Raw genomic sequence first — 57671 nt, forward strand, 5'->3', positions numbered from 1 at the left:
TCAGCAGAATCATTCAACGCAAAAATAAAAGCCTTTAGAGCACAGTTCAGAGGAGTAAAAAATGTAGAATTCTTCCTCTACAGATTAACCACAATTTTTGCATAAACACAACAATTAGTCATGATCCTTTATTTTAATTATTGAATTCTTCATTATCAAAAAAAGCTTTTTAGAACAATATTCTAAAGAGCTTTTTTTACTTAAAACGCATCTGATGTTTAGCTAATTATATGTCTGTAGCTGGTTTTATTATTGTTATAGGCTTCCAATTACATGAAAATTAGAATCTTCAAAAAAAGTTGTGCTTTAGCCTATATGATTTTATAAAGAAAAAACTATATTTGCAGCCTGAAAATAGGTTAAGATAAATTCATTTTTATCCAACATATCTCAAAGATTTCAATATTAAACATAAAGAATTAGATAATGTCTAAAATCACAGGTAAAGTTGCACAAATTATAGGCCCTGTAGTTGATGTAGTTTTCAACGCAGATAACGCTGATTTGCCAAATATTTACGATTCCTTAGAAATTACCAGAAAAGATGGTTCTCTTTTGGTGTTGGAAGTACAGTCCCATATAGGGGAAAATACCGTAAAAACCATTGCCATGGAGTCAACCGATGGATTGAGCCGTGGAGTAGAAGTAGTAGCAACTGGAGCTCCAATTCAAATGCCAATAGGAAAAGAAGTTTATGGGCGTTTATTCAACGTGATCGGGGATCCTATTGATGGATTGGATGTTTTGCCAAAAGCAGGTGATGCTGGTTTGCCAATTCACCGTGATTCTCCAAAATTTGAAGATTTATCTGTTTCTACAGAAGTATTATATACAGGAATTAAAGTAATAGATCTAATCGAGCCTTATGCAAAAGGTGGAAAGATTGGTTTATTTGGTGGAGCCGGAGTAGGTAAAACCGTATTAATTCAAGAATTAATTAACAATATTGCAAAAGGTCATGGTGGACTTTCAGTATTTGCTGGAGTTGGAGAAAGAACTCGTGAAGGAAATGACCTTTTAAGAGAGATGTTGGAGTCTGGTATTATTAAATACGGAGACGAATTCATGCACTCTATGGAAGAAGGTGGATGGGATCTATCTAAAGTAGATAAAGCTGCTTTGAAAGAATCTAAAGCAACTTTCGTATTCGGACAAATGAATGAGCCACCAGGAGCACGTGCACGTGTTGCACTTTCTGGACTTACCATTGCTGAATATTTCCGTGATGGAGCAGGAGAAGGACAAGGGAAAGATGTACTTTTCTTCGTAGATAACATCTTCCGTTTTACACAAGCGGGATCTGAAGTATCTGCACTTCTTGGACGTATGCCATCTGCGGTAGGATACCAACCTACATTGGCAACAGAGATGGGTGCGATGCAAGAGCGTATTACTTCAACAAAAAACGGATCTATAACATCTGTACAAGCGGTTTACGTACCTGCAGATGATTTAACAGATCCAGCACCAGCAACAACATTTGCTCACTTGGATGCTACAACTGTACTTTCTCGTAAAATTGCAGAGCTTGGTATTTATCCTGCGGTAGACCCTTTGGATTCTACTTCAAGAATTCTTACTGCTGAAATATTAGGGGAAGAGCACTATAGATGTGCACAACGAGTAAAAGAGTTGTTACAACGTTATAAAGAATTACAGGATATCATTGCTATTCTTGGAATGGAAGAACTTTCTGAAGAAGATAAGCAAGCGGTATATAGAGCAAGACGTGTACAACGTTTCTTATCTCAGCCATTCCACGTTGCAGAACAGTTTACAGGATTAAAAGGAGTATTGGTAGATATTAAAGAAACCATCAAAGGATTTAACATGATCATGGATGGAGAATTAGATAAATACCCAGAAGCTGCTTTTAACCTTAAAGGTTCTATTGAAGAAGCTATTGAGGCAGGAGATAAAATGTTGGCCGAATCATAAACTAGTATTTAGGTTTGAGATATTAGAATTGAGAGATCATTTTTCTAATTACTTAATACTAACTACTCAATACTAAAAAATATGTATTTAGAAATAGTTACTCCGGAAGCAGTTGTATTTGGTGCAGAAGTAGTCTCGGTAATAGTTCCCGGAATGGATGGGGAATTTCAGATGTTAAATCATCATGCTGCAATTGTTTCACTTCTAGTAGAAGGAGAAGTAAAGATCGATCTAGTTTCGGCCAGTCCTGAAATGCTAAAAAGTTTGCCTTCAGCTTTCAGAAAAGAAGCTAACAATGTACTTTTCTACCCAATTAAAGGTGGGGTGCTTGAAATGAAAGATAATAAAGCGATCGTATTAGCTGATTAATTAGCTATATAATGATATTAGAAAGCCTGTTGAACTTCAACAGGCTTTTTTGTTGCATATAAAGCTCACATTTCGACATGCTCAATGTGACAAAATGTTGTCATCCTGAGCCTGTCAAAGGATCTCAATGAATCAGAATTTGTATTTACAAGAGATTCCTCCTTCGTCGGAATGACAAATAAAAAGAATGTCATCCTGAGCCTGTCGAAGGACCTCAATGAAGCAGAATTTGTATTTACAAGAGATTCCTCCTTCGTCGAAATGACAAATAAAAAGAATGTCATCCTGAGCCTGTCGAAGGATCTCAATGAATCAGAATTTGTATTTACAAGAGATTCCTCCTTCGTCGGAATGACAATTAGTATGGATATCTTTAATCTATCGAAAAGTCTTCCTTTTGATAACAATTTTCTCATAAGCCTGAGTCAGGCTTTTTACTTCCCTGCCAACCAATTCTGTCTGGCAGTAACCGCTTTTTTATCGGCATTCTCATCTATATTGATGCTATAAGTTGGATCTTTAGAAAGTGTAACCTTGGTTTTAGCTTCCTTCTTATCTCTCATATAAATCAAATTCAGTACAGTTTCGGGTTTGCTTTCTTTTATGATCTTCTCCCAATCTTCCATAGAGGAAATAGGGTTTCCATTCACAGTAGTTATTTGATCTCCGCTATTTAATTTCGCATTATAAGCCGGGCTATCAATTTTAGGATTGCTGGTTATTTGTACTAAACTGTCATTAGCTTTCAGTGACGCTCCAAAATATCCTTTATCAACATCTTGAGTCAGCTTTAAACCCACTGTTTTAAATAGCTCAGCATACTTAGGCATTTCGCTTTTATAGATATAATTTCCAAAGAATTCATCTGCAACTGCAGCTCCTGCATATTTAGCAAGGCTTTTATGAAGATCCTCAATAGTATAAGAAACCTCTGTTTTACCATACTTCTTCCAAACTTGTTTCATATAATCATCTAGATTCAAGCCTTTGCTTCTAAGGCTAAGGTCGAGTGCTAATCCAAGTACACTTCCGTAGGAATAATAGGAAATAAACGTGTTTTCTCTATTTACAGGATCTACAGAGGTGGCAGCATCTACAAATGGAGCCTGGTAACTCATTTCTATAGGATTAAAATAAGCTCTGGCTGGGGAATTCCAAACGTAGTTGAAAGTGCCATTTAAGCTCTTGATGTATTCTTCGGCAGTCAAAATATTGGCTCTATGAAGAATTAGATTGGTGTAGTAACTAGTGAAACCTTCAGCAAACCATAAAGATCCAGACATGTTAGCTTCAGAAAAATCGAATGCTTCCAGATCGTAAGGTCTAATTCGCTCAACATTCCATGAATGAAAAAATTCATGGGAAACAGTGCCTATATTCCCTTTCATTCCTCCATCTGCTAAACCTTCGGTATCAGTTAAAATAGTACTGTTTCTATGCTCCATTCCATCTCCTGATGCATTTGGCAGATAACAAGCGATAAATGTGTATTCGTTGTAATCAAAGTCTGGTAATTCTCCAAAAACTTGTTTTTCTTGCTCTACTATTCGCTTTACTTGATCGAAATACTCATCCAATTCCGCATCAGTACCATTGTGATGTAATACAAATCGAATATTCTTTCCGTCCAACTTGAATTCTCTTAAGCTGAAGTCGCTCAACTCGGTTGGGCTATCCATGAAATAGTACATGTCTGTTGCCATATACGTATTTCCTTCGACTGGCTTAAGTTGGGTAGCAACTTTCCAGTTAGAACCTTCTGGAGAATTGAAGGTTATTTCTAAAGGTCTATGCTGAAGTTCTTCTGCATACATAAAAGTTGCAGGCATATTTAAATGAGCATGTGTGTTGTCTATTTGAGAATAGGTGCCGTCTGCCCGATTTCCAAATAAAGTATATTCTACATTCACGGTTCCATCATGGCCAGTTATATTCCAGGAATATGGATCCTTTCTTGTCACTTCCAATTTGTTTCCTTTACTATCTGTAGCCTTGAATCCATATACATTTTTAGCAAATTCATGAATTGCATATCTTCCAGGGGAAGATCTACTCATGGAAACAACAAGTTCATGTGATTTAACATTAGGAAAAGTTGCTTTTATGTTGGCTTCATGATGAACTGCATTATCGAAAGAGATCTCGTAAGTATTGGTTTGGGCGAATGAGACAGCCGAAATAAGTAGTAGAAATAAAAATTTACGCATAGTAATATTTGGTTTTAGGCTCTAAAATAAGGAATAAGCTAATGTCTTTAATTAATCTTCATCGATATATTCCAGAATATCTCCAGGTTGACATTCCAGAACTTTGCAAATGGCTTCTAAAGTGGAGAACCGTACTGCTTTGGCTTTACCTGTTTTGAGTATAGATAGATTGGCGGTGGTAATGTTTATGGCTTCAGCCAGTTCATAGCTTTTCATGCCTCTTCTTTCAAGAACAGTATCTAGGTTTATTATTATGGGCATAATTTTATACTGTTAATTCGTTTTCGTCTCTTAGGTCTTTTGCTTTTTTGAAAATATAACTGAGATAAATAAAAAATAAACCCGTACAAAGAGCCATCAACTTCGAGTCGAAAGAAAATAGATGAATTCCAGTTGATTCACTTTTCTCAAAAACCACGTTTGAAAACACATTAAAAATTGATTTTAGAATTATTAGTAGGATAATCAATTGTCCTAAAAGTTTGAGGCTCAAAATTTGAAAATGACTGAACAGCGGAGAGTCAAATAGTGAAACTACTAATTTTTTGAATACATATAGACTATAGATAAATCCAAGATGTAAAATTATTGATGAAATAATTAACGCGACTATAGCGAATTTCCACTCAAAAAAAGGAACTCCTAATAATTCTGCTAAGAATTTTGATTCAGGAAAAAAGGGTACAAAAAGAATTCCTGTAATATTTAATCCAACAGATATTATTACAATTATAAATATAAAATTCAGAAAGAATTTTAATGGTTGGAGAGGTGTATTGATCGATTTCATTTTCTTCAGTTTAAACAGTTAATTCGTTTTCGTCTTTTAATTTTTTCGCATTTTCAAAAGCCTTGCTCAAAAAAATAAAGAATAAGCCAATGGCAAGTATAAACCAGAAAGAGCCAAAGGAAAAATTTATTTTTATTCCTATCCTTCCTTCTCCCTCAATAATTATTGGGGTAATAAAATTTACTATCCCTTGCAATATTGTAATAAGAATTATAAGCTGGCCAATATTTTTAAGTGATGCAATTTGAAAATGAGTAAACAATCTTCCCTTAAAAAAATTTCGTACTAATTTTCTTAAAATATAAATGGTATATATAAATAATCCAGCAATAATCATTTGAACGGAAATTAAAATAGATGAAGGAGTATCGAAAGTTATAATCTTTGTTCCATTTATATTTAAAGGAGAAAAGTTTTCACCAGTTACTAATTGAATAACAAAAAAGAAAACTGATACAGTTAAACCAATTACTAAGAAATAAAGGCAAATGTCTAGAATGGTTTTCAATAAAATAGGTAGTTTCATAAATTATCGTTTTACGATAACAAACCTAGCATAAAATTATTGATTAACAATAATTAATTTTATGTTTTAGATAATTTTACATGCTAAAAAGCAGAATGAAATTTGTTAAATGATCTTAATTTTATATGGGGCTAGTGTTCCCATTCCTCGATAATATCTATTATATTTGCGTGAAATTGAATTTTTAGTCACCTATGCTATTAGCCATACTTTTAGGTTTTGCCTTTTCTATATTCCTGGTATTTACCGGGAAATTTTTTAAAGGAAGAATTTCCATTCTGGCTGCAGGGATTCCATTGGCACTATTTGTATACTTTGCTCAATTTATTGGGCGAATTTCTGATGGAGAAGTAATTACTCAATTTCACTCCTGGATTCCAGCTTTTGGTGTAAATCTTGGTTTTACCTTAGACGGACTGTCCCTTCTGTTTTCCTTAATGATCACCGGAATCGGATTTCTGGTTTTTGTATATACTTCTGCATATTTAAAGGGTCACAAATATCTGGATAGGTTTTACGGATATCTAAGTATGTTTATGGCCGCGATGCTCGGTCTTGTGCTATCCGATAATCTTATCTCACTTTTTGTTTTTTGGGAACTAACTAGTATCTCGTCATTTTTCCTAATTGGATTTAATAATACGAGTAGGGAATCAAGAAAATCTGCTTTAATAGCCTTAGCAATTACTGGAATTGGAGGTCTTTCTTTATTAGTTGGATCGATATTTTTAGGATCTATTACAGGAACTTATAGCATTGCAGAAATGCTAACAATGAATCCTGAGATAGCTTCTAATCCGTATTATATATTAATAGTGGCACTCATTTTTGGAGCTGCCTTTACAAAATCGGCGCAATTCCCTTTCCATTTCTGGTTACCGGGAGCAATGAAAGCACCAACTCCTGTATCTACATATTTGCACTCTGCAACAATGGTAAAAGCAGGGATCTATCTTCTAATGAGATTAACTCCAGTATTAGGAGATCATGAATTTTGGAATACCACCTTAATTATTGTTGGAGCTATCACTATGGTTTATTCGGCTATTCACACGCTTTTCAGAACAGATCTTAAAGGGGTACTAGCATATTCAACCATTTCGGCATTAGGAATTTTGGTCTTTTTAATTGGTCAAGGTACTGTAGATGCGCTTACTGCGGCAGCGGTATTTATTATTGTACACGCTTTATATAAGGCTACACTTTTCCTAATTACAGGTATCATAGATCACCAAACCGGGACAAGAGATACAACTGTTTTACGCGGACTAAGAAAAGTTTTATTCCCGGTCGCTATCGCTGGATTTTTAGCTGCACTTTCTAGTGCAGGAATACCTCCAACAATTGGATTTATAGGAAAAGAGCTCACTTACGAATCTACTTTTCATTTTGGAAATATGGCCATTCTTTTGACCGGCTTAATTGTGATCACCAAAATATTATTACTTTATGCTGGGTTTGTTGCTGGTATAAAACCATTTACAGGAGCTCTTCCAGAAAGATTTGAAAATACCAAAATGCCTAGTTTTCTAATGTGGCTTCCCCCAGTGATCTTGGCTGTTGGTTGTTTAGTGTTTGGAATTTTTCCTGGACTAATAGAAGGTTCCTTGGTAAAACCGATGGTTAGTTCTATGGGATTGGACGGAAAGGATATTCATTTAAAATTATTTCACGGTTTTAATGTTATTTTATTGCTGAGTGTAATCACTATAGCCTTAGGGACAGTTTTATATTTTACGTTGAAGCCAACAAAAAAACTGGAAGCATGGATAGCTAAATTCGAAAAGTTTTCCCCTCAAACCATCGTAACGAACTCGTGGGCTTTTTTCTTTAAGTTTTCCAATGGCTGGACAAATTTGTTTCAGAATGGATATTTAAGAAATTATGTCGCTACTATAATGGTATTTACTATTGCATTAACAGGCTATTCTTTATTTACTACTGCCAACTACGCTGTAGATTTCAATTCCTTTTCTCCTATTACTTTTTATGAAGCGGCAACTTCACTTGTAATGCTTGTCGCCATTGGATATACAGTATTTACAAGATCAAGACTGGCTGCTGTTGCATCAATGGGTATTATAGGTTATGCCATTTGTATCTTATTCGTAATTTACAGCGCTCCAGATCTAGCAATGACCCAGTTTTCTATAGATACGCTTACGGTGATTCTTTTTGTATTGGTGCTCTATAAATTACCAAAATATCTCAAATTATCAGACTATAAGATGAGGATTCGGGATGGCGTACTTTCACTTGCTTTTGGAACCATTATAACCCTGCTAATTCTAGAAGTTTTAGCAGAACCGGTAAATAAGGAAGTGAGTGACTATTATGCCGCAAATGCATATATCCTAGCACACGGAAAAAATGTAGTGAATGTTATTTTAGTGGATTTTAGAGGAGCGGACACTATGCTTGAAATTTCTGTACTAGCAATTGCAGCGATTGGAGTTTTTGCATTGCTAAAGTTGAGATTGAAAAAATCCGATCAGCGATAATGGGTTATGAAATAGATAAAAAATATTAAAGATGAAAACAATAATTTTAAGAACAGCATCTACTTACCTTTTGCCGCTTTTGCTTATGTTTTCAATATTTATATTGCTAAGGGGTCATTATTCTCCAGGAGGAGGATTTGTAGGCGGTTTGATAGCCTCTATTGCGTTTGTATTACATGCCTTTGCCAGAGGCTTAGATAACACCAAAGAATTGCTTAAAATACACCCAGGATTTTTAATGCCAATAGGTTTAGCATTGGCATTTCTAGCTGGTGTAACCCCAGTGCTGTTTTTCGATCTACCATTTATGACAGGGATATGGTATCCAGGTCAATTACCAGTAATAGGTTCTTTAGGCTCTGCATTGTTTTTTGATCTTGGAGTTTATTTAGTGGTAGTAGGAGTTACTTTAACCATCATATTTACAATCACAGAATCTGCTTAATTCATGGAAGTAATTTTAGCAATATTAATTGGAGTATTATACGCAGCGGGGATCTACATGATTCTACGTAGAAGTCTTGTTAAGCTGATACTTGGAATAATTATTTTGGGAAATGGTGCAAATTTGCTCATATTTTTACTCGGAAGAGTTGTAAAAGGAAGTCCTCCAATTATTCCTGCAGATTCAGATGTATTTCAGTCTGTATATGCAGATCCTGTTCCACAAGCTCTTATCTTAACTGCAATTGTAATTAGTTTTGGATTGCAGTCTTTTGCAATAATTCTGGTTAAAAGAGCTTATAAAGTGGTGAAAACAGACGATTTAGATGAAATGAACGCAATAGATAAAGATTCATGACACAACAGTTAGTATTATACCCACTATTGCTTCAAATGTTTTTAAGCATCGTTTTGATGTTTTGCTGGAGAAAAATTTCTTGGCAACGTGTAATCAGCATTGTTGGTAGCATCATTAATGTTGGGGTTTCTATTTGGTTATTCAGTTATATCTGGGAGAATGGGACACAAATCGTTCTGGCAGGGAATTGGAAACCACCATTCGGGATTATATTTGTAGCAGATACACTTTCGGCTACATTGGTATTGCTAACTGCTATCTCGGGACTGGCAGTGTCCAGTTTTTCTTCGGCTTCGGTAGTTGCTGCTCGATTGAAATTTGGATATTTCCCTATCTTTCACTTTCTGCTCCTAGGATTAAATGGAGCGTTCTTAACAGGTGATATCTTCAACTTATATGTTTGGTTTGAAATTATAATAATTTCCTCTTTTGTTCTTATTACCCTTGGTGGCGAAAAAGCACAATTGGAAGGATCAGTAAAATATTTTACACTTAATATTTTAGCTTCCATGATCTTTCTTACTGCAATTGCAGTATTATATGGTCTTACAGGATCACTAAATATGGCAGATCTTGCCTTAAAAGTTGCTGCCATAGAAAATAGAGGATTAGTGTCTATCACCGCGATATTATTTCTGGTGGCCTTTGGGATTAAAGCAGCTGTGTTCCCCCTTTACTTTTGGCTACCAGATTCCTACCATACCCCACCGTCTGCCGTTGCAGCGATATTTGGAGGTTTGTTAACTAAGGTTGGAGTATATGCCCTAATTAGGGTATTTACCTTAATATTTGTAGGAGATCAATTTATAGAAAACATTATTCTAATTATGGCCGTACTCACGCTGATTAGTGGAGGTCTTGGAGCTTTGGTTAAGAATAATTTAAGGAAAGTATTTTCCTATCTTATCATTTGTCATATTGGATATATGATTGCAGGTTTAGGCTTATTTACTGAAGTGGCCATTGCGGGAACCATATTTTATCTAATCCATGACATCATTGTAAAGACAAATCTTTTTATGGTAAGTGGATTGATATTTAGAATGCGAGGCACTAACAGTATCAGAAATTTAGGAGGATTGTATGCAGATTATCCTAAGTTGAGTTTATTGATTGCAATCCCATTATTCTCATTAGTAGGGATTCCTCCTTTATCTGGGTTCTGGCCAAAAATTTCTTTGATAATTGCTGGATTCCAAGCAGAAAGATGGTGGGTTGTAGGAGCGATCATCTTTGCGAGTTTAATTACACTTATTGTAATTGCAAAGGTTTGGGCAAGTGTTGTTTGGAAAGAAAAGAAAGAATTACCTGTGCGCTTGAATTTTAGATATTTTGATAAATTAATAACGATAAGAAAGGCTCAAATGATTGCGCCTATGATATTTTTATCATTGGTATCTTTGTATATTGGATTTGGAGCAGAGCATATCCAGCAAGTATCTTCTAGAGTTGCTGGCGAGCTGATGGATAATCAGCAATATATTGAAGCGGTATTAGGAAAATAACAAATAATAGATCATGAAGAATAGATTTTTATCCAACATAATATTAATGGGTATTTGGGTAGCTCTTACGGGAGAATTCACCTTTGCCAATTATATATTTGGATTTGCTTTTAGTTTCTTCACCTTGAGGATGATCACCACAGGCTCTGGAAATGCGAAATATTTCAAGATTCTGCCAAAAGTGATTGCTTTTATATTCTTCTTTTTATACGAACTTATTAAGGCTAATTTACAAGTGGCTTATGAGGTAATGACGCCTCACTATAACATGAGTCCGGGGATTGTGAAAATTCCGCTTTCAGCAAAAACAAATGTGGAGATCACACTTCTTGCAAATATGATAACCCTTACTCCTGGAACCCTGAGTTTGGATGTTTCAGACGATCGTAAAGTTTTATATGTACATTCTATGTATATAACTTCAAGAGAGGAATTTATAGATAGTATCAAGAACGGATTTGAAAAACGTATACTAGAGATATTGAGATGACATTACATGAATTTATATTTTACATCGTAATTCCTATTCTATCAATTTCGATGTTGCTTATTCTCTGGAGGTTTTTAAAGGGGCCAAGTATTGTAGATAGGATCATTGCCTTAGATCTTATTATTACAATAGGAATTGGGTTTATTGCTGGGTATAGTATATTAACAAATAGGCCATCTTTTTTAGATGTCGCAATGATATTAGCGCTTATAGCATTTTTGGGTACAGTTGCCTTTTCGTATTATATTCAAAAAAGAAATAAAAAATGACAGATATTTTTGTTGCAATATTTTCATTATCCGGAGCTATCTTCATTCTGTTTGCCAGCATTGGTCTAATAAGAATGCCAGATGCTTATTTAAGGATTTCGGTTACTACAAAAGCTGCTACTTTGGGTATTGGACTATTGCTTTTAGCAGCTACAATCCATTTTCAGGATTTTTCTATTACTACAAGAGTTTTTGCAATTATTCTTTTTATTCTCCTTACTGCTCCCATAAGTGCGCATTTAATTGGGAGGGCCAGTTATTTTTCTGGTGTAAAATTATGGAAACACTCTATTATGAATGATTTGGAAGGGAAATATGATAAAGTCACTCAGGAGTTAAAAAGTGAAGATGTAGAGGAATTAAAGAAGCGTAAAAAAAAGGAAAAGGAATTGATCAAAAAAAAACCTCTTAAATAGATCTATTTTCTGTTCATCTATAGTCCTATTTTCTTCTGAATTAATTTTCGCTCTAAGATCCCGAAAGAATAGGTGTCATAATAATCACTATCAATTCTTTATAAATTTCTGAAATAGCCTTTGCCTCCACTAATTTGTTGCAGATGTAGTAATGCTTTTTAAAGTTCGTTTTTGATGAAGATCAGCACTTGCAACAACTAATAAAGCTGACAATCTTACTAAACCAATACGGATACTAAATTCTAGTAATTCCATATTTTTTAGATTTATGAATGTTGTAATTTAGCGCGATGCATAAATTCCCATTAAAATTAGAGAAAAGCCTTGAAAACAGAAAGCAGCAAAATGCTTTTAGGGAATTGGGTTCTTCCAATAATTTGATAGATTTTGCGTCTAATGATTATTTGGGATTTGCAGGAAATGCTGAATTATTTTCTAAGACTCAGAGAATTCTGGAGGAATATAATATCCTTCAAAATGGAGCCACAGGCTCGAGATTACTCTCTGGGAATCATAAACTATATCCTATTGCCGAAAAGCAGATAGCAGATTTTCATAAAGCCGATGCTGCTTTGATATTTAATTCTGGTTACGATGCTAATATTGGGTTTTTCTCAGCCATTCCTCAAAAAGGAGATTTCATTTTTTACGATGAATTGGCACATGCCTCTATTCGGGATGGAATTAGGATGAGCAATGCGAAAGCTTATAAATTCAATCATAATGATCTTGAAGATCTAAAAAAAAAGCTGAATATAATTACTTCGGAAGCAAATTCTGAAATATATATAGTCACCGAATCAGTGTTTTCTATGAATGGGGATAGTCCAGATCTCAAAGCTTTTGCGAATTTTGCGGAAGAAAGGGATTATCATTTGATAGTAGATGAAGCTCATGCAGTAGGTGTTTCTGGCGAAAAAGGAAAAGGTCTAGTTCAGGATTTAGGATTGGAGAAAAAGGTATTTGCCAGAATTGTAACTTTTGGAAAAGCACTTGGAGTTCATGGCGCTGTAATTTTAGGTAGTGAATTGCTTGAGCAGTATTTAGTGAACTTCTCCAGAAGCTTTATTTACACCACTGCACTTTCCCCACATTCTTTGGCTGCTATTATTGCTTCGTATGAAGGATTAGAGAAATTTGAGTCTGTTGAATTTAATTCAGAATTAAAAATCCTTCAAGAGAACATCCTGTTTTTTAGATCTGAAGTGAACCGACTGAACCTTAAGCAGCATTTTTTAGAAAGCACCTCTGCGATACATGCTTGTATAGTTTCTGGTAATGATGAGGTTAAAAATATTGCAAATCAAATTCAGAATAAAGGTTTCAACGTAAAAGCTATTTTAAGTCCAACAGTCCCGCAGGGTAAGGAAAGACTTCGGTTTTGTTTGCATAGTTACAATTCAAAAGAAGAGATAAAGGATCTTCTTGAACTATTGGCTACTTTTATAAAATGAAAGAAACCTTTTCCAAAATAGCGGTATTTCAATACTCTTCGGAAGCGCAAATAATCAAATCCAGATTAGAGGCAGAAGGAATCGAAGTTTTTTTATATGACCAGTTTACCGTAGACACAGATCCTTTGGTGAGTAATGCGATTGGAGGAGTAAAACTAAAGGTTTGGCAGGAAGATGAAGCTAAAGCGCTAGAGATATTAAACACCATAAGTGAATATTCTTTAGATGATAATGGGCATGAAATTGAATGTCCAGTTTGTGGTAGCCAGAAAGTGGAACTTTTCACCAATGTTAGAGGACTTAAATCTATGTTCTTTTTTCTGTTCTCCTTTTCAACCATAGCCTTACCAATTTATACACGCTACGAATACAGGTGTGAAACCTGTAAACTAAAATTTAATTTAGATGAATAACACTTATTTTATAACCGGTATAGGAACAGATGTTGGTAAAACTATTGCATCGGCCATTATTACGGAATCTTTAAAAGCAGACTACTGGAAGCCAATTCAGGCTGGAGATCTAGAAAATAGTGATTCAATAAAGGTGGAAAAACTCATTTCTAATGAGGAAAGTTTTTTCTATCCTGAAGGAATAAAATTAAAATCAGCTATGAGTCCGCATGCAGCGGCAGAAATAGATGGGGTTAAGCTAATTGCCAAAAAGATAAAGCGTCCAAAAACATCTAAAGACATTGTTATAGAAGGAGCTGGCGGTTTATTAGTTCCAATAAATTCAAAAGAAACGATTGCAGATCTTATTCTGCCTACAGATAAGATCATTCTTGTTTCAAGGCATTATTTAGGAAGTATCAATCATACCCTTCTTAGCATTGAATTTTTAAAAAGTAAAGGGTTAAGCATTGCTGGAATTATTTTTAACGGAGATGAAAATAAAAGCACAGAAAAAGTGATCTTGGAAATGACAGGTGTTAAGTTTATTGGAAGAATAGAAAATGAACCTTATTTTGATCGAAATGTAATCAAGGAATATGCTGCTATTTTTCAAGAAAATTTGAAGACTCTTTAAAAACATATATCCCTAAGTATTAAGAAATGACATTATCTGAAAGAGACAAAAAACACCTTTGGCATCCTTTAACTCAGCATAAAACCTCACCAGATACTCTTGCAATCGTGAAGGCGAAGGGAGTGAAACTTTGGGATGAGAGCGGGAAAGAATATATAGACGGAATTTCCAGTTGGTATACCTCTATGTACGGGCATTGTAATCCTTATATTACAAGTAAAGTTGCTGAACAAATGCAGAAACTAGATCAGGTTGTATTTAGTGGATTTACACATGAACCAGCAATCCAACTTTCTGAAGAGCTAATCAAGATCTTGCCTTCAAATCAAGAAAAGTTATTTTTTAGCGATAATGGTTCTACTTCTACTGAAATTGGGATCAAAATGGCCTTGCAATACCATTTCAATTTAGGGAACGAGAGAAAAGTAATGTTAGCTTTTGAAGAAGGCTTTCATGGAGACACATTTGGCGCCATGTCAGTTTCTGGGCTTTCAGTTTATAACGGCGCTTTCGAAGATCATTTTTTGGAGGTGGTTCGTATTCCTACTCCCAATGGTGAAAATAACCCCAAAGTTCTTCAAAGTTTAGAGAATTTGATAAAAGAGAATGCAATTGCAGGATTTATATATGAGCCTCTTGTGCAAGGTGCCGCTGGTATGAAAATGCATGATGCAGATGGATTGAATGCGATCTTAAGAACTTGCAGAGAAAATGGGATTATAATCGTTGCAGATGAGGTAATGACCGGTTTTGGGAAAACCGGAAAGAATTTCGCTTCAGAATATATGGAAGAGCAACCAGATATCATTTGCATGTCTAAAGCGCTTACTGCGGGATTGCTCCCGATGGCTATTACTTCATGTTCCATGAAAATTTTTAATGCCTTTTATGACAATGATATTGCAAAAGGTTTGTTCCATGGCCATACTTATACAGCAAATCCATTGGCATGTACTGCTGCCTTGGCAGGAATAGAATTATTGAATTCAGAAGAAATTCAGCAAAACATACAGAAAGTGATCCATTCACATTCTGGTTTTTTAGAAGAGATAAAAGATCATCCAAAAGTTACAAATCCACGGCAATTAGGGGTTATTCTCGCTTTTGAACTTAATGTGGAAATGGAGCGCTATGGCAACTTAAGAAATAAGCTCTTTCAGCATTTTATGGGGAATGGAGTGTTTTTGAGACCACTTGGCAATACCATATATATCTTAGCGCCCTATGTGATCTCGCAAGAAGAATTACAAAAAGTGTACGATTCCATCCTTTCGGCATTGGAGATATTTTAACTAATTTTGAAATTTACATGCGATAATAATAGTTAAATTCGGTTAGTTATAATTGTTATATGATACATCCAGATACAGAAGTTCGATTTATTAGTGAAGAGATTGGTTACGGAATTGTAGCCACTAAATTTATTCCTGAAGGCACTATCACGTGGGTTCAAGATGAATTAGATCAAGTTTATACTCCTGAACAAGTAGCTGAAATGTTACCGTTTACCCAAGAGATGATAGATAAATTCACTTTTAGAAATAATAAAGGAAACTATGTGCTGTGCTGGGATACGGCAAAATATGTGAATCATAGCTTTAATTCCAATTGTCTTTCTACGGCTTACGATTTTGAAATTGCCATTCGGGATATACAACCCGGAGAAGAATTAACGGACGATTACGGATATTTAAATGTTACCGAAGCATTTAAAGCTAAAGATGAAGGCACTTCCAGAACTACCGTATATCCAGATGATCTCTTGAATTTTCATAAGGAATGGGATGTTAAATTGGCAAATTCTTTCAAAAGGCTGAATCAAATTCCACAAGCTTTAGAAAGCTTGTTACCGCAAACAACCCAAACAACTGTAAAGCAAATACTGAGGGGAGAAAAAAAGTTAGATTCTATATTGAAGCTTTATTATTCTGAAAAAGTAAAGTAATATCTGCTTAATTTTTCCGTCAAGTTTAAGAGAATAAACATATATAAATCTTTTGAAGACCTTATTTTTGCTGAAAATTATACCAATTGAAAAATCCTGTTTATATTAATTCCATCGCTTCCATATCTCCGCTAGGAACTACAAGGGAAGAAATTTGGAATAACTACAAGACCAATCAGCATTTTATTGAACAGCATGATTTTTCTGGCAGTGAAGCATTCGCAGCGAGCTTAACCAGAAAGCAAAAAGCAGAAGTAGAGAATTTAAGAAATTCTGAATCCAGATTCAAAGGTCTGGATAATTCAGTCTTATATTCCATTTTTTCAGCCAGAGCAGCATTTAAAGAAGCTGGATGGGAAAAAGCTGATTCTATCGGGATAAATATTGGAAGCTCTCGAGGTGCAACTCAGCTTTTTGAAAAACATCACAAAGAATTTATAGAAAAAGGAAAAGTTGGAGTCTTGGCTTCCCCAAGTACAACATTAGGGAATATTTCCTCATGGGTGGCTCAAGACCTTAGAACTACTGGCCCGGACATTTCACACAGCGTAACCTGTTCTACCGGCTTACATGCGGTTTTAAATGGCGTGGTTTGGCTTCAGTCTGGTTTTGCTGATAAGTTTGTCGTTGGAGGGAGTGAGGCCGCTTTGACCCCGTTTACAATTGCGCAGATGAAAGCGATGAAGATCTACGCTACAAAAGATCTAAAATATCCTTGCCAAGCTTTAAACATGGAAAAAAAGCATAATTCTATGGTGTTGGGAGAAGCGGCAGGAGTGGCTTGTATTTCCAAAAACTCTGAAAATAGCATCGCCAAGATCTCAGGAATTGGGTATGCTACAGAAGAATTGAAACATTCGGTTTCTATTTCTGCCAATGGAACATGTTTTCAGAAATCTATGAAAATGGCAATTGGTGATTTAGCAATGAGTGACATTGATGCTGTGGTTATGCATGCGCCAGGAACTATTAAAGGAGATGAAGCAGAAGTAAATGCGATAAAAGCAATTTTCGGGAACGAACTTCCGGCATTAACTTCTAATAAATGGAAGATAGGTCATACTTTTGGGGCCTCCGGGATCTTGAGTATGGAGTTGGCTATTTTAATGCTTCAGCATAATGAATTTATACCGGTTCCATTTTCATCAACAAGTAAAGCCCCGAAAAAGCTAGACAATATACTCGTTAATGCTGTTGGTTTTGGAGGTAATGCTGTTTCCATTTTAATAAGTAAAAATTAATATATTCTGGCTTCTGGCTAGTTTCAACATAAAAACTTTTACAACTAAATATCCAAGAAAGCTTAGTTTTAGCTATTTTTGAATTCAAATACAATTTCATGACAATCAAACACGACTGGACCAAGGAAGAAATTCTTGAAATATATAACAAACCTTTTATGGATCTTCTTTACGAAGCATCATCTATACATAGGGAAAATCACGATCCAAATGTAGTTCAGGTTTCTACATTACTTTCTATAAAAACAGGAGGATGTCCAGAAGATTGTGGGTATTGCCCGCAGGCTGCAAGATATCATACAGATATTGAAGGGAACGATCTTATGAGTGTGAACCAAGTGAAAGCGCAAGCTTTGCGAGCGAAAGCATCAGGTAGTTCCAGGGTTTGTATGGGGGCAGCTTGGAGAAATGTAAAGGATGGTGAAGAATTTGATTCGGTTTTGGAAATGGTAAGAACCATTAATAAACTGGATATGGAGGTGTGTTGTACTTTGGGTATGATCACAGAAAATCAAGCACAGCGTTTGGCTGAAGCTGGTTTGTATGCTTATAATCATAATTTAGATTCTTCAGAAGAATATTATAAAGAAGTTATTTCTACCAGAGGCTATCAAGATAGATTGGATACCATTGGAAATGTTAGAAAAACCAATGTTACTGTTTGTAGTGGTGGGATTATTGGAATGGGAGAGTCTAACGACGATCGTGCAGGAATGTTAGTTGCTTTGGCAACTTTGAGTCCGCAGCCCGAATCTGTGCCAATAAATGCCTTGGTTCCTGTAGAAGGAACACCGCTAGAAGAACAGGCGCCAGTTTCTATCTGGGACATGGTAAGAATGGTCGCTACCACCAGAATTGTAATGCCAGAGACTCAAGTAAGGCTTTCTGCAGGAAGAACTGAAATGAGTAGAGAAGGGCAGGCAATGTGTTTCTTTGCGGGTGCTAACTCTATTTTTGCAGGAGATAAATTGCTAACTACTCCAAACCCAGATGTGGGAGAAGACATGGAAATGTTTAAAGCTTTAGGGCTTCATCCACAAAAACCTTTTGTGAAGAAATCTAAACCGGAAAGTGTGGAAGCAACCGAATCTAAGTTTCTGAATTTAGGCGAAAAACCTAAATGGTCTAGACCTAGTCATAAAATTGAAAGAAACCTAGAGGCTCAAAAAAAATCTAAAACCAGTTTATAATATCGTTTAATTGCTTTAAAATGTGCAGCTTAACTTAAAACCCATACCACGCGTTAATGCGATAGATAAAGAAACTTTTTTAAAGGAGTATTTTGACCCGCAGCAACCTGTGGTCATGGAAAATTTAAGCGCAGATTGGACAGCAAAAGCAAAATGGGATTTTGAATATTTTAGAAAAAAAGCTGGAGAGATCGTGGTGCCACTTTATGACGGTACTCCTGCCAAAGGAAAGGAAAAGAGTCATAAACCCGCTATGAGGGTTAAAATGTCTGAATATATAGATATTTTAAAATCGGGACCTACAGATCTTCGAATGTTCTTCTTTAATTTACTTCAGAATTGTCCAGATTTATTAAAAGATTTTAAGTATCCGGAAATTGGCGTGAAGTTCTTCAAAAAACTTCCCGTATTATTTGTTGGAGGTGAGGGTGCAAAGGTGTTGATGCATTACGATATGGATCTTGCGAATAATTTTCATTTCAATTTCGCTGGTACCAAGAAGTTTATTCTTTATCCGCCTTCAGAAACAAAATATCTTTATAAGGTTCCTTATTCTATTGTAAGCATGGAGTCGATAGATATGGATAGTCCAGATTTTGAAAAGTATCCTGCCTTGGCAAAGGCTAAAGGATTTGAAGTGGTTTTAGAGCATGGAGATACTTTATTTATTCCAAGTAAGTGGTGGCACTTTGTAAAATATGAAACCCCTTGCTTATCTTTAACCCTTCGTTCGTTACCAACAAAACCAACGAAAATTTTAGAGGTTTTAAATAATGTAATTTTTATTAGAAATTACGACAACCTTATGCGGAAATTTAAAGGCCAGAAATGGATAGATTATAAAAACAGACTTGCCGTAAATAGTACGCATAGAAATGCAGGAATTTGATGATGAAAGGATGAAAGAAAGATTGCAATTAGCTGAAATCCCTAGGATAAAGAATATTTCTAAGGCCGATTTTATAAAGCATTATGTAAATCCACAGAAACCTGTGGTGATCGAACATTTAGTCGAAGATTGGCCAGCATACAAAAAATGGAGTTTAGAATATATTGCTGAGATTGCTGGAGATAAAATAGTGCCTTTGTATGATGATAGGCCAATCAGCTCTGAGTTCAAATTTAATGAGCCACATTTAAAGATGAAGATGAGCGAGTATATCGCGTTGTTAAAATCTAAACCTACCAATTACAGGATCTTTTTGTATCATTTAATGAAAGAGGTTCCTGTGCTTCAGAATGATTTTAAATTCCCGGATATGGGACTACGATTTTTAAAACAACTACCAACCTTGTTTTTTGGAGGGGAGAACTCGAAGGTGTTCATGCATTATGATATAGATTTTGCAAATATTCTCCATTTCCATTTTCATGGAAAAAAGCAGTGTATCCTTTATCCGCCTTCACAAAGTAAATATCTCTATAAAGTACCGCATGCCTTGATTTCCAGAGAAGATATAGATTTTACAGATCCAGATTTCGAAAAGTTTCCAGCTTTAAAGGAAGCTCAGGGATATATTACTAATCTTAATCATGGAGAAGCTTTGTATATGCCTGAAGGCTATTGGCACCAGATGACATATCTAACTCCTGGGTTTTCAATGAGCCTAAGAGCAACTTCTAGAAACATCACCAATTTTTCAAAAGCAGTATACAACCTTGCATTTATGCGCTATTTTGATAATTATATGCGCAAATTAAGAGGTCAGAAGTGGATTGATTATAAGAACGAGCAGGCCATTATCAAGACTCACAAAAAGAACAATATTAAAACTTAAATTCTTCCAGAACTTCTATAATTATGGGAAATTCGTAGCCTTTTTGGTGTAAAAAAGAGATCAATTTTTGTTTCTTTTTATAGGAATTTGCCTCTTTAATAAGTGGAAGTTTCTTTTCTGCCAGATCATTTAAAGTTGAATAATATTCTGAAGGATCTATCTCTGTAAATCCCAGTTTTATAAGTGGCGTGGAGATCTCCCGCTTTTTTAATTCTTGTTTTATCTTGATTCTCCCCCATTTTTTGATGCGGAATTTCCCTCTAACAAAACTACGGGCAAAACGCTCTTCATTTAAAAAATTTTCTCGCATTAGCTGAATGGTGATCTTCTCACAAGCTTCAGGGATCATTCTCATTTCGCGTAGCTTTTCCTGCACTTCCTTTTGAGATCTATCTCTATAGGCACAAAACTGCATTAGTTTTATAGTAGCTTCTTTTACTGTATAGGATTTCTCTGAGGCATTGGCTTTCATAAAAAAGACTTTAATTAATTCGGGATGCTTTTAGATCTAGTTTATTAAGCTTTTTTGTCCAGTCAGGACCATCTAGGTCATTTTCCTTTAAGTCCAGAAGATATTTTTCGGTCTTAGTTTTTATTGGTTGGTAGGCTTCAAGAAGTAACTGATCTACGTCCATTATAACTCCATGCTGCAAACTCCCATCTGCAAATATCCTATAAATAACTCCTTCGTGCTTATTTGAAGGTGTATTATTCACAATTTTTTGAATACTGGGAATTACTTTTTCATTTGAAGTTTTGTATTCTTCAATATAAACATTCTTTTCTGCATCTATCAAAATGTTTATGATCAAGGGCTTGTGAGCTATATTTTTATTCTGGGCATATCCTGAGAAAGATATCATTATTAGAAAAAGCAGAAAATATTTATAAGTTTTCATTAAGCACGATTTATCAGGAAAGATATGAAAACAATAACTTGTCTAAAATGGATAGATTTTTTTACTTAAAGTTACTCTAGAAGACTATAAATGAAGGAAAATCTTAAATAATATTATTTATTACTAAAGCTCTTTAATTGCCTTATATTTGAAAATGATTAGGTTGTTTTTTCTTGCTTTCTTCTTTGTTGTTAAGTCTTCTTTTGCACAGTTAGGATTTTGTGAGGGCAGTAAGGGCGACCCCATTTTTCAGGAGGACTTTGGAAGTGGAGCCGGTTATGGTACCGCATTGGCAACGGGAATCACCAGTTATAATTTTGTAACTCAAGACCCGCAAGATGGAGAATATACGGTGTCTGATATTGTTGGTCGTCAAATTACTTCGTGGCATTCTTATTTCCCGAACACAACACTTTCAGGAGGAAGAGCTTTAATAGTTAATGCAGGTTTTACTTCAGGACAATTTTATAAGACTAATATTTCAGGGCTTTGTGAAAATACTACCTACGAGTTTTCGGCTTATCTTATGAATATTTATAATTCTACAAGTGGTGCTTGTCCTAATGGCGATATTCCTGTTAATGTAAAGTTCCAAATTTGGGATGAAACCGATACTCAACTTTTGAAAGAAGGAAGTACTGCAGCTATCCCTGCTTCCTCCACTCCTGAATGGGAACAATTTGCATTAACTTTCAAGAGCGAAGCCGGACAGAACAATGTTATTTTAAAGATTTTTAATAATGGAGATGGCGGCTGCGGAAATGATCTTGCCATAGACGATATAATATTTAGATCCTGCGGAGATCTTACAAGTATCGATACAGATGGAGCTACAAATACGGGAATAACGATTTGTGAAGAAGATGCTCCTGTCACTAAAACTTTAGTGGCAACCCCAGATAATAGCGTGTATCAAACTCATGCCTACCAATGGCAGCAAAGCGCAAATGGGGAAGATTGGGTGAATATTGCTGGTGCTACGCAAAGTGAATTTACTATTGGTATGCTTTCTAGCTCTAATTATTATAGGATCAAGGTGGCAGAAGATGTTGTTAATTTGAATAACAATCTTTGTAGTTCTTTCTCTGAAGCTTTTTTTATTGAAATCTTAAAAGAACCAGATACACCAATTAGTGAAGGTGATAAATTTATTTGCGAGGGAGAAGTTATTCCGCGAATAACAGTTGTTAATGCAGAAAATGTAAGAATAAATTGGTACAGTGCAGCAGTTGATGGGGTATTATTAAAGGAAGATTCTTTTAGTTATCAGCCAGAGGAAGCCGGTGTTTTCTATGCGGAAGCAGAAAATGCGGATTATGATTGTAATGCAAGTGCAAGAACACCAATTAGAGTGGTAATAAATGATGTGCCGGTTCTGGAAGATGAAGAGCTTCAACTTTGTCCAGATTCTGCATTAGTATTAGATACAAAGCTTTCAGGCTATACATACATTTGGTCTACAGGAGAAAGCACCCAATCTATAAACGTTTCTCAATCTGGCACTTATTCTGTTGAGGTTGTTACAGATCAAGCTTGTTCTTCAACTAAAATTTTTGCAGTTGTTCCTGTGGATAACGCTTCAATAGGAAGCGTTAAATCTGATGAAAATACTGTAATAATTACTCCGGCCAATACTGGAATTTTTGAATATTCTTTAGATGGTATCAACTTTCAGAGTTCAAATGTATTTTTAAATGTTCCCAGTGGAGTATACACCGCATATATGCGTGATCTAAGCGCGTGTAAAACTGTTTTGCTACAATTCCCTCATATTGTTGTCTCCAAGATGATCTCTCCAAATGGAGATGGGTATAACGATTCCTTTAAATTGAAAGGTCTGGAGTTTTTTCCTTCTTCAGAAATAATGATTTTTGATAGATATGGGAAATTATTGAAATCTGGGAATGGAGTTAACTTTTCCTGGAATGGATCTTTTAATGGTACAAATTTGCCCGCTTCAGATTATTGGTATCATATTAAAATTGAAGGCTATGCTACTCTAAAAGGTCATTTTTCATTAATGAGATGATTGATTCAGAAAATCTTATACATAAAAAAACCGCCTATCATTTATTTGATAGGCGGTTTTCAAAATTTTATTCTAAAACTATACTTTAATAGAGATGGGTTAAATTTTGTAAATATTTCCACAAGATTTATTCCTTATATTACTACTTATTAATTTATTATTTAAGCTATTCTTTCTATGATATCAAAAATAGGCTCTTTATTGTTTTTTTGTTCTTTTTTGGGATTTTACCCTGTACAGACAAATGCCCAGGGCACCAGGTTGTTACGCCAGCCAACCATTAGCGATCAACATATTGCTTTTGTTCATGCCAATGATCTCTGGGTTGTTGACCGACGCCTGGGAGAGACCAAGCTTGGTAATGCACGTCGTCTCACTTCAAATGAAGGAGCTGAAACCAATCCGCACTTTTCTCCGGATGGAAAATGGATAGCTTTTACCGGGGAGTATGATGGAAATGTAGATGTTTATATTATTCCTGCTGAAGGTGGACAGCCAAAGAGGCTTACCTGGCATCCGGGAAACGATGAAGTTACCGGCTGGACACCAGATGGACAGTCGGTTTTGTTTTCTTCCGGAAGGGAAGGATATCCAACTGCAGCTTCTAAATTATATACTATCGCTACGAATGGGGGCATGCCAGTAGCTCTAAAAGTTCCAAGAGCGGCCAACGGAGAATTGTCCAAAGATGGTAATTTTCTTGCCTATACTCCTATCTCCTTTTGGGATCCTGAATGGCGTAACTATCGTGGCGGACAGGCGCAACCAATATGGATCCTGAATTTAAAAGATTATTCACTCAAACAGACTTTACAAACAGATAATGAGAGACATACCGATCCTGTTTGGCTTAACGGTAAAATATTCTTTTTATCAGAAAGGGATTTTGCTAACAATATCTGGTCTTATAACCCTGCTACCGAAGATGTTGAACAGATAACTTTTCACAAGCAATTTGATGCTAAAAGCCTTGACGCAGGTGGCGGAATGATCGTTTATGAGCAGGGAGGATATCTTCATTTGCTAGACCCTTCCAACGGAAATAGTAAACAGCTTGAAATAAATATCAACGGAGATTTTAACTGGGCCAGGCCAAGATGGGAAAATGTGGAAACCACCAAACTTTCCAATTCGTCCTTAAGTCCAACGGGGCAGCGAGCCCTATTTGAATACCGAGGAGAGATCTTTACTGTTTCAAAAGAAGAAGGGAACTGGAGAAACATTACCAACTCATCCGGGGCGGCAGATCGATTTCCTGTCTGGTCTCCTGATGGGTCTAAAATAGCTTGGTTTTCTGATGCTTCGGGAGAATATCAGCTTATGATTGGGAACCAGGAAGGATTAGGAGATATCCGTAGTGTAAAGATACCAGACCCAACCTTTTTCTTTAAACCGGAATGGTCGCCAAATGGAAAGTATATCGCTTTCACAGATACAGATTACAACTTGTGGTATATAAATGTAGAGAGCGAAAAGATCACCAAAGCCGACGTAGAAGGTTATGCTCATCCAAATCGTTCTCTTAACCCGGTCTGGTCTCCGGATAGCCAATGGATAGCATATGTACGCATTATGGATAATATGTTCAAGGCGGTGAAAGTGCATAATGTTGAAACCGGTAAAAACCATCAATTAACCAATTCCATGGCCGATGCAATTTCGCCGGTATGGGATGCAAGTGGGAAGTATCTTTACTTTCTTGCTACTACAAATTACGGGCTCAATACAGGCTGGTTGGATATGACAAGTTATGAAAGACCTGTAACCAGAAGTTTGTATATGATGGTACTTTCAAAAGACACTCCATCTCCCCTTATGCCCAGACTTTTTGATGAGAAGGAGCAAAAGGAAGAGGAGGAAAACAAAGCTAAGGAAGAGAAAAAGAAATCTTTAGGTAAAAAGGAACCTGAAAAGAATGTCGCCCAGGTAAAAATCGATTTTGACGGATTGGAAAACCGAATTGAAGTACTGGGTGTTCCAGATAAAAGTTATACCAATTTATTGTCAGGGCCGGAGGGCTATGTATTCTATATGGAAGATATCCCAAACGAGTCTGAATTCTCAATGAGTCGGTACAGCCTGGAAGAACGAAAATCTATTCCATTTCTTCCTAAAGTAAATGAGGCTTCTGTTTCCCATGACCGTAAAAATATGCTCTATCGCAACGGCAGTAATTGGGGAATTGTCCCCACCGCTAATGGAGCTCCGAATGCTGAAGATAATAAACTGGTGGTTTCCAATCTGAGATTAAAAATTGATCCTATAGAAGAATGGAAGCAGATCTTTAGAGAAGGATGGCGGTATCAAAGAGATTTTTTATATGTAGACAATATTCACGGTGCCCCTTGGGATAAAATCCTGGAATGGTATACGCCATGGGTAGAGCACGTGCGTCATAGATCAGATCTAAATTACCTGGTAGACATATTGGGAGGTGAAGTAGCTGTTGGGCATTCATATACTTCAGGCGGAGATTTTCCGGACATCAATGAAGTCGCTGTAGGATTGCTTGGGGCAGATTACGCTGTGAGATCAAACAGATATTATTTCAGCAGGATTTATAATGGTGAAAGCTGGAATCCGGAAGTGAAGGCACCATTAAGTCTTTCAGGGCTGAACGTTAACGAAGGGGATTTTCTTTTAGAGGTAAATGGAGAAGAAGTTACAGCTTCCAAAAATCTTTATACTTATTTTGAAGGGACAGCAGGAAGGCAAACTTATATATTAGTGAATGATAAACCTTCGAAAGATGGAGCAAGATTGATCACGGTTGTTCCTGTTGAAAATGAATATCAACTAAGGAGTTTTGCCTGGATCGAGGGAAACAGAAGGAAAGTTGATGAAATGTCCAATGGGAAACTGGCATACGTGTATGTCCCTAATACAGGGCAACAAGGCTATCAATATTTTAACAGATATTACTTTGCCCAGCAGGATAAGCAGGGAGCTATAATAGATGAAAGAAACAACGGGGGAGGTTCTGCCGCAGATTATATTGTTGACGTACTCGCAAGGGAACTTCATGGATATTTTAATAGTAGGGTGGAGGGAAATAAGCCTTTTACAACCCCTATGGCTGGAATTTGGGGCCCAAAGGTGATGATCATTAACGAAAGAGCAGGATCTGGAGGAGATCTATTACCTTACTTATTTAGAGAGATGGAAATAGGACCCCTCGTAGGTACTCGTACCTGGGGCGGACTTGTTGGCACCTGGGACACCCCTGCTTTTGTAGATGGAGGAAGAATGGTAGCACCGCGCGGAGGATTCTTTGATGTTGAAGGGAACTGGGCTATAGAAGGAGAAGGGGTAGCCCCTGATATTGAGGTACAGATGACTCCGGCAGATGTTATTGCGGGAAGAGATCCACAGCTTGAGCGTTCTGTTCAGGAAGCATTAAGACTCCTGGAAGAAACACCTGTAGATTTGAAGCAAGAGCCTGCCCCGCCGGTAAGATGGAAACGTCCGGAAGGTTGGGAGCAGGAAGCAGAAAAAGGAAATTAAGCTAAAGCCGGAAAGAGATTTCCGGCTTTTTAATTGGCTGAATTGAGACAAGGTGATTAAAGTAAAGCTTAGATATTAAGATTACTAAAAAGAAGGAAGGTCTTATTAGTGAACTGGATATTGTAAAGTAACAAGGACCTTTTATAGCTTGTTATGAAGTTAATGAGCTTACTCACAAAACATACTAAAACAAAAAAAACCGCTACTCAAATAAATGAATAGCGGTTTAAAATTTTAGTCTAAAACTTCCCCGTTTTTGTCGTGAAAGTGATATTCCATGTACGTGTAAGCGTCTCTTGGTAAAATTTTTACCCAGCGCTTATGGTCAAAAAACCATTGGGAGCGGGGTGATGGAAAGCCTCTTGTTAAAAAGGCTGCAATAAATGGGTGCGCACTTAAGGTGATCTTTTTGTGATTCTTTTTGATCAGCCTTTCCAGGTCGGTTTTAATCTTATCAATAACTATAATAGGAGCCTCAATCTCTCCTATTCCGTTCGGATTCTCTTCACGGGTCTTGATATTAGTTTCCGGCCTAACGCGTTGTCTTGTAATTTGTATTAACCCAAATTTACTTGGGGGTAATATTTTGTGTTTAGCACGATCATCGCTCATTTCTTCGCGTAAATGATCAAATAGTGCTTTTCTGTTTTCGGCCTTATTCATGTCTATAAAGTCAACCACAATAATTCCACCCATATCACGTAATCGTAATTGTCGGGCTATTTCTGTGGCGCTTATAAGGTTCACTTCTAAGGCGGTCTCTTCCTGGTTTTTAGCTTTATTGGAACGGTTTCCACTATTCACGTCTATAACGTGCATGGCTTCTGTGTGCTCAATAATCAGGTAAGCTCCTTTGCTCATCGATACGGTGCGACCAAAGGAAGTTTTTATTTGTCTTTCGATACCGAATTTTTCAAAAATTGGAACATTGGACTGGTACAGCTTTACTATAGATTCTTTATTTGGGGCAATTTCTGCCACATAATCTTTTAGCTGTGTATAAAGCTCTTCTTCATCTACCGCAATAGAGGAGAAAGTGTCGTTAAAGACATCTCTCAAAATTGAGGACGCTCTATTTAACTCTCCCAATACCTTGGATGGATGAGGTGCTTTATATAGTTTTTTACACATTGCTGTCCAGCGACTCATTAAATTCTGGAGATCTCTGTCTAGCTCTGCTACTTTTTTGCCTTCTGCTACGGTTCTAACAATTACACCAAAGCCTTTAGGCTTAATGCTTTTTACCAATCTTTTTAGGCGGTCTTTTTCTTCTTTGCTTTCAATTTTTTGAGAAACTGAAACTCTATTGGAAAAAGGCACCAACACAATATAACGTCCCGGGAGAGAAAGCTCTGAGCTTATTCTGGGACCTTTTGTGGAGATTGGTTCTTTCATTACTTGAACCAGTAACGACTGATTTGATTTTAAGACTTCAGCTACACTGCCGTCTTTATCAATATCATTTTCAAAAGTTAAATTCTGTAAAGAATAATCTTTTAATTTACCTGTGCTTACACGTTTTACGAATTTCAACAAAGTGAGGACTTGAGGTCCAAGATCATGATAGTGTAAAAAACCATCTTTTGTATAGCCAACATTTACAAATGCGGCATTTAATCCTGGAACAGCTTTCCTGATCTTGGCAATAAAAATATCACCTACAGCAAAGTTGCTATCGTCTTCTTCTTTGTTTAATTCGACTAGTTTTCCATCTTTAATTAAGGCAAAATCTATAGCAGAGGAACCTGATCTAATAATCAATTCTTTGTCCACTCTTTTAGATTTTTATCCCGGAAATCGGGATGGATTAAACAATAAATTTTCACAGGGTTTTTAAGCCTGAAGAAACCGGAATTTAAAGGGTATTCAAATTCGGCTTCAATTTCAAAGAACGTTTTTTACTAAAAAAAGTAGTGAGAACACTACTTTTTCTTATGGCGGTTAGCTCTACTTCTCTTTTTACGCTTGTGAGTAGCTACCTTATGTCTTTTTCTTTTTTTACCACTTGGCATAGTGTACTTTTTTTAAATTAATAATTATATACTTTCAAACTCCCTATTACAGGAATTATTCTTTTACTTCAACATTAGTCTTAACACCATCTACAAAAATACGAGCAGGTTTAAATGCAGGGATATTGTGTGCAGGGATTTTAATTGTAGTATTTTTAGAGATGTTTCTTCCGGTTTTTTCAGCTCTTGTTTTAATAACAAAACTTCCAAATCCTCTTAGGTAAACATTGTCTCCGCTTTCTAAAGAAGTCTTCACTTCTTCCATAAATGTTTCAACAGTAGCTTGTACATCACCTTTTTCCATTCCTAACTTTTCGGAAATCTTCGCTACGATATCTGCTTTCGTCATTTTCGTACTATTTAAAATTATAATTGGGGTTCTTAATTTTCAAGGGGGCAAATATAAGAATTAAATCTCCAATATTTCAATCCTAATTCATTAAATAGTAACCAAATAAAGAATTATTATTGCAGGCAAACAATGACATTCATGATTTTTCATAAAATATTGATTAATTGGTACTTAGGTAATAAAAGAGATTTGCCTTGGAGAAAAACCAGTGATCCCTATCGTATTTGGTTAAGTGAAATCATGCTTCAGCAAACTAGAATTGAGCAAGGTTTGCCCTATTATTTGAGCTTCACAACCTCTTTTCCAACTGTTTTTGATCTTGCAAATGCCTCACAAGACGAAGTTCTTAAACTGTGGCAGGGTTTGGGCTATTATTCTCGGGCCAGAAATTTACATGAAACTTCAAAGGTTGTGGCTTATGAATTAGATGGTAAATTTCCAGATAATTACAAGGATTTATTGAAATTAAAGGGAATTGGTGATTATACAGCAAGTGCAGTGGCTTCTATTTGTTATAATGAAGCTGCTCCTGTGGTAGATGGAAATGTATATAGGGTTTTGGCTCGATATTTTGATATTGAGACACCTATTAATAGTAGTGCAGGTCAAAAAGAGTTTAAGGCTTTGGCAACCGAGCTGATGGATAAGGAGGATCCCGCTACATATAATCAAGCGAACATGGAGTTTGGTGCTTTGCAATGTAAGCCCCAGAATCCGTTATGTGAAAGTTGTCCGCTTTCCAATAGCTGTTTGGCTTTAAAAAATAATAAGATAGCGATGCTTCCTGTTAAGCTGAAAAAAGCCAAGGTAAAAAAACGGTATTTTAATTATTTGGTTTTCCTTTCAGAAGAGAATGAAACTATTTTAGAGCAAAGGATAGGGAAAGGAATCTGGGAAGGATTGTATCAATTTCCTCTGATGGAGTCTACATCCTTAATAGATGCAGAAGCCTTGTTGGCAGAACCTGGCCTTTTCCCCGAGGGAGGAGAATATAATCTAAAAGTAAGTTTGTATAATGACACACCTATTATACATAAATTATCCCATCAGCATATATATACCAGATTTTGGATTGTGGAGAATGCTGAATTAAATACCAATACAATCCCTTTATCTAAAATCCAAGAATACCCTGTTCCGGTTTTAATCGCCAATTTTATTAGCGAATTTGAATTGGACGAATATTAAACTTGGTTGAAATATTTTATATATGTCCGTTCTTCTTCATAATAGTTATCTAGTCACCCTAAGACCCGTGATAAAAAAATTATCTAGCGGAGGAAATTGACGAATGAAAGATGCTTAAACTCCCGATGTTTCGGGACAGCATCACGGAAGTTAAAACCAGTATCGTCACCCTGAACTTGTTTCAGGGTCGCTCATTCGGAGTACCTTTGAAAATACATCAATGCTAATTTATTTCAGGGTCTCCATTTATGGTATTTATTTAAAGCCTCATGAGATTCTGAAACTCCAGAAGTATCGGGACAGAATGACATCTTTAATCAGTTTATAATACTTTATGAACAACCAAAAATTTTTAAAGCTTGGTAATATTGACTCTAATAAGAGGGGATACTGAATAAATTTCTCTATTTTTAAATTATATAATTAGCTAAATAATTAAATAAAATATAATGACGGGTACACTTAATAAGGTAATGCTAATAGGGCATACAGGAGACGATGTAAAAATGCATTATTTTGAAGGAGGCGGAGCAATTGGACGTTTCCCTTTAGCTACCAATGAGGTTTACACAAACAAATCTTCTGGGCAACGAGTAGAGAATACCGAATGGCATAATATAGTTGTGAGAAATAAGGCTGCAGAGATCTGTGAGAAATACCTTAAAAAAGGAGATAAGGTTTACGTAGAAGGTAGATTGAAAAGCAGAAAATGGACAGACGATAAAGGGATTGAAAGATACTCGGTTGAAATTCAATGTACAGATTTTACCTTTCTAACACCTAAAAGTGAAACTTCAGGAAATGCTGATCAAAATACTGCTTCAGCGAAACCAGTTTCCAATACTAAAAATGATACTTTTGCCAATCAAAATACAGGCAATGAGGAAGAAGACGATTTGCCTTTCTAAGTCTAACTAAAACATAAGCATTTGGATCCAGATCCTCCCAGTTTAATTTTATTATTTATATCACTAGAGTTTTCACAGGTTTTAAGCCTTGTAATGCTAATTGTATTATTAATCTGCTCTGCGCTAATCTCTGGTGCAGAAGTTGCGTTTTTCTCTCTAACTCCTGCAGATTTCCTTAGTGATAATGGAAAGAGAACAAATGCTCAAAAAATAGTTGTTAAGCTCTTAGAGAAGCCAAAAAAGTTATTAGCTACTATATTAGTTGCAAATAATACCATAAACATTGCGATTGTTCTTCTTTTTGATTCTTTTACAGATGAGTTTTTCGGGAATTTGAATGCTGTTGTCTTTGGAATCAATTTTAAATTTTTGATAGAAGTTGGTATCGTGACCTTTCTAATTTTGCTTTTTGGAGAGATCCTGCCAAAAGTTTACGCAAGTCGGAATAATGTGAAATTCAGTAATCTAATGGCTATTCCATTAAATGTATTGGATTTTTTAATATCTCCTCTTAGCACTCCTATGAGGGCCGTTACCATTTATATTCACGATAAGTTAGGCAAACAAAAAGGGTTTTTAAGTGTAGATCATCTCTCCCAGGCGCTGGAAATGACAAGGGATGAGGATACCACGCATGAAGAGCAAAAGATTTTAAGAGGGATTGTCTCCTTTGGGAATACGGATACCAAGCAGGTTATGCGCCCTAGAATGGATATTTTTGCCTTAAAAGAAAATCAAACTTATAAGGAGATAATTCCAGAAATAATTAAAAATGGGTTTTCCAGAATTCCTGTTTATAAGGAAAACATAGATCAAGTAAGCGGAATTCTATATGTTAAAGATCTATTACCATTTTTAGATAGAAAAGACTTTGAATGGACTTCTCTTTTACGAGAGCCGTATTTTATTCCTGAAAATAAAAAATTAGATGATCTCTTAAATGAATTCAAGGATAAGAAAATTCATTTGGCAATTGTTGTAGATGAATACGGTGGAACCAGTGGTTTGGTCTCTTTAGAGGATATAATTGAAGAAATTGTAGGTGATATAAGCGATGAATTTGATGATGAAGATTTGGTTTTCTCCAAGCTGGATGAGTCTAATTTTATATTTGAAGGAAAGACTCCTTTAAAGGATTTTTATAAGATTATAAAGCTAGAAGACTCCTCGAATTTTGAAGAAAACAAAGGAGAATCAGATACCCTTGCAGGCTTTTTACTCGAAACATCGGGAGGTTTCCCGAAGAAGAATGAAAAGATCTCTTTTCAGAATTATCTCTTTACAGTAGAAGTAATAGATGATAAGAGAATAAAGCAGATCAAATTAAGTATTATGTCAGAAACATCTTCAGAAGAATAGTCTAGAGCTTTGAGCTTTTATACCTTAAATTAGTTTTCACCATTTTCAAGATGAAAAAAATAAGTATCATATTATTAATTATCGCTGTTTCTATTTCGTGTAAAGACGAGGTGCTTCCTAAGCAGAAGGCTTTTTTAGACTTAGAATTTCCTACTGCAGAATATGTTGAAACCAACCTAAGTTGCCCATATAGCTTTGAGTATAATTCTATCGCGAAGATTGTAAAACCTAAAGGTTCTAGGCCGTGTTGGATCAATCTGAATTACCCAAAATTGAATGCCTCTATTTTTATTACATATCAGGAAGTGCACAACAATTTGGATTCTCTTTTAATGGATTCTCAAAAATTACCTTTACAGCATACTATTAAGGCAGACTATATAGAAGGTGATGTTTATATGAATCCAGAGCATAAAACTTACGGAATGTTTTACTCAATAGATGGAGATGCTGCATCTCAAGCACAGTTTTATGTTACAGATAGTGTCAAGCACTTTGTGACAGGCTCTCTTTATTTCAATCAAAAACCTAATTTTGATTCTATAATGCCAGCGGCATCTTACATTAAATCTGACATTAAGAGGCTTATGGAATCTCTTAAATGGAGATAATTCTCACGAAATAGTGTGCGTTTTTTTAAATATTAACATTTCTTCCGTCATTATTAAACAATAATTAACTTTTAGTCGAGGCCTTTGGTTTTTTACTTAATTTGGTGATTGCTAATTGAAAAAACCAAAATTATGAGGCACATCCAACTAACTGGCATCAAAATGATGCTTTTACTGTTTATTTTTCCTGCAGTGCTATTCGCCCAAGAAACTTTAACAGGTAAAACAATTAATGAGTCGACAGGGGAAGTTGTACCTTTTGTGAATGTAATTCAAAAAGGAACTTCAAATGGAACGACTAGTGATTTAGACGGTAATTTTTCATTATCTGTTGAATCTTTACCTACAACCCTAGTTTTCTCGTATATAGGTTTTGAAACCCAAGAGCGAGTAGTTACTCAAAATTCACCAATAAACGTAAGTTTTGTAGAAGCTGCCGCCGCCTTAGATGAGGTAGTGGTTACTGGTCTTGCAACATCTATTAAAAGATCTAATTCGGCTAACGCAGTTTCTTCTATTAGCGCCAAGGAATTGGTTGGAACAACTGCACCTCCCACCTTAGATGGAGCCCTTTACGGTAAATTTCCGGGAGCTATAGTTAGTGCTAATTCTGGAGCACCGGGAGGAGGACTTTCGGTTAAATTAAGAGGTGCTACTTCTTTGCAAGGAAATACCCAGCCTTTGTACATCGTGGATGGTGTTTATATAGATAACTCTTCAATTCCGGCAGGTTTAAATATTGTTTCTGCTGCTGCAGGACAGGGAAGTTCATCTAACCAGGATAACCCATCTAACAGGATCGCAGATATTAATCCTGAAGATATTGCCAATATTGAGATCTTAAAAGGAGCATCTACAGCTGCAATCTACGGTAGTAGAGCTGCTGCGGGGGTTGTTATTATTACAACCAAGCGTGGTTCTGCTGGAAAGACTAGGTACAATTTTTCTCAAAGTTTAGGATGGACAGAAGTTATTAACCTTTTAGGTGTAAGAGACTATAATGAGGAGAGGGTGAGAGAAAGTTTTGGAGAAGCAGCTGTTCAGGATTTTATTGACGCACGTGACCAAAACAGACTTGTCGATTACGAAAAGGAACTTTTTGGAGATCAAGGTCTTATTAGTATCACAAATTTTAGCGCCAGTGGGGGAAGCGAAGATACCAGATTCTTTGCCAGTGTTACACAAAATAAAGAAGACGGAATTGTCGCCAATACCGGTTATGATAAGATTTCATTTAGATTGAACATAGATCACAGGGCAAACGATTTTATCAAGTTTGGCTTTAGTACCAATTACGTAAATTCTACTTCAGACAGGGGATACTTTAACAATGACAATACTGGAACATCTATCGGAGTCGCTCTAACAGGTACGGTGCCGTGGTTACAATTATTTCCTGATGAAAATGGAAACTATCCAGATAACCCTTTAGGAGCATCAAACATTTTGCAAACCAGAGACCTTGTAGTAAACCAAGAAAAGGTAGATAGGTTGATTACCGGAGGATACGCAAATATAGATATTTATAAAGCTGAAAAATCTGGTCTTGAGCTTATATTAAGAGGAGGACTAGATTATTACGGTTATAACACATATGCGTTTTTTCCAAAAGAACTTCAGTTTCAAAATCCGGATAACGGAGGACTAAATGGGGTATCTGTACAGGGAACTGCTACCAACAAGAACTACAATGTATCAGGATTCTTAGTACATAATTATTTTACTGATAGTAATATCAATTTCAGAACTCAGGCAGGTTTGACAAGAGAATCTTTTGATCAAAATCGATATCTTTTGGCAGCTACAGATCTTGTTGCTTCTGAAACCAACGTAGATCAGGCTACCAACACTGGTGTTGAACAAACAAGGGTAAGGCAGGAAGATGCTGGTTTCTTTGTTCAGGAAGAGGTGAATTATCAGGATAAGATAATTGCAACAATTGGTTTGAGAGGCGATAAATCTTCAAATAACGGAGATGCTAATGAGCTTTTTTACTATCCAAAAGCTTCAGTTGCAGTTAATTTGAACGAGTTCGATTTCTGGAATGACGAATCTTTTTTAGGTCAATTTAAACTAAGAGCTGCTTATGGGGAAGCAGGTAATTTCCCTCCACCTGCTGGTTTATTTACTTCTTATGACAGCTATACAAACGTAGGAATTGATGGTACTTTAAAAGGAATTAGTTTAAGAGGAGTTTTGGGAAATCCAGATCTTAAATTTGAAAGACAAAGAGAATTTGAAACAGGAATTGATTTTGGAATGTTCTCTAACAGGTTTACCGGCTCGATTACTTATTATAAGAAAACAGTTGATGATCTAATTCTTCTTTCTGTTAAAGAACCATCTTCAGGATTTGGAAATCAATTTGTGAATGGAGGTAGTCTTGAGAATAGAGGAATAGAAATTGGCATTAATGCCATCCTTGCTAGAAGCCGTAATTTCAACTGGGATTTGGGAATCAATTTCTTCAAAAATGAATCTGAGATCACCAAGCTTGACGTACCTGCTTTTAACATTGGTGCATTTGGTGCAACATTGGGAACTTTTAGAATTGAAGAAGGAAAAAGTGCTACTCAACTGGTAGGTATTGGACCTAATGCAGGTGCTAACGGCCTTCAGGTATTTGGAGATTCTGAGCCAGACTTTCAAATGGCTTTCAACAACTTCTTAAGATATAAGGATTTTGAACTTTCGTTTTTATGGCAGTGGAAAAAAGGTGGAGATAACGTAAACTTAACAGCGTTATTGACAGACCTTAGTGGTACCAGCCATGATTTTGATACTGTAGATCTGGATCCGGAAGGACAATTAGGTAACGGTCCCTACAGGGTTAGTCAACTTGGTTCTTCGGCCCAGGTTTTCATTGAAGATGCTGGATATGTAAGATTAAGAGAGCTTGGATTGTATTACAATATACCATCCTCCCTTTCAGACAGATTGCTTAACGGAACTTTTGAGAGAATAAGATTAGGATTCTCTGGGACAAATCTTGTGAACATATTTGATTACAACAGTTATGACCCTGAAGTATCAAATTTTGGAGGAAGTGCTATTTTCAACGCAGTTGAAGTAACTCCTTTCCCTTCATCCAAACGTTATTTATTTAAAGCAGAATTTAACTTCTAAAAAGATCAGTATGAAAATTATAAATAAACTATTTGTTTTAATGGCCACCGGAATTTTTACTGTCTCTTGTGAGGTAGAAGAGTTTTCCGATTTGAATGGCCCTGAAGTAGACGCTCTGGTGGAAGACCTTGGCCGTGGAGACCTTCAGGATCTTGTAGGGGGAGTATTTTATTCTATGAGAGAAGGTTTAGGGAATTACTATGATGATGTAGGAGTTATAGGCCGGGAATTTTATCGTTTCTCAAGTTCAGATCCACGTCTTACTGCAGATTTACTTGGAAGGGATAATGCGATTCTTGATAATAACACTTTTTATATCACTACCCCCTGGGCAGCCAGATACAGAACAGTAAAAAATGCAAACATAATTCTTAATGCTTTAGAAAATTCTACTGCAGACTTTTCACCAGAAGAATTAAGTGCTACAAGAGGCTTTCTCAAAACCATAAAGGCTTATGAACTTTTGCTGAATTTGAACCTGACCTACGAGAATGGTATTCGCGTTGATGTTAATGATCCCAATAATTTAGGCCCTTTTGTTTCTTACACTGAAGGTTTAACGGCAATTAGAAACTTGATGGAGGAGGCTGCAACAGATCTTGTTTCAGGAGGAAACTCATTTCCTTTCAAAATGACAACAGGTTTTGCAGATTTTAATACGCCTGCTAAATTTCTCCAGGTGAACAAAGGCTTGTCTGCCAGAGTAGCAGCTTATCAAGGGGATTACCCTGCAGTGCTTAATTTTCTGGAAAGCTCATTTCTGGATCTCTCCGGTGATCTTGATACTGGAATTTATTATGTTTTTTCTGAAGATCAAACAGATTTAGCAAATCCGGTATTTTTTCCTGAAAATGCCTCAGCCGCAGGGGTGAGAATTGTTCAGCCTGGATTTATTGCTGACGCCGAAGCAGGCGATAGTAGAGTTGATGAGAAAACACGTCTTAGGGATGAAACGATCACTTTTGATGGACTTTCAGGAGATTATGATTTCTTCGTATACACTTCCAGAACAGATGATATTCCAATAATTAGAAATGCTGAATTGATCTTGCTTTATGCTGAAGCAAATATTTCAATAAACCCATCTGAAGCGGTAGAAGCTTTAAATGTAATTAGAAATTCTGCATCGCTCCCAGATTATTCAGGTCCTGTGACTCAGGCGGCGCTTGTTACTGAAATGCTGAAGCAAAGAAGGTATGAATTATATGGGGAAGGTCACAGATGGATAGATGCAAGAAGGTTCGATATCCTAAACACATTACCTATCGACAGGCCTGGGGATGATGTGTTCACTCAATTCCCTATTCCGCTTACAGAGAATCAATAAAACTTAATTAATATTTTTTAAAAGGCCTGAAATGTGGATTTCTCACGTTTCAGGCCTTTTCTTATTTTCCCTTCTCACCTAGGTGGTTTTTATAGTACTTTCGCGAGCTATAATTTTAATTTATTCCTTACCAAATGCCGTCTAAAAACCTTAAATGGATCTATCTTATCTTATTATCCCTGGTATGGGGAAGTTCCTTTATTCTTATTAAAAAAGGGCTTATTGGTCTTAGTGCTTTGCAGCTAGGATCGTTCAGGATAATTTTTGCTTCTTTGTTTTTAATCCTGATTGGTTTTAAAAGCATAAGTAAGCTTACACTGGCACAATGGAAATGGATCTCTATTTCTGCTTTTATAGGTTCCTTCTTTCCAGTTTATCTTTTTGCTTATGCAGAAACCGAAATCGATAGCGCAGTGGCATCTATTTTAAATGCGACTACTCCATTAATGACCTTGCTTTTTGGAGTGTTATTCTTTAAAATGGCCTTATCTCAAAATAAAGTATTAGGAGTGGTAATAGGGCTAATTGGGACTTTAGGACTGATTTTTAGCGGAGCACAAGTAAATCCAGATCAAAATTATTTTTACTCAGTTTTGGTTATAATAGCAGCAGCCTGTTACGCAATTAATGTGAATATTATAAAGCGATATATGCACGATATTTCTGCATTGGGAATCACAGCTGGGAATTTTTTGGTGTTGCTTGGACCCTCTTTTATGGTATTGTTCTTAACAGGGTTTTCTTTTGAAAACATCCTGAATGACGAAATTGTATCTACCTCCATTATTTATGTGCTTATTTTAGGAGTTATAGGAACTGGAATTGCAATGGTGATTTTTAATAAACTTATACAGATCTCCGATCCCGTTTTTTCGACTTCTGTTACCTATACCATTCCGCTAGTGGCTCTAGGTTGGGGTTTTCTGGATGGAGAGGTGTTTAGTGTATTTCAATTAATTTCTATGCTAATCATTTTATTGGGTGTTTTTCTGGTAAATAGATCGAAGAATCTATATGCTAAAAACAAAAAAGCCGACCAATAATGGCCGGCTCTTTCAACATTAATAAAAAGATTATTCCATAAAATCCTCGTCAGATACTCCTTCATTCACTTTAATGGCAGATACCTTAAATTCGAATGTTTGAGGTCCCATTGACTGAGATACGGTAAATGGAAATTTAATTCCGTTCACTTCCTGATAATCACTAAATCCAGTAGGAACACTGATAGTTTGACCTCCTTGAGATACTGTTTTAACAGATTTTACTTTCAATCCAGTCTCTACATCGTAGAAATTTGTTGTGTCTTCAGAAATTGCCACTTTATAAGCATCTTTCCCGTCTACAGCTTCTATTCCCATAATTTTTGCATCTGTTGCAGTAAGTTCTGGAAAAGGGTTTGCATCTGATTTAGCAGCAACTATTTGCTCATCTGTATAGTCGATCTTTTGGCCTTGAGCAACCATAAATCCAGTTTTTCCATTAAAGATTTGCTTGCTAAGAACTTTGCCTCCCATTGCTACAGATGTAGAAGATTTCCCACTTGAAGTTGTTTTCATTTCAAGATCTAATTTTTGACCTTGAATCTCCGCCTGAGCCATCATCATAACACTCTCTGCAGCAGATACTGCTTCTTTTCCGCCAATAGCTTGAATATACTTATCTAAGATGGATTTTGAAGTTACCGAGGCGTCTACTGTTTTATTGAATTCTGGCTTATCTACTTTATTTCCTTCTTTATCAAAATAAACAACTGGGATTTTCTTTCCATTATAATTTATTTTTTCTAAATTTTCTACAACATCACTTCCTTTACCAACAACTACGATTCTAGAATTATCTGCAAGGAAATATTTCTTAGCAACTCGTTGTACATCTTCTGGAGTTACTGCATTAATGTTTTTTAAATAATCTTCATAAAAGTCGTCATCAAGATCTTCAGTTTCTACATCTAAAGCCAATCTTGCAATAGTAGCAGGCTGCTCCAAAGATAATACGAAATCTCCTGTATACTTAGCTTTTGCATTAGCTAGCTCTTTGTCTGAAACCTTTTCGTTTCTGATTTTGTAAATTTCATCTAAAAAAGCAACAACAGAACTATCTGTTACTGCATTCCTAACACTAGCACTTGCAACAAATGTGGCAGCACCATATTTATCGTTACCAGTTCTTGAATATGCTCCGTATGTATAACCTTTGTCTTCTCTCAAATTTAAAAACAAACGAGCCTCTCCACCGCCACCAAGAATTTTATTAGCTACTAAAACAGGAAAATAATCTTTATCTTTTTGTTTTAGATTTATGGTGTTTACTAAAGAGATCTCACTCTGTACAGCGTTAGCCATATCAACGAACTGAATTTCAGTTTGATCTAGATTTGTAACTGCTGGCATTTTATATTCTGGCAATTCGCTTTTCTTCCAGTTAGAAAAATTTTCTTTTACCATTTTTTTTACATTATCATAATCTACATCTCCAACAATAACTAAATATGCATTTTGAGGAACGAAATAAGTTTCGTAAAAAGATTGTGCATCTGCCAAAGTTAATTTCTCTACAGTTGCTTCTGTAGCAAATTCTCCATAAGGATGATTTTTCCCATATGCCAAGGCAGATCTTACTCTACCCGCATTATAAGCTACATTTTTCTCTTGAGATTTTAAACCTTCGATTTCACGATCTTTTACCTTGGTAAATTCCGCTTCAGTAAATTTTGGATTTAGCGCTCCATCTGCCATTAGTTCTAAAACTTCTGGAAAATATTTTGATAGCGTATTGGCACTAGCTCCACTAGAATAAAAATTAAGACGAGCTCCCAAATAATCTACACGTTCGTTAAAATCGTCTTTAGACATATTTTGAGTACCAGTTCCAAGCAGTTGTCCTGTTAAACTAGAAACTCCAGCTTTATCATCTTCAAATATTGGTGGATTGTCTAAACTTAAAGACATAGATACTCTTGGAAGTTTGTGATTTTCAACAACCATTACTTTCAGACCATTGTCTAAAGTAAAGCTATCAGGTTCTTCTATGTTTATTTTTGGGGCAGGCCCTGCTTTTGGTTGCTTACTTCTATCTATCTGTGCAGTCACACTAAAAGAAAGAAACAATAAGGCTGCAAAAGCTATTATATTATTTTTCATATTAATCGTTTTATTAATTTTATTGTTTTGCTTCTTCGGCTTTAGGTAAATATTCTAAAACCACTCTTTGGTTAGGATTTAAATATTCGTTGGCAACTCTTTTAATATCCTCTCTAGTAATAGATCTGTAAATATTAATTTCTTCGTTTATTAAATCCGTGTTACCATATAATAAATAACTAGAAGCTAAAGAGTTTGCTATTCCAGCTACACTAGAATTAGAGTTCACATAATTGTTTTCAGCTTTATTCTGAAGTTTTTGAAAATTTTTTTCTGAAATTAAATCAGTTCTAATTTTCGCAATTTCTTCTTCCATTTCAGTGTTTAAGGTCTCAAGAGTAGTTTCTCCTTGTGGAATTGCAAATACTAAATACATTCCATAGTCTTCTTGTTCTAAATTGAAAGCTTGAACTGCAAGTGCTTGTTTCTGCTCATCAACTAATTTTTTGTAAAGTTTAGAACTATTACCATCACTTAAATAATTAGAAATCATATTTAAAACATACGAATCTTTTTGAGTAAAGGCAGGTGTTCTATAACCTAGCACTGTTGCCGGTAACTGAATGTTGGCATCATAAGCTGTAGCATTAATTTGCTGGGTAATAGGATCTTCTTTTGGAAAATCTCTAGTCACAGCTTCTCCTTTAGGAATTGGCCCAAAATAATCTTCGATCATTTTTTTTGTTTTGGAAATATCTATATCTCCAGCAACTACTAAAACAGCATTGTTTGGAACATAATACTTATCAAAATATTGCTTAAACTCTTCCAAAGTAGAAGCATCTAGGTCTTCCATATAGCCAATATTTGGATCTTTATAAGGGTGGTTCACAAATAAATTTGACGAAACTGCCTGTAATAAGTTTCCATAAGGTGAATTATCTACACGTAATCTTCTTTCTTCTTTTACAACTTCATTTTGCGTATCAACTCCTTTTTGTTTGATAATAGGGTGCATCATTCTTTCAGATTCCATCCAAAGTCCTAACTCCAGGTTGTTTGATGGAAAAATTTCGTAATAATAAGTTCTATCATTAGAGGTGTTTGCATTGTTGCTTCCTCCATTACTACTTACAATTTCAAACCATTTTCCATTTGGAATATTTTCGGTTCCTTCAAATAATAGGTGTTCAAAGAAATGGGCAAATCCTGTTTTGCCATTTTGTTGGTCTTTTCCACCCACATGGTACATTACTGAAGTTGTAACCACAGGTGCGGTCTTATCTTGATGCAGGACAACGTGTAGGCCGTTATCTAGATCGTATTCTGTAAACTCAACTTCTTGTGCAAATCCGGTTGCTCCCAGAAGCAGCGCACAGGCTGATAATTTAATTTTGTTGATCATTTTTTTAATGGTTTTTATTAATGTGCAATATAAGTAGTGCAAATTGCAAAATTGTTACATTAATACCTATAAAATATCGCGGGTTATATTATGTTTAATAGAAAAATCTCACTAATTGTTAAAATTAACAGCTTTTTAGGGAGAATACTGCCTGTTTTTTTGGAACTTTACTCCTATCATAAAAGAATTGAATATGAAAAAATATAAAATCCCTATTAAATACGGGATTGCAATTTCGGCAGGATTAATTGCCTACTTTTTAGTGCTATCTCTATTTGATGCACATAAAAATCCATTTTTTAGCTTATTTAATGGTGTAATTATGGCTTTCGGAATGTATGAGGCCATTAAAAATTATAGGCTAGAGAAAGGGTCTAAATTTAAATATCAAAAAGGATTTATGACCGGACTGCTTACCGGTTTTAACGCAACCATAATTTTCACTCTTTTCTTCGGAATTTATTCTACTGAATTGAATCCTGGTTTCCTTAACGAGCTACTTAATATGTGGCGTACCGATTACGATACAGGTGTGGGAATCATCTTATTTGTTGTTGCAATAATGGGTATTGCCACAAGTTTTGTACTTACTTTGGCGTTTATGCAGCTCTTTAAAGACTCTTGGAACACTAAAGAGGCAAAAAAGCACACTTATTGAAATTAACCAAAGACTTTGTGAATTAATTATTTAGAAGTATATTTGCACCCGCTTGTGAAATTTCACAGGTGGTTTATTTAAAATAATTAATTAATAAATACGCTATGTACGCAATTGTAGAGATAGCAGGGCAGCAATTTAAAGTTGCAAAAGACCAAAAAGTATTTGTAAACCGTTTAGCGGGAGAAGAAGGAGACAAAGTTTCTTTTGACAAAGTTCTTCTTTCAGGCGATGGTGACAATATTACTTTAGGCGCCCCAGCTATAGACGGAGCTTTGGTAGATGCTAAAATCACCAGACACGTTAAAGGAGACAAAGTTATTGTCTTTAAAAAGAAAAGAAGAAAAGGATACCGTGTGAAGAATGGTCACCGTCAATCCTTGACTGAAATTTCTATTGTTGGAATAACACTTTCAGGCGGAAAGAAATCTTCTTCTGCTAAAGCCGAACCAAAGAAGGAAGCTTCAAAAGCTGATACTAAGGCAAAAGCAAAAAAGGAAGTTGAAGTAAGTGAAAATTTAGTAACTCGTGCTGAGCACAGAACTGAAGGAATGGAAATCAATATTGATAAAATTCTTCACAGTATAGGGACTGCTACTAAATCTGATGCTGATGACTTGAAAGAGATCAACGGAATTGGACCTGCTTACGAAACTAAATTAAACGAAATAGGTATTTATACTTATGAGCAAATTAGCAAGTTAAAAGCTGCCGATAGAGAAGAACTTTCTGCTATCGATGGTATTACTCGTGAGAAGATAGAATCTGAAGAATGGGTAAAACAAGCTAAAGAATTGCTTAAGAATAAATAAGAATACTAATTAGAAAAACTTTAAGCCATGGCTCACAAAAAAGGTGTTGGTAGTTCCAAGAACGGTAGAGAATCCGAATCAAAACGTTTAGGCGTTAAGATTTTTGGAGGTCAAGCCGCAACAGCAGGAAATATCATCGTTAGACAAAGAGGCTATACACACAATCCAGGTGAAAATGTGTATGGAGGAAAAGATCATACTTTACACGCTAAAGTAGATGGTCTTGTAAAATTCACAAAAAAGAGAGACAACAAATCATACATTTCTATTGAACCGTTTGAAGTGTAGTTTTCTTTCTTTTAATATCTTATCAAACCCTTCAGAAGTTCTTTTGAAGGGTTTTTTACGTAGATTGATATTCTAAATATTCCGGAAGATGCAATATATTACCGTTTACAGAACCTTTGACAGTGGCGAATTATCTATTATCAGGCACCGTTTTGAAGATGAAGATTTAGATGTAAAGGTTCTTGATGAGACCACAAATTCTGCAGCCGGAATCGCCGGGATGGGTGCTAACGGGGTAAGGATTCAGGTAATTGAACCTCAGGTGCCTACGGCAAGGAAATTATTGAAAGAATTGGGTTTCACCGGGCTAACTATTAGTGACAGAAGTAAAGAACCTAAAAATCCTGCCAGAAAATGGATCGTTGTCCTTTTGGCTATCCTGATCTTAATTCTGGTTTCATTCCTGATTATGTGGTTCATGAATCCTAATTGATTTAAAGCAAAAAAGATTCCTTCGATGAAAATCAATAACAAATTGTCGATAAACAGGGAGGTTGTGGGCTTGCGGGTTAAATTCACTTATGTGATTTAAGGTATGAAAATGAAACTAAACCTAACATTCAAGTTGAAATTTTGAGAAGGGTCATTGAAATGATCATAATCCATTATAGGCACTCGAAATCATTGGGTCATATGAATGAAAACTATAAATCCTATTTTGCCATATATCGAAAAGTATAAAGGTTTTTAAGAAAGCTTTTTTGCTAAAAATAACACAAATAGTGACAGATAAGGAAGTGGATCGCAAATGTGATAATTCGTGGAAATGTAAACTATTTCTGTTAATCACGGCTTCAATATTTGCATCTTTAGTTTCTTTTAGTTTCTTTTGTGTTCATATTAACTTTTAATTCTTATTTATTATGGCCAGCACATTTGTATTTGCGCTTTCTTCATTTACTTATGAGGATCCAGAGACCTACGACAATTGTGGCGCTTATTCTGTAGCAATGGCAAATAATGAGGATTCTAGCGATTCTCAGACTTATTTTGAAGACATTGATTATTGGAATACTGCTTGCGAAGATGCCGGAGGTTGTCCGTGTACGATCTTAGATCCTGTTTATTTGTCTCCTAACTAGATGAGGTTTACAGTAGCTTTCATTATATTCCTCTCATTCCAAGTTGGCTACGGGCAAGATTACATCATTGAATATCAAAAATCGAAGGATTTAGGTAGCGCTAAAGAAATAGTGCTGCCTTTTAACTATGAACTGCGCGTCTCAGGGAACAAATCCTCATTTAAGGCCACTGGAGAATTGCCTGTAAACGAGAAGTTTGGTAGAGGAAAAGTGCTTGGTCGTCTTGTATTTAGCGATAGCGGCCAGGAAGTAGTTGTATATGATGCGAATAGCAAAAATCACATGTCTTATTCTTCCTTTTTGGGAAATCCAGCTGTGATTGAAAATAATCCGTTAGTGGAATGGGAAATTACTAATGAAAGGCAAATGATTGGTGAATATCTTTGTTATAAAGCGGTTGGTAATCTAAAGGACGTAGTAGGTCTAAAAGGCGATAATGGCAAAGGTAGATCCTATGAGGCTTGGTTCACTCCCTCGATACCTAGTAAGGTAGGGCCACCTTTTTATTACAATCTTCCAGGGTTAGTATTGTTTGGCACGGATCAAAATGGTGTGAGTTATTTGGTTCAAAAAATAAAACAAGAAAAACCAGGAAGTGTAGTTCTTGAAAAGATGCCTGACATTCGCCATGTGAGCCACACTGATTATGTCGAACAAATGGTGCTTTTTATAAAAGAGCATAGCCGCTAACCTACTTGAAATAGCGTTTAATTAAAAGCAACCGTGGCTGTTGAACCACGGTTTTTTTATTTTCAGTTTTAGAATTTCCATTATTTAATGAAGTATTTTTCTTCTCTTTTTATGTTTTTCTTCTTATTAAATGTTAATCCCACTCATGCCCAAGACGCAAGCCTAAGCGTTAAAGTGTTGGATTCTCTTGTGCAGCAACCTATTGAGTTGGTTAGCGTGGTGCTGGAAACATTAGGCAAGTCCCCTAGCTTTAAATCTACTGCGTTGAATGGATCAGTGAGTTTTATTAATCTCTCTTCCGGTCAGGCCGTAAAAGTCCGCTTTCTAAGAATGGGATATTTGGACAAAGTTATCGATCTGACTTTAAAATCAGGCGAGAACTTGATAGTAGTGAACTTGACACAAAACCTTGAACAACTGGATAATGTGGTACTGGATTTCAAACAACCCATCATCGTGAAACGTGATACTGTGATTTTTCAGGCAGATGCATTTACTCAGGGCAATGAGAATAAATTGCGGGATCTGCTCAAACGCATGCCTGGACTGGAAGTAGATAAATCTGGTAATGTCACCTTAAATGGAAAATCAGTCGAACGCTTATTCGTGGAGGGAAAGCTTTTCTTTACGGGTAACGAGAGACTGGGCGTGAACAACATCCCGGCTGATGCTGTTGAAGAAGTCCAGCTGCTGGATAATTTTACGGATGTAGCCATGTTAAAGAAATTTGAAGACACAGACGAGCTCATCATGAACCTGATATTGAAGGAAGATAAGAAGCAGCTGCTATTTGGCGATGTGGCAGCTGGTGTAGGTTATAAAGATCGGTACAAGGTTAATCCTGCGCTGTTTTACTTCAGTCCAGAATACAGCCTTAATTTCATAGGAGATTTCAATAATGCAGGACAGAAATCCTTTACCCGCAAGGATTATCTGGATCTCAATGGTGGGATACGCAGCATGTCACCTACATCTTATTTTGAACTGAGTGCAGATGAATTTTCCAGGTTTTTGTCAGAAAATGACAATACCCAAGCCGTTCATAGGTTGGGCGCTGGAAGCTACCGCCGCAGTTGGAAAAAAACAGACCTGAACAGTTATGTGATTTTTGATGATTCAGATCTGGAACAAGAAAGTACATCCGTAAGAAGGTATCTGGGCACAGAGCCCTTTAATGAAAACCGGGACCAACAACAGGAAAAGGATTTTTCCTTTCTCATTACAAAAACAGCATTGGAATATAAGCCAAATACCAAAACAGATGTGAGAAGCGTTTTATTTTTCAAAACAAATTCTTCCGATGAATCTGGAAACATCCAGTCTACCTCGCCATTTCAAAACACATTGCTCCAAACCAATTCCTCTAACGATGGCTTTGAGCTCAATCTGGACACCCAAATCACAAGGGAAATCGATGCTAAAAACACCATCATTTCAGAACTTAAATTAAAGGCAAACCAGACACAACCAGAATATCTGTGGACCACAAACCGGCCGCTGGTGGATCAGGTTATTCCCTACGAACCGGACGATCCATACCGACTTATCCAGCAGGTGCAATCAGAAAATTACCAGATGAATTTTTACGCAAAACATTATTACAGTATCAATAAAAAGGAGCAGCTTCATGCCACGCTGGTGTTCAATCAATATGCGACGCGCTATGAAAACAACGCCTTTCAGCAATTAACAGATGGTTCCATAAATAGCTTTGCAGATGCGGGATTTAATGTAAACACAACCCGTAATATCACGCTGGCAAATGGCTCACTGGAATACCGGTACAAAGACAATGATTGGACGATCAAACCTACCTTAGTTGTGGATTACATTTATCAAAATATTAATCAGCGCGATGGAGATCGGGACATTAACAACATATTGCTTTTACCCAAAGCCTTTGCAAAGTATAGGATTACAAACACCAGCAGCTTTGTTCTAAATTATGATCGCAATGTGGATCTACCCAGCACCAGCCAGTTGGTCAACCGCAATTTTGTAAGCGGTTTGACCAGTGTTTCTTCTGGCAATCCAGACCTTGGACTGCTGACAAGGGATAATATTTCTCTTAGCTATAATTATGCAAACCTCTGGAAAGGCACAAATTTTAAGATTGATCTGGATTACAATATCAAGAACGGTTCCTTCAAACCAGTAACCAACTTCAACGGCGTGGATCAGATCAGAAATTTCATAAGACTGGAGCGATCTGAAGATCAATTTTCCTACGGTGGTTCCTATAAAAAGCGGTTGGGCCTGATAAGTTCACAAGTTAAAGTCAACAATTCCATCGGCAACGGTTTCCAGATTATCAACAATCAAGTACTGGAAACCAAAAATCGCAGCACGCTACTGGGAGCAAATGTGTTCACATTGTATGATAAATTCCCTAATCTGTTCACAAGTTTTTTCCGCACCTATTCATCCTATGAGAATTCCATAGGGCAGAGCGATTTTATTCAGGATCAAATGGCTTTGACTTTGGACACGGATTTCTTGCAACATTGGAATTTAGAATTCAATTACACCTACAACTATTTCAAGGGCATCCAAACTGGAACCAGATCCAACTATGATGACGCCAACTTTAAACTGAGTTACCTCAATGAGGATTCCAGGTGGAGTTATGATTTGCGGGCCACAAATTTGTTTGACAACGAGTTCAAACAGAACAATTCGGTAAGCGACTATGTGATTACAGATACCCGTACATTCATCTTGCCTAGAATCTTCATGATCACGGTTTCCTATAAGTTGTAGCGTGTAACTTAACGCTACATTATCTAGCCCATTAACTGCTTTTCAAAACTTTCCAAAACCGAAGGTAAAAAAGCTTATTATTTGGGAATAGGATAGAATATCAAAGACGCAATGGATTGAGGCCCTATTAAAAGCCGGACCGGAATACGATTTTCTAGTAGATGGTGTGGTAAGGTATGGCGACTATCCCTTCGTTTCTACAATAACTGTAGAAGGGAAAGCTGTAAGTTCAAGAAAAGTGATAGCCGTTTTGGGTGAAGAAGGTTTTCAAGAATAGCTAAAAGGTGAGACAGTCCTGGCTCAAGAAAATGCAGTAATTGTTGAAGAATAAAAACTTATTCATTTAAATAATCAAGAAAGCCCTGAAATTTCGGGGCTTTCTAAATTCTAATATCTAGCATCTAGTTTCTCAAAACTAAATTCTAACATCTACTTAATACCTGTAATACTCAGGCTTAAATGGCCCTTTCACAGTTACCCCAATATATTCTGCTTGGTCTTTAGAAAGTTCTGTAAGTTCAACTCCAATTTTTTCCAAATGCAGTTTAGCTACCTTTTCATCTAAGTGCTTAGGGAGCATATAAACTTCATTTTCGTAGTTGTCAGCATTTTTCCAAAGCTCTATTTGTGCTAAAGTCTGGTTGGTAAATGAATTACTCATTACAAAACTTGGGTGTCCAGTTGCACAACCAAGATTTACCAATCTACCTTCAGCTAGTAAAATTATATCTTTTCCGTTAATCGTATATTTATCTACCTGCGGCTTAATAGTATCTTTAGTGTCCCCAAAGTTGTCGTTCAACCAGGAAACAGCGATTTCATTATCAAAGTGACCAATATTACAAACGATAGTTTTGTCTTTCATCATTTTAAAATGCTCACCCCTAACGATATCTTTATTTCCTGTAGTGGTAATAACGATATCTGCTGTTGGAAGTATGGTTTCCAGTTTTTTAACTTCAAAACCGTCCATAGCAGCTTGTAAAGCACAAATAGGATCGATCTCTGTAACAGTTACAATAGAACCAGCTCCTTTAAAGGAAGCTGCTGTCCCTTTACCAACATCACCATATCCACAAACTACTACTCTTTTTCCAGCTAGCATAATATCTGTAGCACGACGAACAGCATCTACTGCGCTTTCTCTACATCCGTATTTATTATCGAATTTAGATTTTGTAACAGAATCGTTAATGTTTATAGCAGGCATTGGAAGTGTTCCGTTCTTTACTCGCTCATACAATCTGTGCACACCGGTCGTGGTTTCTTCAGAAAGACCTCTAACTCCTTCAGCTAATTCAGGATATTTATCTAAAACCATATTGGTAAGATCTCCCCCATCATCTAAGATCATGTTAAGTGGTTTACGATCTTCTCCAAAGAATAAAGTTTGCTCTATACACCAGTTAAATTCTTCTTCATTCATCCCTTTCCAAGCATATACAGGAACTCCTGTAGCTGCAATAGCTGCTGCGGCCTGATCTTGAGTAGAAAATATATTACAAGAACTCCAAGTAACTTCAGCTCCTAAAGCCTTAAGCGTTTCTATTAAAACTGCCGTTTGGATAGTCATGTGTAAACATCCGGCGATGCGTGCCCCTTTTAAGGGTTGCTCTGTTCCAAATTCTTCGCGAAGAGACATTAAACCGGGCATTTCTGCTTCAGCTAATTCTATTTCTTTTCTTCCCCAATCTGCAAGGGAAATATCTTTAACTTTATAGGCCGTATAAGGCACTGTTTTAGTAGACATATTATTATATTTGATTTTTAGCAATTTTTCAGTCGCAAAAGTACGTAATATCTAACAAAATTTCATGCCACTTTACAAAACAATAACAGTTGATGAACGCACTAAAGTGCTCATTTGGAAGATCGAAGAAACGCTGGATTGGCTTGTTGATGATATTCAATTAACCAATCATTGCCAAGAACGGGTGGACGGAATGAAATCTGAAATCCATAAACGTGGGTTCATGAGTATTAGGCATTTATTTGCCGAAATGGGTTATACAGATCATGATCTTTTTTATGACGAAAAGGGAAAACCTCATCTTAAAGATGGTAAATGTATCTCCATTACACATTCCTTCAACTTCACAGCGATCATTATTTCTGAAGATGAGGTGGGAATAGATATAGAAAAGCAAAGGGATAAGATCTTAAAGATTGCAGAAAAGTTTACTCCCCTAAAAGAATATCATACTTTGGCTAATGAAGAAGCGATTATAAGAAAATTGACGATAGTTTGGGGCGCTAAAGAATCTATCTACAAATTGTATTCACAATCTGGTCTTGGGTTTTTACAACACATCAATGTTGCTGATTTTGATTTCGACGATAAAAGAACTACCGGTAAGGTTTATTTTAAAGGAAAGAATTCCGATTATAACTTGGAGTTTTTGGAATTCGAAGGCTTCACCTGTGTCTATGCAAAGCTTTCTAAAGTTGAAGTTAAAAAATAGGCTATGCTCACAGCAACCATTTATGAAAATCTATCTCTATTAAAGGATCTCGATCAAAAGCAACTTATAGTTCTTATAGATCCCGACAAATTTGACGAATTTAAAGCAGAAGAATTTTTTAATAATCTTCCCGAAGATATCACATATATATTTGTTGGAGGAAGTACTGTTGAAGCTTATAAAACAGACAGAACAGTCTCTGCTATAAAACTTTTCTCAGAGTTGCCAGTCATTATTTTCCCGGGTGATCATACTCAAATTACAGAAAAAGCCGATGGAATTCTTTTTTTAAGCTTGTTATCTGGTAGGAATCCGGAGTATTTAATAGAACAACAAGTTAAATCTATATACAAACTAAAGAAATCTAATCTAGAGATTATTCCAACAGGCTATATTTTAATAGATGGGGGAAAAGAGTGTGCAGTGCAAAGGATAAGTAAGACTAAGCCGATGCCACAAAATAATATAGAAGCTATTGTAAATACAGCTTTGGCAGGACAATTCTCGGGCAAGCAATTAATTTATTTGGAAGCAGGAAGTGGAGCAATCAATCATGTTTCTCTGGAAATTATCAATGAAGTTAAAAAGGCGCTTTCCATTCCATTAATTGTTGGCGGTGGTATTAAAAACAGTCGTCAATTAGAAAACATTTATAAAGCAGGAGCAGATATAGTGGTGATAGGAACTGCTTTTGAAAAAGGTAATTTTCATTAATATATAATTTTTGGGCTTTAAATGGGATTGTAGAAATCCCGTTCACTTCACTCCTCACTCTCCACTCCTCACACTTCACTTTTCCACCTAAAATTATAAGCTCCAAATTTCACCCGATGATCCTTAAAATATATTTAAATTTGATAATCGTAAAAAAATAATACATGAAAATTTCCGTAGAACTTACTCTTACTCCTTTACAGGACGAATACGAGCCTGCCATTATCAATTTCATTAAGAAATTAAGAGCTTCCGGATTAACTGTTTTAGAAAATCCATTGAGTACTCAGGTGTATGGGGAGTATGATAAAGTGATGGAAGTTTTGAATAAAGAAATGAAGACCGCATTAGAATCTGTAGAACGAGGACTGCTTTATATTAAAATTGTAAAATCTGACAGAAGCGAGTATGCAGCCGATTTTTGATTTCTTTTTTGGGCAATACTATGAGTACCCTACATTATTTATATATCTAGAGGTTATAGCTGTAATTTTTGGTTTTCTATCTGTTTGGTATTCCAAGCAAGAGAACATTTTGGTATATCCAACAGGGATTATAAGTACCCTTATTTTTGTATATCTCTTATGGCAATGGGAGTTGTTGGGAGATATGATGATAAATGCTTACTATTTTGCTATGAGTATATACGGTTGGTATATTTGGACGAGAAAAGTGGATGCTACCCATTTTACTCCAGTAACAAAAATGACTAAGAGGGAACATGTTTGGTCCATTTTAATATTTGTTGCCACCTTATTGTTTGTGTTTGGAGTCTATGAATATTTTGAAAAATGGAATAATTGGACTGCATATGTAGATACTATTACAACAGCAATCTTTTTTGTTGGAATGTGGCTAATGGCAAGAAAGAAGATTGAGAACTGGATCTTTTGGATCGTTGGTGATATCATTTCAGTACCACTATATTTTTATAAAGGCTTAACCTTAACTAGCTTTCAATATTTATTATTTACAATTATAGCCGTTTTTGGTTATTTCGCATGGAAGAAAAGCTTAAACAAAAACCTTCAGCCTGTTTTAAAGTAGTATTGTTCGGGCCGGAGTCTACCGGTAAAACTACTATGGCAAAAAAACTTGCGGCTCATTTCAAAACTGAATGGGTTGCAGAATATATGAGAGAGTATCTTCAAAAAAAATGGGATTCTAAAAAAGAAGTCTGCGTACCAGAAGATCTTATAACTATTGCTGAAGGCCAAATGGAAAGAGAAAACAAAAAAGCTAAAACAGCTAATGAAGTATTGTTTTGTGATACAGATCTATTGGAGTTAAGCGTCTATTCCAAAGCTTATTATAATGGGTTTTGTGAACCTTCTATTCTTAAACATGCGTTAAACAATTGGTATGACCTTTACTTTTTAACTAATATTGATGTTCCTTGGGTTCCAGATGATCTGCGGGACAAACCCCATGATAGGGAAGGAATGTTTAATAAATTTAAAAGCTCCCTACGCTTTCATAACAAGCCTTTTGTTGAATTAAAAGGGAATGAGAACGAACGGTTTGAAACTGCGGTTTCAGCAATTAATGAATTATTAAAGTCAAAAAATTGAAGTTTAGCCAGAAAGATATCGCCCAGATTCAAGAAAAGGGACTTAGTTTAAAAGAAATAGAAGACCAAATAGCTATTTTTAAGCGGGGTAATAAAGCTGTTAAGATATTGGCTGCTGCTACCTTGGGAAATGGAATTAGTCAGGTAGATAACAAACAAGCTGATAAGTTCATTTGTATATTTGAAGATCTAAAAAATAATCTTAAGCTCCTTAATTTTATTCCAGCATCTGGTGCAGCTACAAGAATGTTTAAAGAATTATATGTCTTTGTTGAAAATTTTGATCCTGATAAAGATTCATTGCAGGAATATTTCAGAAGAAATGAAACTAAGAAACTAGAGCATTTTTTAAGCGAGCTCCATAAGTTGCCTTTCTATGAAGAAACGCTTTCTTCAGCAATTAAAAATTTTCCAGAATTTAAGAATAGCTCTGCAGATATTCAAAAATACTATTTAGTAAGATCTATGTTGTTTAAGCCCGGGTTGGAGCTTGGGAATTTTCCTAAAGGCTTAGTACCTTTCCATAGATATAAAGATTTTACAGCTACAGCTTTCGAAGAGCATCTTTATGAAACTGGCACTTATGCTGAAAAAAACAATAAAGCCAATCTTCATTTTACCGTTTCCAAAGAACATTTAGATAAATTTAAAAGGGAATACGATGAGATAAGATCTCGGGTTGAGGAACAAACAGGTACTACTTTTCAAATTGGTTTTTCTTTTCAAGATTCAAAGACAGATACTATTGCTGTAGATCCTTCTAATGAAATTTTCAGGTCTTCCACCGGAGAAATATTTTTTAGACCAGGAGGTCATGGAGCACTTATAGAAAATCTCAATAATCTCGATGCCGATCTTGTTTTTATTAAGAATATAGATAATCTGGTAACCGCATCTAATAGAAAAGAAGTGGCATTTTATAAAAAAATGCTCGCCGGATATTTATTGAAGGTTCAGCAAGAATGTTTTTACTACATAGAAATTTTAGACGCTCAGGATTTCTCTGAGACCAGCCTTCAGCAAATTATCCAATTTTCAAAAGATCAATTATCACTAAGTTTTTCAAACGATGTTGATTCACTTTCAGAAGTAGAACAGATACATAAATTAAAGCAACTACTAAATAGGCCATTACGTGTATGTGGAATGGTTAAAAATGAAGGAGAGCCGGGTGGAGGACCGTTTTTAGTGGAATTTGAAAATGGAGATTCTTCCCTTCAAATAATAGAAGGAGCACAAATAGATTCTAAGAATCCACAACAAAAAGAAATAGCACAAAATTCCACTCATTTTAATCCTGTAGATCTGGTATGCGGATTAAAAGATTATAAAGGAGAGAAATTCGATCTTAACAAATTTGTAGACCCAGATATGAGTTTTATTACCTCTAAAACAAAGGATGGGAAAGCTTTAAAAGCTCTGGAACTTCCGGGTTTATGGAATGGAGCTATGGCAAAGTGGAATACTGTTTTTGTAGAGGTTCCTGTTTCTACATTTAATCCGGTGAAAACTATTGGAGATCTTTTAAAATCGAGTCATCAGCCTAAATAGATCATGCCTAATCTAGCTACACTTTTTAATGAGGTTTCGTTTAAAGCTGTTCGCAGTTCTGGTGCTGGGGGACAACATGTAAATAAAACATCTTCTAAAGTGATCCTCACTTTTAATGTTGAACAATCTTCTGGTCTTTCAGAAGAAGAAAAGCAATTATTAAGTAAAAAATTGCAAAGCAGATTAACTCTCAACAACGAATTAATTCTGGAATGTAGTGAAACCAGAAGTCAGCATAAAAATAAAGAGCTGGTTCTTGACAGGTTTAAAGAAATTGTTTTGGCGGGACTTACTAAACCCAAAAAGAGAAAAAAGACGAAGCCTAGCAGGGCTTCAAAATTTAAACGACTACGCAAAAAGAAAATGCATTCAGAGAAAAAAACTAATAGGCGCAAGCCAGGTCATTCATAAACTTACTTAAAACTGGGTAAAATATCCCCGTTTTAAAAACTGTAATCTACACTTTTCACATATTTCCACTACCAAAAAATTAACTTAAAGTCATCATTTAAAGCCTATTGCGTTAATATTTGCTTAAATGGTACAATTATTCGTTAAGGTTAGACACTAAAACTTAGTATTAACTTTATATACTGGCTATTATGAAAAAGTTAGGTTTAATACTGTTAGTAATTGGCTTGTTTTTTACTGCTGCAAATGCTCAAGTAGAAGAATTGCAGACTGAGGTAGAAGTAGAAAAAGAATTAGTAGTTGCAGGAGATGAATTTGAGAAAATAGAGGTTTCGGCATTACCAGAAGCAGTTACTGCAGCAATTTTAACTCAATTTCCAGAGGCTATTACCACAGAAGCTTTTGTAAAGCAAGATGAGGAAGAGGTGATATATAAAGTTAAATTGGATCTTAAAGGACAAATGAAAAAAGTCTATTTGGATTCAGCAGGAAACTGGATTAAAAAAGAAGATAAGAAAGAGGAGTCTAACTAACCAACCAATCTTTCTGAATAAAAAGAGCTGACATTGCGGTCAGCTCTTTTTTTGTTTTAATATGTACGTCTTTAAAAGAACCATAATTCGTAAATTTGCGAGATAATAAACCAAAGACCAATTATGGTATCCATTCTTATAGTAGAAGACGATGTGGCATTTGCAACAATGTTAAAAACCTTTTTTGAAAAAAAGGGTTATAAGGTGGACACTTCTTTTTCTGCCGCAGAAGCCTTTAAAAAAATCAAGGCAAACCCATATGAAGTGATACTTACCGATGTGAGATTGCCCGATAGTGATGGTTTGGAAGTGCTATTTGAAGTTAAATCTAATTACCCCACAGCACAGGTTATTGTAATGACCAATTATGCTGAAATAAATATGGCTGTAACAGCTATGAAAAATGGAGCTTTTGATTATGTTTCAAAACCATTTAGGCCAGAAGCCATTCTTCAGACCATTGAAAATGCTTTAGACCAGAAGAATTTAAATGGAAATATGATCTCTCAGGAAGAAGTTCTTCCGAAGAAAAAACAAAAAATAAAAGCAGCTGAGTCTTCTTCAGAATTTGTGAAAGGAGTAAGTGATGCAGCTATAAAACTAAATGATTATATAGAACTCGTAGCACCAACCAATATGTCAGTCTTAATCATTGGGGAAAGTGGCACAGGAAAAGAACAAGTTGCCAAAAGCATACATAATAAAAGCAAGAGAAAAGCCGCGCCTTTTATTGCAGTAGATTGTGGGGCAATTCCAAAAGAGATCGCCTCCAGTGAATTCTTTGGACATGTGAAAGGATCTTTTACGGGAGCCATTCAAGATAAAACTGGACACTTTGAAGCAGCCAATGGTGGTACTTTATTTTTGGATGAAATTGGTAATTTAAGTTATGGATTGCAAGTACAATTGTTACGTGCTTTGCAGGAACGTAAAATTAAGCCTGTAGGGAGCAGCCACGAAATAAAAGTTGATATTAGAGTAGTAACGGCTACGAACGAAGATTTAACCAAAGCCGTAAAAGAAGGGAATTTTAGAGAAGACCTTTATCATAGGTTAAATGAATTTTCTATTAAAGTTCCAGCATTGCGCGAGAGACGTGAAGATTTAATGCTTTTTGCAGATAATTTTCTTGACCAAGCAAATGAAGATCTTGAAAAAGAGGTAGTTGGGTTTAGTGATGAAGCAACCGAAGCTTTTAAAAATTACAGTTGGCCGGGAAATTTACGGGAACTTAAGAATATGGTGAAAAGATCCGTGTTACTTGCTCAGGCTGATATAATCCCACTTAAAGTATTGCCCCATGAGATTTCATTGGCTAAAAGCAGCGATGAATCATACAGTTTATTTAAGAATAAAAACGAAGAATCTTTAATCCTAGATGCTCTGGAAAAGGCACAGGGAAATAAGAGTAAGGCTGCAAGACTTTTAGATATAGATAGGAAAACACTTTATAACAAACTGAAGCAGTACGATATTAAACTATAATTTCTCTCTCTAACTTCTCTAAAAGCGCTTCTATTTCGGTTATCAATCCTTTGATTTTTTGATCTTCAAAATATTCTGGCACTTCTTTTTCCAACTGCTGTAATTGGAAAACGATATTTCGAGTATTTAGCTGCTTATACATTGGCAGCATTTTGTGTGCGATAGCAGTGATTTTGGTTTTGTTTTTATTTATAATTGCTTTGTTTATTTCTACCAGGTTTTTTCTACTAGCATCTACAAAGACTTTTAAAATAGTATTCAAAGCATCTTTATCGTCCCCTGCGAATAATAAGATCTCCTTTAAGGAAAATTCTTCCGAGCTTTCCCCTGTTTGAATTTTAATTTCCGAGTTTGTTTCTAGTTCTAAATTTAAAACATCTCCAATTTTTTGCAATAGCTCTT

56 protein-coding genes (1 of these 56 running past the window's edge) are annotated in these 57671 nt (G+C 35.8%); 43 read left to right on the forward strand and 13 right to left on the reverse strand.

Annotated features, from left to right (window positions below):
- The first annotated feature begins 426 nt into the window (after positions 1 to 426).
- Positions 427 to 1938 (forward strand): F0F1 ATP synthase subunit beta, encoded by a 1512-nt coding sequence (gene atpD / locus ES724_RS09150; RefSeq protein ID WP_026836679.1) that lies wholly within the window; start codon positions 427 to 429, stop codon positions 1936 to 1938.
- Positions 1939 to 2019: 81 nt separating this feature from the next.
- Positions 2020 to 2307, forward strand: coding sequence for a FoF1 ATP synthase subunit delta/epsilon (locus ES724_RS09155; RefSeq protein ID WP_146932316.1), 288 nt, complete (start codon positions 2020 to 2022; stop codon positions 2305 to 2307).
- Positions 2308 to 2741: 434 nt separating this feature from the next.
- Here the strand turns inward: ES724_RS09155 and ES724_RS09160 are convergent, their stop codons facing one another.
- Genes ES724_RS09160 through ES724_RS09175 form a run of 4 tightly spaced genes read right to left on the reverse strand, consistent with a single transcriptional unit; the run spans position 2742 to position 5830 of the window.
- Entirely contained in the window at positions 2742 to 4514 is a 1773-nt protein-coding gene (locus tag ES724_RS09160; protein WP_146932318.1) for a M61 family metallopeptidase, read from the reverse strand.
- Positions 4515 to 4565: 51 nt separating this feature from the next.
- Positions 4566 to 4775 (reverse strand): helix-turn-helix domain-containing protein, encoded by a 210-nt coding sequence (locus ES724_RS09165; protein ID WP_146932320.1) that lies wholly within the window; start codon positions 4773 to 4775, stop codon positions 4566 to 4568.
- A 4-nt stretch (positions 4776 to 4779) separates the two neighbouring features.
- Positions 4780 to 5304, reverse strand: a complete 525-nt coding sequence (locus ES724_RS17025; RefSeq protein ID WP_146932322.1) for a DUF2975 domain-containing protein — start codon at positions 5302 to 5304, stop codon at positions 4780 to 4782.
- Positions 5305 to 5314: 10 nt separating this feature from the next.
- Positions 5315 to 5830, reverse strand: coding sequence for a DUF2975 domain-containing protein (locus tag ES724_RS09175; RefSeq protein ID WP_146932324.1), 516 nt, complete (start codon positions 5828 to 5830; stop codon positions 5315 to 5317).
- A gap of 194 nt (positions 5831 to 6024) precedes the next feature.
- Here ES724_RS09175 and ES724_RS09180 point away from each other — a divergent pair, with 194 nt between their 5' ends.
- From ES724_RS09180 to mnhG, 7 genes are read left to right on the forward strand one after another with little or no spacing between them, the layout of a single operon-like run.
- Positions 6025 to 8331, forward strand: a complete 2307-nt coding sequence (locus ES724_RS09180; protein ID WP_146932326.1) for a putative monovalent cation/H+ antiporter subunit A — start codon at positions 6025 to 6027, stop codon at positions 8329 to 8331.
- 31 nt (positions 8332 to 8362) lie between these two features.
- Positions 8363 to 8776: a Na+/H+ antiporter subunit B gene (locus ES724_RS09185; RefSeq protein WP_146932328.1), complete on the forward strand. Its 414-nt coding sequence runs from the start codon at positions 8363 to 8365 to the stop codon at positions 8774 to 8776.
- Between the two features lie 3 nt (positions 8777 to 8779).
- On the forward strand, positions 8780 to 9133 hold the full coding sequence (locus ES724_RS09190) for a Na+/H+ antiporter subunit C (protein ID WP_146932330.1): 354 nt from the start codon (positions 8780 to 8782) through the stop codon (positions 9131 to 9133).
- Entirely contained in the window at positions 9130 to 10638 is a 1509-nt protein-coding gene (locus ES724_RS09195; protein WP_146932332.1) for a proton-conducting transporter transmembrane domain-containing protein, read from the forward strand. Before ES724_RS09190 ends, ES724_RS09195 begins: the two co-directional genes overlap by 4 nt.
- A gap of 13 nt (positions 10639 to 10651) precedes the next feature.
- The gene (locus tag ES724_RS09200; protein WP_146932334.1) at positions 10652 to 11128 is read left to right on the forward strand and encodes a Na+/H+ antiporter subunit E; all 477 of its coding nucleotides are present in this window, start codon (positions 10652 to 10654) and stop codon (positions 11126 to 11128) included.
- Entirely contained in the window at positions 11125 to 11397 is a 273-nt protein-coding gene (locus ES724_RS09205) for a cation:proton antiporter (protein ID WP_026836667.1), read from the forward strand. Before ES724_RS09200 ends, ES724_RS09205 begins: the two co-directional genes overlap by 4 nt.
- Positions 11394 to 11813 carry a monovalent cation/H(+) antiporter subunit G gene (gene mnhG / locus ES724_RS09210; RefSeq protein WP_146932336.1) on the forward strand — a complete coding sequence of 140 codons (420 nt, stop codon included), beginning with the start codon at positions 11394 to 11396 and terminating at the stop codon, positions 11811 to 11813. Before ES724_RS09205 ends, mnhG begins: the two co-directional genes overlap by 4 nt.
- A 129-nt stretch (positions 11814 to 11942) precedes the next feature.
- Here the strand turns inward: mnhG and ES724_RS16905 are convergent, their stop codons facing one another.
- The gene (locus ES724_RS16905) at positions 11943 to 12068 is read right to left on the reverse strand and encodes a hypothetical protein (protein ID WP_262712805.1); all 126 of its coding nucleotides are present in this window, start codon (positions 12066 to 12068) and stop codon (positions 11943 to 11945) included.
- A 35-nt stretch (positions 12069 to 12103) separates the two neighbouring features.
- Between ES724_RS16905 and ES724_RS09215 the strand changes: the two genes are divergently transcribed.
- The 9 genes from ES724_RS09215 to ES724_RS09255 all read left to right on the forward strand — a co-directional run bounded on the left by ES724_RS09215 (position 12104) and on the right by ES724_RS09255 (position 20450).
- Complete coding sequence (locus tag ES724_RS09215; RefSeq protein WP_146932338.1) at positions 12104 to 13267, forward strand: aminotransferase class I/II-fold pyridoxal phosphate-dependent enzyme; 1164 nt, start codon at positions 12104 to 12106, stop codon at positions 13265 to 13267.
- Positions 13264 to 13680, forward strand: coding sequence for a putative signal transducing protein (locus ES724_RS09220; RefSeq protein WP_146932340.1), 417 nt, complete (start codon positions 13264 to 13266; stop codon positions 13678 to 13680). The genes ES724_RS09215 and ES724_RS09220 overlap by 4 nt, the downstream gene beginning before the upstream one ends.
- Positions 13673 to 14296, forward strand: a complete 624-nt coding sequence (gene bioD / locus ES724_RS09225) for a dethiobiotin synthase (RefSeq protein WP_146932342.1) — start codon at positions 13673 to 13675, stop codon at positions 14294 to 14296. The genes ES724_RS09220 and bioD overlap by 8 nt, the downstream gene beginning before the upstream one ends.
- A 26-nt stretch (positions 14297 to 14322) precedes the next feature.
- The gene (bioA, locus tag ES724_RS09230) at positions 14323 to 15588 is read left to right on the forward strand and encodes an adenosylmethionine--8-amino-7-oxononanoate transaminase (protein ID WP_146932344.1); all 1266 of its coding nucleotides are present in this window, start codon (positions 14323 to 14325) and stop codon (positions 15586 to 15588) included.
- A 59-nt stretch (positions 15589 to 15647) separates the two neighbouring features.
- A complete protein-coding gene (locus tag ES724_RS09235; RefSeq protein ID WP_146932345.1) occupies positions 15648 to 16241 on the forward strand; it encodes an SET domain-containing protein in 594 nt (197 codons plus the stop codon).
- Positions 16242 to 16327: 86 nt separating this feature from the next.
- On the forward strand, positions 16328 to 17482 hold the full coding sequence (locus ES724_RS09240) for a beta-ketoacyl synthase N-terminal-like domain-containing protein (RefSeq protein WP_146932347.1): 1155 nt from the start codon (positions 16328 to 16330) through the stop codon (positions 17480 to 17482).
- Between the two features lie 98 nt (positions 17483 to 17580).
- The gene (gene bioB, locus ES724_RS09245; RefSeq protein ID WP_146932349.1) at positions 17581 to 18672 is read left to right on the forward strand and encodes a biotin synthase BioB; all 1092 of its coding nucleotides are present in this window, start codon (positions 17581 to 17583) and stop codon (positions 18670 to 18672) included.
- A gap of 22 nt (positions 18673 to 18694) precedes the next feature.
- Positions 18695 to 19561 carry a cupin-like domain-containing protein gene (locus ES724_RS09250; RefSeq protein WP_146932351.1) on the forward strand — a complete coding sequence of 289 codons (867 nt, stop codon included), beginning with the start codon at positions 18695 to 18697 and terminating at the stop codon, positions 19559 to 19561.
- Positions 19548 to 20450, forward strand: a complete 903-nt coding sequence (locus ES724_RS09255) for a cupin-like domain-containing protein (RefSeq protein WP_246136852.1) — start codon at positions 19548 to 19550, stop codon at positions 20448 to 20450. The genes ES724_RS09250 and ES724_RS09255 overlap by 14 nt, the downstream gene beginning before the upstream one ends.
- Here ES724_RS09255 and ES724_RS09260 read toward each other — a convergent pair.
- Positions 20440 to 20922 (reverse strand): regulatory protein RecX, encoded by a 483-nt coding sequence (locus ES724_RS09260; RefSeq protein WP_146932353.1) that lies wholly within the window; start codon positions 20920 to 20922, stop codon positions 20440 to 20442. The two genes, ES724_RS09255 and ES724_RS09260, sit on opposite strands and share 11 nt — an antisense overlap.
- Positions 20923 to 20932: 10 nt before the next feature.
- Complete coding sequence (locus ES724_RS09265) at positions 20933 to 21349, reverse strand: hypothetical protein (RefSeq protein WP_146932355.1); 417 nt, start codon at positions 21347 to 21349, stop codon at positions 20933 to 20935.
- 154 nt (positions 21350 to 21503) lie between these two features.
- Between ES724_RS09265 and ES724_RS09270 the strand changes: the two genes are divergently transcribed.
- Positions 21504 to 23378: a T9SS type B sorting domain-containing protein gene (locus ES724_RS09270; protein WP_146932357.1), complete on the forward strand. Its 1875-nt coding sequence runs from the start codon at positions 21504 to 21506 to the stop codon at positions 23376 to 23378.
- 177 nt (positions 23379 to 23555) lie between these two features.
- Positions 23556 to 26882: a S41 family peptidase gene (locus ES724_RS09275; protein WP_211362758.1), complete on the forward strand. Its 3327-nt coding sequence runs from the start codon at positions 23556 to 23558 to the stop codon at positions 26880 to 26882.
- A 234-nt stretch (positions 26883 to 27116) separates the two neighbouring features.
- Here the strand turns inward: ES724_RS09275 and ES724_RS09280 are convergent, their stop codons facing one another.
- Both ES724_RS09280 and ES724_RS09285 read right to left on the reverse strand, forming a co-directional pair.
- Positions 27117 to 28655 carry an Rne/Rng family ribonuclease gene (locus ES724_RS09280; RefSeq protein ID WP_026836653.1) on the reverse strand — a complete coding sequence of 513 codons (1539 nt, stop codon included), beginning with the start codon at positions 28653 to 28655 and terminating at the stop codon, positions 27117 to 27119.
- Positions 28656 to 28949: 294 nt separating this feature from the next.
- Positions 28950 to 29261 (reverse strand): HU family DNA-binding protein, encoded by a 312-nt coding sequence (locus ES724_RS09285; protein ID WP_262489267.1) that lies wholly within the window; start codon positions 29259 to 29261, stop codon positions 28950 to 28952.
- Between the two features lie 123 nt (positions 29262 to 29384).
- On the opposite strand from ES724_RS09285, the gene mutY reads away from it, so the two are divergent.
- From mutY to ES724_RS09320, 7 genes are all read left to right on the forward strand, one after another.
- Positions 29385 to 30434 (forward strand): A/G-specific adenine glycosylase, encoded by a 1050-nt coding sequence (gene mutY / locus ES724_RS09290; RefSeq protein ID WP_146932359.1) that lies wholly within the window; start codon positions 29385 to 29387, stop codon positions 30432 to 30434.
- A 449-nt stretch (positions 30435 to 30883) separates the two neighbouring features.
- The gene (locus ES724_RS09295) at positions 30884 to 31342 is read left to right on the forward strand and encodes a single-stranded DNA-binding protein (protein ID WP_146932361.1); all 459 of its coding nucleotides are present in this window, start codon (positions 30884 to 30886) and stop codon (positions 31340 to 31342) included.
- Between the two features lie 21 nt (positions 31343 to 31363).
- Positions 31364 to 32701, forward strand: coding sequence for a gliding motility-associated protein GldE (locus ES724_RS09300; RefSeq protein WP_146932363.1), 1338 nt, complete (start codon positions 31364 to 31366; stop codon positions 32699 to 32701).
- A gap of 50 nt (positions 32702 to 32751) precedes the next feature.
- Positions 32752 to 33312 carry a gliding motility lipoprotein GldD gene (gene gldD, locus ES724_RS09305; RefSeq protein ID WP_146932365.1) on the forward strand — a complete coding sequence of 187 codons (561 nt, stop codon included), beginning with the start codon at positions 32752 to 32754 and terminating at the stop codon, positions 33310 to 33312.
- A gap of 132 nt (positions 33313 to 33444) precedes the next feature.
- Entirely contained in the window at positions 33445 to 36438 is a 2994-nt protein-coding gene (locus tag ES724_RS09310) for a SusC/RagA family TonB-linked outer membrane protein (RefSeq protein WP_146932367.1), read from the forward strand.
- Positions 36439 to 36448: 10 nt separating this feature from the next.
- Complete coding sequence (locus ES724_RS09315) at positions 36449 to 37765, forward strand: RagB/SusD family nutrient uptake outer membrane protein (RefSeq protein WP_146932369.1); 1317 nt, start codon at positions 36449 to 36451, stop codon at positions 37763 to 37765.
- A gap of 134 nt (positions 37766 to 37899) precedes the next feature.
- Positions 37900 to 38808, forward strand: coding sequence for a DMT family transporter (locus tag ES724_RS09320; RefSeq protein ID WP_146932371.1), 909 nt, complete (start codon positions 37900 to 37902; stop codon positions 38806 to 38808).
- A 30-nt stretch (positions 38809 to 38838) separates the two neighbouring features.
- Here the strand turns inward: ES724_RS09320 and ES724_RS09325 are convergent, their stop codons facing one another.
- Together ES724_RS09325 and ES724_RS09330 are read right to left on the reverse strand one after the other, a co-directional pair.
- The gene (locus ES724_RS09325) at positions 38839 to 40908 is read right to left on the reverse strand and encodes a M16 family metallopeptidase (RefSeq protein WP_146932373.1); all 2070 of its coding nucleotides are present in this window, start codon (positions 40906 to 40908) and stop codon (positions 38839 to 38841) included.
- A 19-nt stretch (positions 40909 to 40927) separates the two neighbouring features.
- The gene (locus ES724_RS09330) at positions 40928 to 42253 is read right to left on the reverse strand and encodes a M16 family metallopeptidase (RefSeq protein WP_146932375.1); all 1326 of its coding nucleotides are present in this window, start codon (positions 42251 to 42253) and stop codon (positions 40928 to 40930) included.
- Between the two features lie 193 nt (positions 42254 to 42446).
- Between ES724_RS09330 and ES724_RS09335 the strand changes: the two genes are divergently transcribed.
- From ES724_RS09335 to ES724_RS09365, 7 genes are all read left to right on the forward strand, one after another.
- A complete protein-coding gene (locus tag ES724_RS09335) occupies positions 42447 to 42911 on the forward strand; it encodes a DUF4199 domain-containing protein (RefSeq protein WP_146932377.1) in 465 nt (154 codons plus the stop codon).
- A 104-nt stretch (positions 42912 to 43015) separates the two neighbouring features.
- Positions 43016 to 43723, forward strand: a complete 708-nt coding sequence (gene rplU, locus ES724_RS09340) for a 50S ribosomal protein L21 (protein ID WP_146932378.1) — start codon at positions 43016 to 43018, stop codon at positions 43721 to 43723.
- A 27-nt stretch (positions 43724 to 43750) separates the two neighbouring features.
- Positions 43751 to 44011: a 50S ribosomal protein L27 gene (gene rpmA / locus ES724_RS09345; protein ID WP_146932380.1), complete on the forward strand. Its 261-nt coding sequence runs from the start codon at positions 43751 to 43753 to the stop codon at positions 44009 to 44011.
- Between the two features lie 88 nt (positions 44012 to 44099).
- Positions 44100 to 44444 (forward strand): putative signal transducing protein, encoded by a 345-nt coding sequence (locus ES724_RS09350; RefSeq protein WP_146932382.1) that lies wholly within the window; start codon positions 44100 to 44102, stop codon positions 44442 to 44444.
- A 430-nt stretch (positions 44445 to 44874) separates the two neighbouring features.
- Entirely contained in the window at positions 44875 to 45093 is a 219-nt protein-coding gene (locus ES724_RS09355) for a hypothetical protein (protein ID WP_146932383.1), read from the forward strand.
- On the forward strand, positions 45094 to 45783 hold the full coding sequence (locus ES724_RS09360; protein WP_146932385.1) for a GLPGLI family protein: 690 nt from the start codon (positions 45094 to 45096) through the stop codon (positions 45781 to 45783).
- A gap of 87 nt (positions 45784 to 45870) precedes the next feature.
- Positions 45871 to 48543, forward strand: a complete 2673-nt coding sequence (locus tag ES724_RS09365; protein ID WP_146932387.1) for an outer membrane beta-barrel protein — start codon at positions 45871 to 45873, stop codon at positions 48541 to 48543.
- A 433-nt stretch (positions 48544 to 48976) separates the two neighbouring features.
- Here the strand turns inward: ES724_RS09365 and ahcY are convergent, their stop codons facing one another.
- Positions 48977 to 50293: an adenosylhomocysteinase gene (gene ahcY / locus ES724_RS09370; RefSeq protein ID WP_146932389.1), complete on the reverse strand. Its 1317-nt coding sequence runs from the start codon at positions 50291 to 50293 to the stop codon at positions 48977 to 48979.
- A gap of 64 nt (positions 50294 to 50357) precedes the next feature.
- Here ahcY and ES724_RS09375 point away from each other — a divergent pair, with 64 nt between their 5' ends.
- The 9 genes from ES724_RS09375 (at position 50358) to ES724_RS09415 (ending at position 57269) form a co-directional block, all read left to right on the forward strand.
- Entirely contained in the window at positions 50358 to 51005 is a 648-nt protein-coding gene (locus tag ES724_RS09375; protein ID WP_146932391.1) for a 4'-phosphopantetheinyl transferase family protein, read from the forward strand.
- Positions 51006 to 51008: 3 nt separating this feature from the next.
- On the forward strand, positions 51009 to 51719 hold the full coding sequence (locus tag ES724_RS09380; protein WP_146932393.1) for a geranylgeranylglyceryl/heptaprenylglyceryl phosphate synthase: 711 nt from the start codon (positions 51009 to 51011) through the stop codon (positions 51717 to 51719).
- Positions 51720 to 51883: 164 nt separating this feature from the next.
- Positions 51884 to 52144 (forward strand): thiamine-binding protein, encoded by a 261-nt coding sequence (locus tag ES724_RS09385; protein ID WP_026836635.1) that lies wholly within the window; start codon positions 51884 to 51886, stop codon positions 52142 to 52144.
- The gene (gene pnuC, locus ES724_RS09390; RefSeq protein WP_146932395.1) at positions 52128 to 52766 is read left to right on the forward strand and encodes a nicotinamide riboside transporter PnuC; all 639 of its coding nucleotides are present in this window, start codon (positions 52128 to 52130) and stop codon (positions 52764 to 52766) included. Before ES724_RS09385 ends, pnuC begins: the two co-directional genes overlap by 17 nt.
- Entirely contained in the window at positions 52721 to 53290 is a 570-nt protein-coding gene (locus ES724_RS09395) for an AAA family ATPase (protein ID WP_146932397.1), read from the forward strand. The genes pnuC and ES724_RS09395 overlap by 46 nt, the downstream gene beginning before the upstream one ends.
- On the forward strand, positions 53287 to 54840 hold the full coding sequence (locus ES724_RS09400) for a DUF4301 family protein (RefSeq protein ID WP_146932399.1): 1554 nt from the start codon (positions 53287 to 53289) through the stop codon (positions 54838 to 54840). The genes ES724_RS09395 and ES724_RS09400 overlap by 4 nt, the downstream gene beginning before the upstream one ends.
- Before the next feature lie 3 nt (positions 54841 to 54843).
- Positions 54844 to 55251, forward strand: a complete 408-nt coding sequence (gene arfB / locus ES724_RS09405; RefSeq protein WP_146932401.1) for an alternative ribosome rescue aminoacyl-tRNA hydrolase ArfB — start codon at positions 54844 to 54846, stop codon at positions 55249 to 55251.
- A 191-nt stretch (positions 55252 to 55442) separates the two neighbouring features.
- Positions 55443 to 55784, forward strand: coding sequence for a hypothetical protein (locus ES724_RS09410; RefSeq protein WP_146932403.1), 342 nt, complete (start codon positions 55443 to 55445; stop codon positions 55782 to 55784).
- 123 nt (positions 55785 to 55907) lie between these two features.
- Entirely contained in the window at positions 55908 to 57269 is a 1362-nt protein-coding gene (locus ES724_RS09415; protein ID WP_146932405.1) for a sigma-54-dependent transcriptional regulator, read from the forward strand.
- Here the strand turns inward: ES724_RS09415 and ES724_RS09420 are convergent.
- Positions 57259 to 57671 carry the final stretch of a hybrid sensor histidine kinase/response regulator gene (locus ES724_RS09420; protein WP_146932407.1) on the reverse strand. It continues 2008 nt past the right edge of the window, so the window shows 413 of its 2421 coding nt (coding positions 2009–2421); its start codon lies off the right edge, out of view — the gene reads right to left on this strand; it ends in the stop codon at positions 57259 to 57261. The genes ES724_RS09415 and ES724_RS09420 overlap by 11 nt on opposite strands.

This window comes from Gillisia hiemivivida (assembly GCF_007997295.1).
Lineage (GTDB): Bacteria > Bacteroidota > Bacteroidia > Flavobacteriales > Flavobacteriaceae > Gillisia > Gillisia hiemivivida.

Bases quoted from the DNA above. Each gene is read 5' to 3' on its own strand.
- ES724_RS09360 (WP_146932385.1), top strand. From the start codon at position 45,094: ATGAGGTTTACAGTAGCTTTCATTATATTCCTCTCATTCCAAGTTGGC.
- ES724_RS09375 (WP_146932391.1), top strand. From the start codon at position 50,358: ATGCCACTTTACAAAACAATAACAGTTGATGAACGCACTAAAGTGCTC.
- ES724_RS09380 (WP_146932393.1), top strand. From the start codon at position 51,009: ATGCTCACAGCAACCATTTATGAAAATCTATCTCTATTAAAGGATCTC.
- ES724_RS09330 (WP_146932375.1), bottom strand. From the start codon at position 42,253: ATGATCAACAAAATTAAATTATCAGCCTGTGCGCTGCTTCTGGGAGCA.
- ES724_RS09295 (WP_146932361.1), top strand. From the start codon at position 30,884: ATGACGGGTACACTTAATAAGGTAATGCTAATAGGGCATACAGGAGAC.
- rplU (WP_146932378.1), top strand. From the start codon at position 43,016: ATGTACGCAATTGTAGAGATAGCAGGGCAGCAATTTAAAGTTGCAAAA.
- ES724_RS09190 (WP_146932330.1), top strand. From the start codon at position 8,780: ATGGAAGTAATTTTAGCAATATTAATTGGAGTATTATACGCAGCGGGG.
- ES724_RS17025 (WP_146932322.1), bottom strand. From the start codon at position 5,304: ATGAAATCGATCAATACACCTCTCCAACCATTAAAATTCTTTCTGAAT.
- rpmA (WP_146932380.1), top strand. From the start codon at position 43,751: ATGGCTCACAAAAAAGGTGTTGGTAGTTCCAAGAACGGTAGAGAATCC.
- bioB (WP_146932349.1), top strand. From the start codon at position 17,581: ATGACAATCAAACACGACTGGACCAAGGAAGAAATTCTTGAAATATAT.
- ES724_RS09255 (WP_246136852.1), top strand. From the start codon at position 19,548: ATGCAGGAATTTGATGATGAAAGGATGAAAGAAAGATTGCAATTAGCT.
- arfB (WP_146932401.1), top strand. From the start codon at position 54,844: ATGCCTAATCTAGCTACACTTTTTAATGAGGTTTCGTTTAAAGCTGTT.
- ES724_RS09160 (WP_146932318.1), bottom strand. From the start codon at position 4,514: ATGCGTAAATTTTTATTTCTACTACTTATTTCGGCTGTCTCATTCGCC.
- ES724_RS09410 (WP_146932403.1), top strand. From the start codon at position 55,443: ATGAAAAAGTTAGGTTTAATACTGTTAGTAATTGGCTTGTTTTTTACT.
- ES724_RS09235 (WP_146932345.1), top strand. From the start codon at position 15,648: ATGATACATCCAGATACAGAAGTTCGATTTATTAGTGAAGAGATTGGT.
- ES724_RS09195 (WP_146932332.1), top strand. From the start codon at position 9,130: ATGACACAACAGTTAGTATTATACCCACTATTGCTTCAAATGTTTTTA.
- ahcY (WP_146932389.1), bottom strand. From the start codon at position 50,293: ATGTCTACTAAAACAGTGCCTTATACGGCCTATAAAGTTAAAGATATT.
- ES724_RS09270 (WP_146932357.1), top strand. From the start codon at position 21,504: ATGATTAGGTTGTTTTTTCTTGCTTTCTTCTTTGTTGTTAAGTCTTCT.
- ES724_RS09415 (WP_146932405.1), top strand. From the start codon at position 55,908: ATGGTATCCATTCTTATAGTAGAAGACGATGTGGCATTTGCAACAATG.
- ES724_RS09260 (WP_146932353.1), bottom strand. From the start codon at position 20,922: ATGAAAGCCAATGCCTCAGAGAAATCCTATACAGTAAAAGAAGCTACT.
- ES724_RS09310 (WP_146932367.1), top strand. From the start codon at position 33,445: ATGAGGCACATCCAACTAACTGGCATCAAAATGATGCTTTTACTGTTT.
- ES724_RS09265 (WP_146932355.1), bottom strand. From the start codon at position 21,349: ATGAAAACTTATAAATATTTTCTGCTTTTTCTAATAATGATATCTTTC.
- ES724_RS09215 (WP_146932338.1), top strand. From the start codon at position 12,104: ATGCATAAATTCCCATTAAAATTAGAGAAAAGCCTTGAAAACAGAAAG.
- ES724_RS09155 (WP_146932316.1), top strand. From the start codon at position 2,020: ATGTATTTAGAAATAGTTACTCCGGAAGCAGTTGTATTTGGTGCAGAA.
- ES724_RS09320 (WP_146932371.1), top strand. From the start codon at position 37,900: ATGCCGTCTAAAAACCTTAAATGGATCTATCTTATCTTATTATCCCTG.
- ES724_RS16905 (WP_262712805.1), bottom strand. From the start codon at position 12,068: ATGGAATTACTAGAATTTAGTATCCGTATTGGTTTAGTAAGATTGTCA.
- ES724_RS09350 (WP_146932382.1), top strand. From the start codon at position 44,100: ATGCAATATATTACCGTTTACAGAACCTTTGACAGTGGCGAATTATCT.
- ES724_RS09205 (WP_026836667.1), top strand. From the start codon at position 11,125: ATGACATTACATGAATTTATATTTTACATCGTAATTCCTATTCTATCA.
- mnhG (WP_146932336.1), top strand. From the start codon at position 11,394: ATGACAGATATTTTTGTTGCAATATTTTCATTATCCGGAGCTATCTTC.
- ES724_RS09175 (WP_146932324.1), bottom strand. From the start codon at position 5,830: ATGAAACTACCTATTTTATTGAAAACCATTCTAGACATTTGCCTTTAT.
- ES724_RS09335 (WP_146932377.1), top strand. From the start codon at position 42,447: ATGAAAAAATATAAAATCCCTATTAAATACGGGATTGCAATTTCGGCA.
- ES724_RS09275 (WP_211362758.1), top strand. From the start codon at position 23,556: ATGATATCAAAAATAGGCTCTTTATTGTTTTTTTGTTCTTTTTTGGGA.
- pnuC (WP_146932395.1), top strand. From the start codon at position 52,128: ATGCAGCCGATTTTTGATTTCTTTTTTGGGCAATACTATGAGTACCCT.
- ES724_RS09385 (WP_026836635.1), top strand. From the start codon at position 51,884: ATGAAAATTTCCGTAGAACTTACTCTTACTCCTTTACAGGACGAATAC.
- ES724_RS09355 (WP_146932383.1), top strand. From the start codon at position 44,875: ATGGCCAGCACATTTGTATTTGCGCTTTCTTCATTTACTTATGAGGAT.
- bioD (WP_146932342.1), top strand. From the start codon at position 13,673: ATGAATAACACTTATTTTATAACCGGTATAGGAACAGATGTTGGTAAA.
- bioA (WP_146932344.1), top strand. From the start codon at position 14,323: ATGACATTATCTGAAAGAGACAAAAAACACCTTTGGCATCCTTTAACT.
- ES724_RS09220 (WP_146932340.1), top strand. From the start codon at position 13,264: ATGAAAGAAACCTTTTCCAAAATAGCGGTATTTCAATACTCTTCGGAA.
- ES724_RS09395 (WP_146932397.1), top strand. From the start codon at position 52,721: ATGGAAGAAAAGCTTAAACAAAAACCTTCAGCCTGTTTTAAAGTAGTA.
- ES724_RS09185 (WP_146932328.1), top strand. From the start codon at position 8,363: ATGAAAACAATAATTTTAAGAACAGCATCTACTTACCTTTTGCCGCTT.
- mutY (WP_146932359.1), top strand. From the start codon at position 29,385: ATGATTTTTCATAAAATATTGATTAATTGGTACTTAGGTAATAAAAGA.
- atpD (WP_026836679.1), top strand. From the start codon at position 427: ATGTCTAAAATCACAGGTAAAGTTGCACAAATTATAGGCCCTGTAGTT.
- ES724_RS09165 (WP_146932320.1), bottom strand. From the start codon at position 4,775: ATGCCCATAATAATAAACCTAGATACTGTTCTTGAAAGAAGAGGCATG.
- gldD (WP_146932365.1), top strand. From the start codon at position 32,752: ATGAAAAAAATAAGTATCATATTATTAATTATCGCTGTTTCTATTTCG.
- ES724_RS09365 (WP_146932387.1), top strand. From the start codon at position 45,871: ATGAAGTATTTTTCTTCTCTTTTTATGTTTTTCTTCTTATTAAATGTT.
- ES724_RS09180 (WP_146932326.1), top strand. From the start codon at position 6,025: ATGCTATTAGCCATACTTTTAGGTTTTGCCTTTTCTATATTCCTGGTA.
- ES724_RS09315 (WP_146932369.1), top strand. From the start codon at position 36,449: ATGAAAATTATAAATAAACTATTTGTTTTAATGGCCACCGGAATTTTT.
- ES724_RS09325 (WP_146932373.1), bottom strand. From the start codon at position 40,908: ATGAAAAATAATATAATAGCTTTTGCAGCCTTATTGTTTCTTTCTTTT.
- ES724_RS09200 (WP_146932334.1), top strand. From the start codon at position 10,652: ATGAAGAATAGATTTTTATCCAACATAATATTAATGGGTATTTGGGTA.